Source organism: Rathayibacter sp. AY1H3 (genome assembly GCF_002932015.1).
In genome coordinates, this window is the sequence record NZ_PSUU01000028.1 from 1 (window position 1) to 51,575 (window position 51,575).

The window sequence follows — 51,575 nt, forward strand, 5'->3', positions numbered from 1 at the left end:
CGAGCGCGGCCACTTCGTGCAGTCCTACGGCTCGCCCGAGGTCGACGCGTCGCTCCTCGTGCTGCCGATGGTCGGCTTCGTCCCCGCCGACGACCCGCGGATGCTGGGCACCGTCGCCGAGCTGGAGCGCGTGCTCCTGCAGGACGGCCTGCTGCACCGCTACCGGACCGAGTCCTCGGTCGACGGCCTCGCCGGCGGCGAGCACCCGTTCCTCGCCTGCTCCTTCTGGCTCGTCCGGCAGTACGCCGACTCCGGCCGGATCGACGACGCGCGGACCCTGATGGACCGGCTCGTCGGGCTCTGCAACGACGTGGGCCTCCTCTCGGAGGAGTACGACGTCGAGGGCCGCCGGCACGCGGGGAACACTCCCCAGGCCCTCTCCCACCTCGCCCTGGTGCAGGCGGCCGACGCGATCGCGGCAGCCCGATGAGGCGCCGCCGCGTCGTTCTCGCGAGCATCGGCGGAGTCCTCGGAGTCGCGGTCCTCGGCTTCCTCACCTGGAGCTCGATCGTCAGCGGCCCCGACGAGGACGCCCTCGCCCGCGTGCGCGCCGATCCGGCGATCGCGGTCGAGCGCACGGACGACGCGCTCGTGATGACGCCGACCTCGACCGGTGAGCTGGCCGGCACGGGCCTGGTCTTCATCCCCGGAGCGAAGGTCGACGCCTCCTCCTACGAGGCGACCCTGGCTCCGCTGGTCGAGGCCGGGGCGACCGTCGTGATCACGCGGCCGATCCTGCACCTGGCCTTCTTCGATCTCCGCTCGCTCGAGACCTTCACCAGCCAGGCCGAGGGCGTCGACCGCTGGCTCGTCGGCGGCCACTCCCTCGGCGGCGTGAAGGCCTGCCAGTGGGCCGAGGACCCGGCGGTGGCGGGCCTGGTGCTGCTCGGCAGCTACTGCGCGAACGACCTCTCGGGCTCCGGGCTCCCCGTCCTCAGTGTCAGCGGATCGGAGGACGGGCTCAGCACGCCGGAGAAGGTCGCCGACGCGAGCGTCCGGCTGCCCTCCTCCGCCGACCTCGTCGAGATCGACGGCGCCAACCACGCCGACTTCGGCTGGTACGGGCCGCAGGCGGGCGACGGCGAGGCGACCATCAGCCACGAGGAAGCGGACGCCCGCATCGCCGAGGCCCTCCTGGGCTTCAGCCGCGAGGTCGGCTGAGTCGCCCGCTCCCGCTTGACCTCGAGCGCACTCGAAGTCGTAGGTTGACGCCATGTCCACCGCCACCGCCGCCCCGGCCGAGCCGGAGGTGCTGTCGATCTCGCAGGTCGCCGCCGTCACCGGTCTCACCGTGCACACCCTGCGCTACTACGAGCGCGCCGGGCTCATGCTCGACCCGGTCGAGCGCGCCTCGTCGCAGCACCGCCGCTACCGGCCGGCCGACGTCGGCTGGGTCGACTTCCTCACCAAGCTCCGCGCGACCGGGATGCCGATCGCGAGGATCCGCGAGTACGCCCGGCTCCTCCGGATCGGGCCCGCCACGGAGCCGGAGCGCCTCGCGCTGCTCCGGACGCACCGCGAGGAGGTCGAGGCGCAGCTCGCCCGGACACACGCCAGCCTCGCTGCGATCGACATCAAGATCGCGGCGTACCAGGAGAGGACCACCCACTGATGAAGACGATCACCCTCGGATCCGACGTCGCCGCTCTCGAGGTCTCGCGCCTCGGTCTCGGCGCGATGGGCATGTCGGCGTTCTACACCGGCGCCGGCACCGACGACGCGGAGTCGATCCGCACCGTGCACCGCGCCCTCGAGCTCGGCGTCACGTTCCTCGACACCGCCGAGATCTACGGCCCGTACACCAACGAGGAGCTGCTCGGCCGCGCGCTGGCAGGCCGCCGCGACGAGGTGGTGCTGGCGAGCAAGTTCGGCATGATCCGCCACCGCGGCGACGGGGGCCGCGGACTCGACGGCTCCCCGGAGAACCTGCGGCTCGCCGTCGAGGGCTCGCTCGCGCGCCTCGGCACCGACCGCATCGACCTCTACTACCAGCACCGCATGGACCCGGGCGTCCCGGTCGAGGAGACCGCCGGGGCCTTCGCGGAGCTGATCCAGGAGGGCAAGCTCCGCGGCTACGGCCTCTCGGAGGCGGCGCCAGCGACGATCCGGCGCGCTCACGCCGTGCACCCGGTCACCGCTGTGCAGTCCGAGTACTCGCTCTGGACCCGCGACCCCGAGGCGGAGGTGCTGCCGGTCCTCCGCGAGCTCGGCATCGGCTTCGTCCCGTACTCGCCGCTGGGCCGCGGCTTCCTCACGGGCAGCATCCGCTCGGTCGCCGAGCTGGGCAGCGACGACTTCCGCCGCGACAACCCCCGCTTCGCCGACGGAGCGCTGGAGGCGAACCTCCGCATCGTGGAGGCCGTCGACCGTGTGGCGGCAGAGGCGGACGCGACCGCCGCGCAGGTGGCGCTCGCCTGGCTGCTCGCCCAGGGCGAGGACATCGCTCCGATCCCGGGCACCAAGCGCGTCTCGCGCATCGAGGAGAACGCGGCCGCGGACGCCCTCGTGCTGACCGCGGAGCAGCTCGACGTCCTCGGCGCGCTCGAGGCCCCCGTCGGCGACCGCTACGCCGACATGAGCTCCGTGAACCGCTGACCGCTCTGCGGGACGCCGCTCGCCGCGCGCACCCCGGGCGCGGCCGTGCGAGCGGCGTCCTCGCAGGAGTCAGTCCCGCGGCGGCAGCTCCCGCTTCGGGGTGTCCCGCTTCGGGGTGTCCCGCAGGTCGATGAGACCTGTGAACATCGCCCCCCGCTCGTTCGAGCGCTCGTCGCCCGAGAACAGGTTGTCCGGGGCGGAGGACCCGTGCCGGCGCGGGGTCGCGGCGCGAGCGGGCTCCCGCTCCATCTCGACGCGCTGACGCGGCAGGGCGACGGGGTCGTTCTCGTGCAGCCACGAGACGAGCCGCTCGCGCACGTAGCAGCGCAGGTCGAAGAGCGTCGGCGCGTCCTTCGCGGTGACGAGCACCCGGATCCGGACGAAGCCACCCGTCGCGTCGGTCACCTGCAGCACGCTGGTGCGCCGGTCCCAGAGGTCCGTCTCCTCGAGCATGCGGTGCAGCTCGTCGCGCATCTGCTCGGGGCTCACCCGCCAGTCCAGGTCGAGCTCGACGGCGCCGAGCAGCTCGGACCCGGTGCGGGTCCAGTTCTGGAACGGCTGGGTCGTGAAGTAGTTCGTGGGCAGCACCAGGCGGCGGTCGTCCCAGAGGTGGACGACGACATAGGTCAGCGTGATCTCCTCGATCCGCCCCCACTCGGTCTCGACGATCACCACGTCGTCCAGGCGGATGGCGTCACTGAAGGCGAGCTGCATCCCGGCGAAGATGTTCGTGAGGCTCGACTGCGCGGCCAGGCCCGCCACGATCGAGAGCACGCCGGCCGAGGCCAGGAGGCTCGCACCGGCCGTACGGGCCTCGGGGAAGGTCAGCAGCGAGGCGCCGATCGCGATGACCACGACGGCCGCCACGGCGACCCTCCGGATGATCGTCATCTGCGTGCGGAGGCGGCGTGCCCGGCGGTTGTCGGCCGTGTCGGTCCGGTAGCGCTCGGCGCCCAGGTCCTCGAGGAACACGAACAGGGATCCGATCACCCACGCCGCCGCGCCGATCGTGGCGATCTGGAACACCCGCTGCACGAGACCCGGCCAGGGGTCGCCCGACACGGTGGCGGCGAGCGCGGCCCAGACCGCGATGGTCATCAGCAGCACGCGGAACGGGATGCGCAGACGCCGGATCAGCAGGCGCGCCCAGGTCTTGCGCTTGCCGACCGAGCGCAGCACGAGGGCGACGACGGCGGTCGCGACCACGGCGATCACGACCGCGATCACCACGGCGAGCGCGATCGAGCCGATCACGGGGAGGACGTCTTCGGGCACATCGGTCCTTTCTGGAGGGGAAACGGAAGCGAACGGAGATCCTGCCACGCGAACGGGGGTCGGTCCGCATTCTGCGCCGGACACCGTGCGGATGCTCAGGCGCCTGTTGGCGTCGGCGGACGGAGACGTCGACCTCGCCTGGAGCACCGTCGCCCGGACCTTCACGCGGACGGGCATCACCCTGAGCCTGACCGCCGCCGCAGACGACCAGGCCCGGGCCTTAGACGCGCTCGACGTCGGGATCGGCTCCACGAGCGCCGGCTTCCGCGGAGTCCTGCCGCCTTTCGACCCGTCGACCGCCGCACCCTCCAGCGAGTGAGCACGGGCCGGCGCTCCCCCCGCGGGCGCTCCGAGGAGGTCGGGAACGGACTCGGACCGGGAACGACGAAGCCCCGCACCTCACGAGGAGGTGCGGGGCTGGTGGTGCACCCCCTCGGACTTGAACCGAGAACCCACTGATTAAGAGTCAGTTGCTCTGCCGATTGAGCTAGAGGTGCGTTCCGGCCGGCTGATCGTGCGTGCCGAACCGAGGGATCACATTACCAGCGTCTCCCCCCGTCTCGTCAAATCGAGCGCGACGGAACGCCCGCGGCAGCGATCGGAGGCTCCGCGGGACCCACCGGTATCGTGGTCGCGTGACCCCGCAGAGCAGTGACCAGAGCTTCGACGACGACCTCCGACTCGCCCTCCGCCTGGCGGACGCGGCCGATGCGATCTCGCGGGAGCGGTTCGGCGCGCTCGACCTCGTCGTGGACACGAAGCTCGACCGCACCCCGGTCACCGACGCCGACCGCGCCGTCGAGGAGGCGATCCGCGCGCTGCTCGCCGCCGAGCGTCCGGACGACGCGATCCTCGGCGAGGAGTTCGGCACCTCGGGCGAGGCCTCGCGGCAGTGGATCCTCGACCCGATCGACGGCACCGCCCACTTCCTCCGCGGCGTCCCGATCTGGGCGACCCTGATCGCGCTCGCGGTCGACGGCGTCCCCGTCGTCGGAGTCGTCTCCGCTCCCGCTCTCGGCACGCGCTGGTGGGCGGCCGAGGGCTCCGGCGCCTGGGCCGTCGAGCTGGAGGCCGGGGCCGAGCCGCGACCGCTGCGCGTCTCGGGGATCGACACGCTCGCCTCGGCGACCTTCAGCTACAACAGCATCCAGCAGTGGGAGGGCGCGGGCCGTCTCCCGCAGCTGCTCGAGCTCGCCGGCGCCGTCTGGCGCGACCGGGCGTACGGGGACGCGTGGCCCTACATGCTCGTCGCCGAGGGTCTCCTCGACGGTGCGGGCGAGTTCGACGTGAAGCCCTACGACCTGGCGGCCCTGGTGCCGATCGTGCAGGAGGCGGGCGGCCGCTTCACCTCCGCCGACGGGGAGGACGGGCCGTGGCACGGCAGCGCCGTCGCCACCAACGGCCTGCTGCACGACGAGGTGCTCGCGATCGTGGCGCCGCGATGAGGAGCCGGACGGCCGCGCTCGCCTCGGCGGCGCTCCTCCTGCTCCTCTCGGGCTGCTCCTCCGTCGTCGGGCCGGACGGCCCGGAGGCCGTGCGTGACGAGGGCGGCACGGTGGCGACCGCCGGCGTCACCGACGTGTTCTCGCTGCGGCGCGGCGACTGCCTGGCCGACCCGGGCGACGACCGCATCGCCGACGTGGACGTCGTCCCGTGCGCCGAGGAGCACGAACTGGAGGTCTTCCACACGTTCGCGCAGCCCGGAGACCGCTACACCAGCCGCAACACGCTGCTCGCCCAGGCCGAGGCGGGCTGCGAGCCGGAGTTCGGCGCCGTGATGGGGATCGCCTACGGCGACTCCGCCCTCGAGTACCGCTCGCTCGTCCCCTCCGAGGTCGGCTGGCGCCATGGAGACCGCACGATCGTCTGCGCGGTCCTCGATCCGGCCGACGACTCCACCACCGGCAGCCTCTTCGGCTCCGCTCGCTGACCACGGCTCCGATCGACCCCCGTTCGGCTCATTGACACGCGCTCCGTCGGAGCGCAGGGTGAAGGGACGAACGGCAGGCGCGAGGGGGCGCGGAGACCGGCGGCTCAGGAGTCGACATGCAGGACCGGCACGACCAGGAACCCCCCGAGCGCTCGCGCACGGCCGAGCAGCACTGGGGACCGGCGGACAGCCTGTTCCCGAGGCTCCACCGGCAGAGCTCCCTGCTCGCCGCGGCGGAGGCGGTCGCGCAGGTCGACGGGCCCGGCCCGGGCGACGTCTGGTCGCGGCTCCTGCACGACTACGCCCACGCCTCCGACCGCGTCGTCTCGGTGGACGGCGACGACGAGGCCGCCACGCTCGGCTGGCTGAAGCCGCGCGGTGTGGTCTCGCTGCTGGTCACCGAGCGGTGCGACGACGACGACGCCGCCGAGCACCTGGTGGCCGCGCTCGCCGCGATGAACGCCGTGACCCTCTCCGTGCACGAGGCGCGAGCAGCACGGCTCCGTCCTCTGCTGGACGTGCTGCACCGGCTCCTGCCCGACGCGTTCGCCGAGCTGCCGGTGGACCGCAGCGCCCACTACCCGGCCGGCACCGCCGTCGCCGTGCTGGCGCCGGGCGTGCTCTACCGGGACTGGGCCCCGCCTCAGGCTCTCGCCGGCCCGGCGCACGACGACGACGACCGGCTGGCGATGCTCACCCTCTACGGGCGGATCAGACAGCTCGACGTGCGACCGTCGTGAGGGCGGCGGAGCGGAGCTCCCAGTGTGCGACGACGACCGGTGGTGGAGATGGGGGGAATCGAACCCCCGTCCATCGCTGTGATTCTGCGCCTTCTACGGGTGTAGCCGATGAGAGCGTTCTGCTCGGCCCCGACCGTTACCATCGGCGCATCGGTCGACGGGCCCAGCCAGAGTGCAAGTCCCGCGTCGCCCTCAGGCGTAACGACGCAGCAAGTCCTCTAGATGACGCCAGGATCCGGGGCGAGGACGCACCCACGGGCTGACGGACTATCTACTCTGGCTTAGGCAGCGAGAGCGAAGTCGGTGCGCTTCTGTTCGGCACCTGTGTTTTCCAGGGATCGTTGACGAGATGACCCTGGATCCTCGACCCGCTTCTCGCAGTTTCGCAGGCAATGTCGAAACCGATCATCCCCGCGAGCACTCGACGGCCCGGAGGCCGCTGGAGTGGGTCGTTCGTCGCACACTGTGGAGTTACGGGTCCTAGTCTACCTCAGCTCCGCGGGCGGTCACCCGGCGGCGGCGCAGATCGAGCAGACCCAGCACGAGCGCGAGCGCGATCAGCCCGAGGGTGACGAAGTAGCCGTTGCGGAAGGCGTCGTGGTACCGGTCCAGCCCCTCCGCCATCCCCTGCTCGCTCGCCAGGGTCGCGAAGAAGACGGCGGAGGCGCAGGCGGTGCCGACCGCGGTGCCCACGCGCTGGCCGAGCTGGCCCACGGAGCCCGCCACGCCGCCCTGCGCCGGCGGGATCTCGGCGAGGGTGAGCGTCTGGTTCGGCGACACGACGAAGCCGCCTCCGGCCCCGGCGACGAGCATCGCGGCACCCATGCCGTAGGCGGCGGTCTCGGCCGGGAGGAGCTCGGCGGCGAGCAGCACGAGCGTGAAGCCGATGACCACGAGCACGATGCCGAGCACCACCAGTGCGCGGCCGTAGCGCTGCACGAGCTTGCCGCCGTACCAGGCGGTCACCGCCGAGGTCAGCGCGAACGGGATGCTCACCATGCCGGCGAACACCGGCTCGAGGCCGAGCCCCTGCTGGAGGAAGAGCGTGGTGAGGAGGAAGGTCGCCGGGATCGCGGCGAAGTAGGAGGTCGCGACCAGGATGCCGTTGCGATAGGAGCTGGTCCGGAAGATGCGGAAGTCGATGACGGGCGTCCGCCCCGACGCGGCGTAGTGCGCCTCCCAGCGCACGAAGACGGCGGCGGCGGCCGCGGCGAGCACCAGCCAGAACCAGCGGTAGGGCGAGTCCGAGGAGGAGCCCGTGGTCAGCAGGAACGGCAGCATGAACGCGAAGATCGCGACCGCCAGCAGGAGCAGGCCGACCGGGTCGAGGGACCGGTCTCCCTCGGGCCGCGAGCGCTTCTTCGGGATGAGCTTCCAGGCGAAGACCAGCGCGGCGACGCCCAGCGGGATGTTCATCCAGAACAGCAGGCGCCAGCCGTCCTGCTCGCCGCCGATCGCGATCAGGAGGCCGCCGAGGGTCGGGCCGAAGGCGGTCGACAGGCCGATGGTCGCGCCGAAGACCCCGAAGGCCCGGGCCCGCTCGGCGCCGGTGAACATCTGCTGCACCAGCCCGAGGACCTGGGGCATCTGGATGCCCGCGGCGACGCCCTGCAGGAAGCGCGCGACGACGAGCAGCTCGATCGACGGCGCGAGCGCGCAGAGCAGGCTCGTCACCGTGAACGCGGTCAGCCCGATGAGGAACAGCAGGCGGCGCGAGCGGATGTCGCCCAGCCGACCGGCCGGCACGAGCGCCAGTCCGAAGGCGAGCGCGTAGCCCGCGACGATCAGCTGCAGCTGGCTCGCGTCCGCTCCGAGCGAGCGCTCGATCGACGGCAGGCCGACGTTGACCTTCGAGAGGTCGAGGATCGTGATGGCCGCGACTCCGACGCTCACCGCGAAGGCGCGCCACCGCGTCTTCTCGTCGGCGGCGCTCAGGGCGGCGGGGGCGCTGTTCTCGGGGGAGGTCACGCGCCCCAGTCTCCCAAAGCACGGGGCGCGAAGAAGAGGCTTGCGCGGCACCCGTCGGACATTGCCCGCCGGGGCCTACTCGCCGAGGCGGCGGCGGGTCGACATCGCACGGTCCGCCTCGCGGCGGTCCTGGCGCTCTCGGAGGACCTGGCGCTTGTCGTAGTCCTTCTTGCCCTTGGCCACGGCAAGCTCGACCTTGGCCTTGCCGTCGCTGAAGTACAGCGAGAGCGGGATCAGCGTGTACCCGCCCTCCTTCACCTTGTTGTGGATCTTGAGGATCTGCGCCTTGTGCAGCAGCAGCTTGCGCTTGCGGCGCGGCGGGTGGTTCGTCCAGGTGCCCTGGGCCCACTCGTTGATGTGGACGGCGTCGAGCCACGCCTCTCCCCCGTCGACGAACGCGTAGCCGTCGACCAGCGAGGCTCGGCCGGCCCGGAGGGACTTCACCTCGGTGCCGGTGAGCACGAGGCCCGCCTCGTAGGTGTCCTCGATGAGGTAGTCGTGGCGCGCCTTACGGTTGGTCGCGACGACCTTCTGTCCCTGTTCTCTGGGCACGGCTGCTCCTCGGGTCGCGAGCGGATGAAGGGGGCGGGCATCGTCGGGGCGATGCACCGGTGGGCCGCCCCGAACGGGACAGCCCACCAGTATACGTCCGGTCCGGGATCAGACCCGCAGGTACCGCGCGATCGCGACGTTCGCCGAGACGGCGGCCAGGACGATGCCGACCACGATCAGGATCGGCACGACGATCAGAGCGTCGTCGAGTCCCACGAAGGAGGTCAGCGGGATCCGGTAGGCCAGGAACCCCTGCACGAAGACCTGCACGATGGCGACCACCGCGACTCCCGCGAGGATCGAGCCGACCAGCGCGGCGAAGACCCCCTCGAGGATGAACGGGGTCTGGATGAACCTGTTCGAGGCCCCCACGAGCCGCATGATGCCCAGCTCCCGTCTCCGCGAGAACGCCGAGAGGCGGATCGTGGTGGCGATGAGCAGCACGGCCGCGACGAGCATCAGGACGGCGATGCCGATGGCCGTGTAGCTCGCCGCGTTGAGGATCGAGAAGATCTGGTCGAGGTACTGCCGCTGGTCGGTGACGCTCTCGACTCCCGAGACGCTCGACAGGCTCTCCACGATGACGTCCGACTGGGTCGGGTCCTTCAGGTTGATCCAGAAGGTCTGGTTGAGCAGGTCGGGAGTGACGTACTCGGCGACCGGGTTGCCCGCGAACTGCTCCTGGAAGTTCGCGTAGGCCTGGTCGTGGTCCTCGAAGTAGGAGCGGTCGATGTACGGCGCGAGCGTGGCGCCCTCGAGCTGGCCCTGCACCGCGTCGATCTGCTCGGCGGTGGCGTCGGAGCCGCTGCAGTTCGAGCCGCCGGAGGTGGCGGTGCACATGTACACCGCGACCTGCGCCTTGTCGTACCAGAAGTTCTTCATCTGGCCGATCTGCATCTGGAGCAGGATCGCCGTGCCGACGAAGGTGAGGGAGATGAAGGTCACCAGGATCACCGAGACGACCATGGAGACGTTGCGCCGGAGGCCGCTGGCGACCTCCGACCAGATCAGTGCGAATCTCACTTGACGGGTCCTACGTTCTGCTGGTCGTCGCCGGTCTCGTCGCCCTCGCCCGCGTGGGCGCGGAGGCCGAGGCGCGCGGCGAGCGACTCCTCGGGCAGGGCGCCGGTGTCGGCGGGGAGGAAGATCGGACCGGTCTGGCTCTGCAGCTCGACGACGCGCGGGGCGGCGGCGGGCTCGGCGGCCGGCTCCGGCTCGCGCTCCGGCTCGACGGCGGCGGAGCGGCGGCCCTCGGGGACGCGGGGCTGGGCGGCGGTCTGCGAGAGGCGGGCCGGCTCGGGCGGCGGGGCCGGGGCCTCCTGGCGCAGGTCGATCTCGGGGACCTCGGCGGGCGCGAGCTCGCTGTCGATGATCGCCGGGGGCGCGGGCTGCTCGGCGACCGCGTGGTCGTCGGCCGCCACGACCACGACGCCGTCGTGGACGACGGTGATGCTCTCGGTCTGGCCGTAGCCGCCCTGGCTCTCGTCGCGGACGATGCTGCCTGCCGAGAGCTCGATGACGCGGCGCTTCATCTGGTCGACGATGCCGGCCTCGTGGGTCGCCATGATCACGGTCGTGCCGCCCGCGTTGATCCGCTCGAGCAGCGCCATGATGCCGGCGCTCGTGGTCGGGTCGAGGTTGCCCGTGGGCTCGTCGGCCAGCAGGACGGCCGGCTTGTTGACGACGGCGCGGGCGATCGCCACGCGCTGCTGCTCGCCGCCGGAGAGCTCGTGGGGCAGGCGCGACGCCTTGCCCGCGAGGCCCACCATCTTGAGCGTGTCCGGGACGGCCTCCTGGATGTAGCCCTTCGACTTGCCGATCACCTGGAGGCTGAACGCGACGTTGTCGAAGACCGACTTGTTCGGCAGCAGCCGGAAGTCCTGGAACACGACGCCCATGTTGCGGCGGAAGTACGGGACCTTGCGGCTCGAGATCTTGCCGAGGTTCTGCCCGAGCACGTGGATCGACCCGGAGGAGGGGCGCTCCTCCTTGAGGATCAGGCGGAGGCAGCTCGACTTGCCGGAGCCGGAGGCGCCGACGAGGAAGACGAACTCGCCCCGGAGGATCTCGAGATCGATGGCGTTGAGGGCGGGTCTCGTGCCGCCCCGATACTGCTTGGAGACGTTGTCGAAGCGAATCATGTCGGTACGAGGGTAAGCGACGATCCCGAAGAGTCCGCCGAGGGGGCGCGCGGCGCGTCGGTGGGGACGCGCCCGCGCCGCGCTAGGAGGACTTCCGCCAGCGGATCCCGGCGGCGATGAAGCCGTCCAGATCGCCGTCGAACACGTGCGAGGGGTTGCCGACCTCGTGGTCGGTGCGCAGGTCCTTCACCATCTGGTACGGAGCGAGGACGTAGCTGCGCATCTGGTCGCCCCAGCTCGCGGTGATGGTGCCGGCGAGCTCCTTCTTGGTGGCCGCCTCCTGCTCCTTCTGCAGCAGCAGGAGCCGCGACTGGAGCACGCGCATCGCCGCGGCGCGGTTCTGGATCTGGCTCTTCTCGTTCTGCATCGACACGACGGTGCCGGTGGGCAGGTGGGTGAGGCGCACCGCGGAGTCGGTGGTGTTCACCGACTGGCCGCCGGGGCCGGAGGAGCGGAAGACGTCCACGCGGATGTCGTTGTCCGGGATCTCGATCGCCCCGGCCTCCTCCATCAGCGGGATGACCTCGACCGCGGCGAAGGAGGTCTGGCGCTTGCCCGCGGCGCCGAAGGGGCTCATCCGCACGAGGCGGTGGGTGCCGGCTTCGACCGAGAGCGTGCCGAAGGCGTAGGGGGCGTCGATCTGGAAGGTGGCCGACTTGATGCCCGCCTCCTCCGCGTAGCTGGCGTCCATGACGGTCGCCGCGTACTTGTGCTTCTCGGCCCAGCGGAGGTACATGCGCATGAGCATCTCGGCGAAGTCGGAGGCGTCGACGCCGCCCGCTCCCGCGCGGATGGTGACCACGGCGGGGCGGTCGTCGTACTCGCCGTCGAGCAGGGTCTGCACCTCGAGCTCGCCCATGACCTTCTGGAGGGAGGAGAGCTCGGCGATCGCCTCCTGCTCGGACTCGGCGTCCTCGGCCTCGTTCGCCATCTCGACGAGCACCTCGAGGTCGTCCAGGCGCCGGTCGATCGCGGTGATCCGCGCGAGCTCGGACTGGCGGTGGCTGAGGGCGCTGGTCACCTTCTGCGCGTTGGCCGTGTCGTCCCACAGGTCGGGGGCGCCGGCCTGCTCGCTGAGCTCGGCGATCTTCGAGCGGAGGCCGTCCACGTCGATGACGGCGCGGATGTCGGCGAAGGTGGAGCGGAGAGCAGTGATCTGCTCGGTGAAGTCGTTGTCCAGCATGGTGCGTCCAGACTACCGGGGGCCGGGGGCCGCCCTCCGGCCCGGGCGTACCCTGGGGACGGTGACCAGCACCGCTCCGCGCCCCTTCCCCGTCGGGCCGCTGCTGCTGTCGACCTTCCTCCCCACCCTCCTCTTCTCCATCGGCGAGGGGGCGATCATCCCCCTCCTGCCGGCCGCGGCCGGCGACCTCGGTGCGACGCTGGCCCTGGCGGGCCTCGTGGCCGGGATGATCATGATCGGCGAGCTGGCGGGCGACATCCCCAGCGGCTGGATCGTCTCGCGGATCGGCGAGCGCGGCGCGATGCTCGGAGCCTCGGCCGCGTCGATCCTGGGGCTCGTGGTGTGCCTGCTCTCGACGTCGTGGGTCGGGCTGACGATCGGCGTCTTCGTGATCGGCCTCGCGACCGCGGTCTTCGCGCTGGCGCGCCATGCGTTCATGACGTCGTTCGTCCCGATCACGCACCGCGCCCGCGCGCTCAGCGCCCTCGCCGGGGCGTTCCGCGCGGGCTGGCTGATCGGCCCGTTCCTGGCGGCCGGGGTGGTGCACCTCACCGGCTCCGTCGAGTCCGTCTTCTGGGTGCACATCGTCTGCTGCGTGGCGGCGGTCGTGGTCCTGCTGCTCGTGCCCGACCCCGCGACGGTGCTGCGGCGGGCGCAGGCCGCGGCCGACCGCGCCGCTCCGGAGGACGTGGTCGCCGCGGAGGCATCGGCGACCGTCCCGGAGTCGCCGCAGTCGCTGCTCGGGACGCTGCGCGAGCACCGCGGGGTCCTCGCTCGGATGGGGACCGGCGCCGCCGTGATCGGGGCGCTGCGGGCGAGCCGGACGCTGATCCTCCCCCTCTGGGCGGTGAGCATCGGGCTCGCCGAGACCGACACCGCGATCATCATCGGCATCGCCGGCGCGCTCGACTTCGCCCTCTTCTACGCCGGCGGCCAGCTGATGGACCGCTTCGGCCGGGGCGCCACCGCGATCCCCTCGATGCTCGGCCTCGGGCTCGGCCACCTCGCCCTCGCCGCCTCGGTGCTCGCCCTCGATCCGGTGCCCTGGTTCGTCGCCGTGGCCTGCGTGCTCGCGGCCGCGAACGGCATCGGCTCCGGGATCCTGATGACCATCGGCGCCGATCTCGCGCCCCCGGCCGATCCGGCCCCGTTCCTCGGCGCGTTCCGCTTCACCGGTGACGCGGGCAACGCCGCCGCCCCGATCGTCGTGTCGGCACTCACCGCCCTGGTCTCCCTCCCCTTCGCCGCCGTCGTGATGGGGGTGCTCGGTCTGGGCGGAGCGGGGGCGCTCGCCCGCTGGATCCCGCGGTACCTCCCCCGGGCGGCCTCCCGCGGCTGAGGCGCGGGGCCCTCCTCCTACACTGGAGCCCGCACGCGGGAGTGGTGGAATGGCAGACACGCAGGATTTAGGTTCCTGTGCCGAGAGGCGTGAGGGTTCGAGTCCCTCCTTCCGCACGGGATCGGCCGGTACGCTGAGCGCGCTCGCGTGACCGCCGACCGGCCACCGGCCCCCGTCGACTGGAGATCCGTTGCATCACGCCGCCCTCGTCCCCTGGCTCGATCCGGAGACGATCCTGACCTCGTTCGGCCCCTGGGGCGTGCTCGTGGTCTGCCTCATCGTGTTCGCCGAGACCGGACTGCTGATCGGCTTCCTCTTCCCGGGCGACACGCTGCTGATCATCACGGGCCTGCTGGCGCACGAGAACGCGTCGAACGGCGGCCTCGGCATCCCGATCTGGCTCATCTGCCTGGCTGTCGGGTTCTCGGCCTTCGTCGGCGGCGAGGTCGGCTACCTGATCGGGCACAAGGCCGGCCCGCGCATCTTCGAGCGCAAGGAGTCCGGCTTCTTCAGCATCGAGAACGTGAAGCGGACCAACGCGTTCTTCGAGCGCTTCGGCGGCCTCGCCGTGATCCTCGCGCGCTTCGTGCCGATCGTCCGCACCTTCGCGCCGATCGCGGCCGGCGTGGCCCACATGAACTACCGCAAGTACAGCCTCTACAACCTCATCGGCGCCCTGATCTGGGGCAGCGGGGTCACCCTGATCGGGTGGCTGCTCGCCTTCATCCCGCCGGTCGCCGACTTCGTCTCGCACTACATCGACGTGATCCTGATCGGCGCGGTCGTGCTCGCGCTGGTGCCGACGCTGTTCCACTTCTTCCAGCAGCAGCGCAAGGCGAAGCTCGCCGCCGACCCCGAGACCGACGCGACCGAGTCGGCCGCCTACGTGCTCGACGCCGACACCCTGGACGACAAGCACCCGAAGTCCTGACCTCCGCCTCCGCGAGACGCCACTCCGGCTCGCCGCACGCCGACAGGCGTGCACCGGAGTGGCATCCCGCGGTGGGAACCCGCCGGCTCAGAGCCGGGCGGACAGGGCGGCGAGCTCGGCGCGCAGCGCGGTGAAGGCGCGGGCGCGGTGGCTCCGGGCGTTCTTCTGCTCAGGAGCGAGCTCGGCCGCCGTGAGCGCCCCGGCCTCGGGGACGAACACCGGGTCGTAGCCGTGGCCGTTCGCACCGCGCGGCGCCGTCGCGATCGCGCCGTCCCAGCGGCCCTCGACCAAAGTCTCCTGCCCGCCGGGGAGCACGGAGTCCGGCACCACGAGGGCGATGGTGCAGCTGAAGTGCGCACCGCGGTGCTCCGCCTTCACGTCGTGCAGCTGCGCCAGGAGGAGCTCGAGGTTGGCCGTCGCGTCGTGCGCGCGTCCCGACCAGCGGGCCGAGAAGATGCCCGGCGCGCCGCCGAGGACGTCGACGCAGATCCCGGAGTCGTCCGCGAGCGCCACGAGGCCGGTGTGCGCCGCCGCCGCGCGCGCTTTGGTCAGCGCGTTCTCGGCGAAGCTCACGCCGTCCTCGACGGGCTCGGGTCCGTCGTAGGCGCGGACGCCGACTCCGGGGAGCGCGCCGGCCAGCATGGCGCGGAACTCCTCCACCTTGCCCGCGTTGTGCGTGGCGAGGACGAGGTCCAGGCTCACGCTCCGGGCTCCGCGGCGAGCGCTTCGGCCTGGATGCGGGCGAGGTCGGAGGCACCGGCGACCGCGAGGTCGAGCAGGGCATCGAGCTCGCGGCGGTCGAACGGGGCCCCCTCGGCGGTGCCCTGCACCTCGACGAACAGGCCGCGTCCGGTGACGACGACGTTCATGTCGGTCTCGGCGCGCACGTCCTCGACGTAGGCCAGGTCGAGCATCGGCACGCCGTCGATGATGCCGACGGACACCGCCGAGAGGCTGTCGATCAGCGGCTGCGCCTTCTGCCCCACGTACTTCTTGCCGCGCGCCCATTCGATCGCGTCGGCCATCGCCACGTAGGCGCCGGTGATCGCCGCGGTGCGGGTGCCGCCGTCGGCCTGGAGGACGTCGCAGTCGATCACGAGGGTGTTCTCGCCGAGCGCCTTCGTGTCGACCACCGCGCGCAGGCTCCGGCCGATCAGCCGCGAGATCTCGTGCGTGCGCCCGCCGACCTTCCCCTTGACCGACTCGCGGTCCATGCGGGAGTTGGTGGATCGGGGCAGCATCGCGTACTCGGCGGTGACCCAGCCCTTGCCCTTGCCCTGCAGCCAGCGCGGCACGCCGTTCGTGAAGGAGGCGGTGCAGAGCACCCTGGTGTTCCCGAACGAGACGAGCGCGGAGCCCTCGGCCTGGGTGCTCCAGCCGCGCTCGATCGTCACGGTGCGCAGCTCGTCGGGCGCCCGCCCGTCCTTGCGCGCGGCCTTCGATGCGGTGCTGTCGGTCACTCGGGTCTCCCTCGATCGTGCGGGAGCGCGGCCCGGTCGAGCTCGCGCAGGTTGATGGTGCCGGTCTCGACGAGGTCGACGCTCGAGACCTCCGGACCGAGGAAGCGGCGGGCGAGGCGGACGAAGTCGCTCGAGCCCGTCTCCTCCCACCGGTAGGTCGGAGGAGCGGCGGAGGTGCGCTGCAGGCCGTGCGCCACGAGGGTCCGGTAGACGTCGAGCGCGGTCTCCTCGGCGCTCGAGACGAGGCGGACGTCCGGCCCCATCACGTACGCGATGGCACCGCGCAGCAGCGGGTAGTGCGTGCAGCCGAGGACGAGCGTGTCGACCCCCGCGGCCTTGAGCGGCGCGAGGTACTCCTCCGCCACCGCGAGCAGCTCGTCGCTCCAGGTGACGCCCGCCTCGACGAACTCGACGAAGCGCGGGCAGGCGGCGGTGAACAGCTGCAGGTCGGGCGCGGCGACGAAGGCGTCGTCGTAGGCGCGGGAGCGGATCGTCCCGACCGTGCCGATCACGCCGACGCGGCGGTTGCGCGTGTCGCGGACAGCGCTGCGGACGGCGGGCTGGATGACCTCGATCACCGGGATGCCGCGGCCGAGCGTGTAGCGCTCGCGGGCGTCGCGCATCATCGCGGCCGAGGCGGTGTTGCAGGCGATGACGAGCAGCTTGGCGCCCTGGTCGACCAGCGTGTCGAGGGTGTCGAGGGCGTAGGCGCGGACGTCGGCGAGCGGCTTGGGACCGTAGGGCGAGTGCGCGGTGTCGCCGAGGTAGACGATCGACTCGTTCTGCAGCTGGTCGATCACGGAGCGGGCGACGGTGAGCCCGCCGACTCCGGAGTCGAAGATGCCCAGCGGTGCGTCCGTCACGGAGGAACAGCCTACCCGCGCCCTGCGGCCCGGTCCCGGCCGCACGCCGTTCCCGGGCCCGGCGGCGTGCGCAAGCCCCGGCACCCGCGCCTGGGCGCGCGGAGGCGGCCGTGGAACACTGAGCGGATGGACTCCACGGCCTTCCTCACCGACCGGTACGAGCTCACGATGGTCGAGGGCGCCCTCGGCAGCGGCACCGCCGACCGCCGCTGCATGTTCGAGGTGTTCGCCCGGAGCCTCCCGCCGGGACGCCGCTACGGCGTGCTCGCGGGCACCGGCCGGCTCCTCGAGCTGATCTCGCGGTTCCGCTTCGGCGACGACGAGCTGTCCTGGCTCCGCGGGAACCGCGTCGTCGACTCCCGCACGCTGGACTGGCTCGCCGACTACCGCTTCCGGGGCGACGTCTGGGGCTACCGCGAGGGCGAGGTCTACCTCCCGGGCTCCCCCGTGCTCATCGTCGAGGCGCCCTTCGCCGACGGCGTGCTGCTGGAGACCCTGGTGCTCAGCGTCCTCAACCACGACAGCGCCGTGGCGAGCGCCGCCGCGCGGATGGTCTCGGCCGCCGACGGGCGACCGCTCGCCGAGATGGGCTCGCGCCGCGCCGGTGAGCGGTCCGCCGTCGCCGCGGCTCGCGCCGCCTACATCGCCGGATTCGGCGCCTCCTCGAACCTGGAGGCGGGCCGCAGCTTCGGCGTGCCCACGATGGGCACCTCCGCGCACTCCTTCACGCTCCTCCACGACTCGGAGGAGGAGGCCTTCCGCGCGCAGGTCGCCGCGCTCGGCCCCGGCACGACCCTCCTGGTGGACACCTACGACGTGACGGCCGCCGTCGACCTGGCGGTCCGCGTCGCCGGCACCGGCCTCGGCGCCGTGCGCATCGACTCCGGCGACCTCCCCCAGCAGGTGGCCGCCGTCCGGCAGCAGCTGGACGCGCTCGGCGCGACCGGCACGCGCATCACCGTCACCAACGACCTCGACGAGTACGGGATCGCCGCGCTCGCGGCCTCACCGGTCGACTCCTACGGCGTCGGCACCTCGGTGGCGACGGGCTCGGGCCACCCGACCGCGGGCATGGTCTACAAGCTGGTCGCGCACGAGGACGACGCGGGCGAATGGGTCGCGGTGGCGAAGAAGTCGGTCTCGAAGGCGTCGATCGGCGGGCGGAAGGCCGCCGGCCGTCTGCTCTCCGACGACGGGGTCGCCGAGGCCGAGGTCGTGCACGTGGGCGCCGGCCCCGAGGGCGCCGTCGGCGAGGACGAGCGGGCGCTGCTCGTCCCCCTGATCGAGGACGGGACGATCCGTCCCGAGCACCTCGGCATCGAGGGAGTGGCGGCAGCCCGCGCGCACCACGCGAACGCGGTCCTCGAGCTGCCGATCGACGCGCTCCGGCTCGGCCGCGGCGAGCCCGTCATCCCGACCCGCTACGAGTGAGCGGGGCGGGAGCTCACTTCATCTTCGCGTAGATCTCCTTGCAGGCCGGGCACACCGGGAACTTCTCCGGGTCGCGGCCCGGGAGCCACTTCTTGCCGCAGAGCGCGCGGACCGGCTTGCCGGTGATGGCGCTCTCGAGGATCTTGTCCTTCGGCACGTAGTGGGAGAAGCGCTCGTGGTCGCCCGGCTCGATGGACTCCTGGTTGAGGAGCTCCTCGAGCTCGCGGTCGAGCGTGGCGGTTCCTCCGCCTCCCTCGAGGGGGTCGGTGCTGCTGTTCTGGACGCGCGGAATCATGCCGACGATCCTACGCGCGGAGCCCGGGCCCGCGGCCGTGCGCTCCGGATCGGGCGGCGCTAGTAGCGGCTGGTGAACGCGACCAGCTCGGTCGCGCGGCGCTCGAACAGCCGGCCGCCGAGGAGCACGCCGAGGGCGAAGACGACCACGGCGCTGCCGAAGCCGACGAGCACGGCGTCACCCGCCGCCTCCGGGTCGACGAACAGGGCCCGGACGCCGAGCACCACGGCCGGAGCCGAGAGGAGCAGCCCCAGGCCGAACGCGAGGGACTGCGGACCGGCGCCACTGGCTCCGGGGGCCTGGGGCTGCGTGAACGCGCTGTCGCCCGGGCGCGGAGCCGGATAGGCGAGCCGTGCCGAGACGGCGCTGGCGACGCCGGCGGGGACGAGCAGGAGGCAGGTGTTCACCGCGAGCACGACGGGCAGCGCATCGGGGAGCCCCGAGGTCGCGCTGCTGATCAGCGAGCCGAGCACGACGACCGGCACGCCGAGCAGGAGGGTCGGGAAGGCGCGGCCGAGCCGGTCCGACCAGCCGCGGACGCCCGCGGCCACGTGGAGCCAGAACGCCGATCCGTCGTAGGCGACGTCGTTGTGCAGGAACCAGCCGAGGAACAGCGCGATCAGCGGGACCGGGAGCAGCGAGAGCAGCGGGAAGGGGACGCCGACGACCGCGAGCAGCAGCAGGGCTGCGACCGGCAGCACCGGCACGGCGACGAGCGACGCCTGGTAGCGCGGATCCCGGAGCCAGTAGGTGATGCTGCGCGCCGCGATCGCGCCGGTCCGGGTCGAGCCGAGGACGTCGAACCAGCCCAGCCGGAGGCCGCGCGGCGGCCGGTGCGTGCGCTCGGGGCGCTCCGTCAGCAGGCGGACGACGAGCCACCAGAGCGCGCCCGCCGCGACGAGCGTCGCCAGGGCCAGCAGGAGCGGGCCGAGCGCGTCGCCGGTCCGGGCGGCCGGGGCGATCATCCACGCCGCGCCGAACGGAGTGGCCCCCATCGCCGCGCCCCAGCGCTCGAGCACCGGGGTGTCCCCCGTGTCGACCAGCGCGGCGGCGCCGAGGGCTGCGGGACCGCCCAGCATCAGCACCAGGCCGAGGACGGCCAGCAGCTCGCGGGCGGTCCGGGAGGGGACGAGGGCGGCGGAGGCGGCGAGGCCGATCCGCGCGAACAGCGAGGCCGTCGCCACCGCGAGGAGCGGGCCGACCACGGCGAAGGCGCCTGCGCCCGGGACGAGCGGCGCGCACGCGAGCCCGACCACCAGCAGGGCGAGCGTGGGGACCGAGACGAGGCCGGCCAGGGCGAGCGCCCCGGCGAGGCGGAGCGGCGGAAGGCCGAAGAGGCGGAACGCGCGCGGATCCATCGGGTCGAGCGGGCCGAGCAGGAAGGGCAGCACCAGGAAGCCGACGGAGACGAGTCCGCCGGCGGTCACGAGAGCGCCCGCCGCCGCGTCCGAGGAGCGCAGAGCGCCGATCGCCCCGATCAGCAGGGCCGTCACCGCGACGACCACGAGCACGCCCAGGACGGCGCCGGCCGAGCGCGCGGGCCCGGAGCGGAACGCGCCCAGGAGGACGTCGATCCTCAGCCGGAGAAGTCGTGCAGCCACTGCAGCCCCTCGGCGATCTGCTTGCCGCCCGCGAGCTCGAGGAAGCGCTCCTCCAGCGTCGCGGTGCCGGCGACCTCCGCGACCGTCCCGGAGGCGAGCACGCGCCCGCCGACGATCACGGCCACGTCGTCGCAGACGCGCTCGATGAAGTCGAGCCCGTGGCTGGAGAGGACGACGGTGCCGCCGCCCTCGACGAAGCGGCGCAGCACGGTGATCACGGCGGCCGAGGAGACCGGGTCCACCGACTCGAACGGCTCGTCGAGGACCAGCACGCGCGGGGCGTGGATCATCGCCGCCGCGAGGGCGACCTTCTTCGCCATCCCCGCGGAGTAGTCTGAGATCAGGCGCTCCAGCGCGTCGGAGAGGCCGAGCGCCTCGGCCAGCTCGACCGTGCGCTGCTTCGCCGTGGCGAGGTCGATGCCGCGCAGCGCGGCGGAGTAGGCGAGGAACTGGGCGCCGGTGAGCCGGTCGAACAGCCGGAGGCGGTCGGGCAGGACCCCGATCAGCGGCTTCGCGGCCGACGGGTCCTTCCAGACGTCGACGCCGTGCACGAGGACGCGGCCGGTGTCGGGTCGAAGAAGGCCCGTCATCATCGAGAGCGTGGTGGTCTTGCCCGCGCCGTTCGGGCCGATGATCCCGTAGAAGGTCCCCGCGCGGACGGCCAGGTCGATGCGGTCGACCGCCACCGTCCTCCCGAAGGTCCGGGTCAGCTGGTGCAGCTCGAAGACGACGGGCGAGGCGCCGTCCGGATCCGCGGCACCCTCAGCGGGCTCGGCGTTCGTCACGGACGTCATCCGGCTACGGTACCAACTCGCCCGCGGGCCCCCGGCGCCCGCGCCGACACCCGGCGACACGGCGAGAGGTCAACCACCCTGGCCCCGGGGGGCGTGAACTGTACACTAGGTCTCTACCCGAGGAGTCGACCAGATCGAGACGCAGCGGTTAATTCGAGGAGAACACACGATGATGCACACAGGTTCGACGAGCAGCAGCCCTGCCACCGTCGTCATCCTCGCCGCAGGGATGGGCAGCCGGCTCGGCCGCTCCCTCCCCAAGCCGCTCACGCCGCTCAGCGACGGGCGCACGATCATGCAGCAGCAGTTCGACAACATCCACCACGCCTTCGGCACGAAGGTCCCGGTGAGCATCGTCGTCGGCTACAAGCTCGAGCACATCATCGAGGCCTTCCCCTCGGCGACGTTCGTCTACAACGAGCAGTACGACCAGACCAACACCTCCAAGAGCCTCCTCCGCGCGCTGCAGGCGAGCGGGCAGGGCGGCGTGCTGTGGATGAACGGCGACGTCGTCTTCGACCCGCGCATCCTCGACCGGGCGGCCGCGCTGATCGCGAAGGACGTCTCCTTCGTCACCGTCAACACCTCGAAGGTGTCGGACGAGGAGGTCAAGTACACGACGAGCGCCGAGGGCTTCATCCAGGAGCTCTCCAAGACGGTGCGCGGCGGCCTCGGCGAGGCGGTCGGGATCAACTACGTGTCCGCCTCCGACAAGGCCGCGCTGGTGCGCCAGCTCGCCCGGGTCGACGCCCAGGACTACTTCGAGCGTGGCATAGAGTTGGCGATCGAGCAGGACCGCCTGCTCGTCGAGCCGATGGACATCTCCGACCTCTACGCCGTCGAGGTGGACTTCGCCGAGGACCTCGAGCGCGCGAACCTCTTCGTCTGACGCTCCCGGCTCCTCCCCCGGCTCGAGCGGAGCCGACGGGAGGAGTCGCGCAGTGAGCACGGCCGACACCCTCGCGACCGAGACGGCGCTGCGCCACCGGCGCTCCCGGGCCTGGCGCTACCGCCACTCCCTCTGGCTGCTCACCAGGCGCGACCTCACCGTCCGGTACGCCACGAGCGCGCTCGGCTACGTCTGGTCGGTGCTGGACCCGCTCGTCATGTCGGGCATCTACTTCTTCGTCTTCACCGTCGTCTTCCAGCGGACCGTCGGCGAGGACCCGTACATCGTCTTCCTGCTCGCGGGCCTGCTGCCGTGGATGTGGTTCAACCAGGCGACGTCCGACGCGACCCGCGCGTTCCTCCGCGAGGCGAAGCTGGTGCGGTCGACGTCGATCCCGCGGACCATCTGGGTCGGGCGGATCGTGCTCTCGAAGGGCATCGAGTTCGTGGCGAGCCTGCCGGTGCTGGTGCTCTTCGCCGTGATCGCCGGCGCGCACCTGACCTGGGCGGCGCTGCTGTTCCCCGTGGCGATCCTGCTGCAGGCGGTGCTCACGCTCGGCGTGGGTCTGCTGGTGGCCCCCCTCGTGGTGTTCTTCCGCGATCTGGAGCGGGCCGTGAAGCTCGTCCTCCGGTTCCTCTTCTACGCGTCGCCGATCATCTACTCCACGGCCAACCTGCCGGAGCAGATCCGGCCGCTCGCGGCGCTCAACCCGCTCAGCGGGATCTTCGCCCTCTACCGCTCCGCGTTCTTCGAGAGCGAGCTCGACGTCCCGCTCATCCTCGCCTCCGCGGGCATCTCGGTGCTCGTGCTGGCGCTGGGCCTCGTCGTCTTCCGCCGCTCCGAGCGCGCGGTGCTGAAGGAGCTGTGATGGCCGACGCCCCGGTGGTCATCGAGTGCCGCGGCCTCGGGATCCGCTTCCGCCGCAACCGGCGGGGCCGCCGCTCCTTCAAGGACCTCTTCGCCGGCCGCTCCCGCCGCTCGCGGCCCGGCGAGTTCTGGGCGCTGCGCGGGCTCGACGTGCAGGTGCGGGCGGGCGAGGCGATCGGTGTCGTCGGCCGGAACGGTCAGGGCAAGTCGACGCTGCTCAAGCTCGTCGCCGGCGTGGTGCTGCCGGACGAGGGCGCGGTGGAGGTGCGCGGGGGCGTCGCTCCGCTCATCGAGATCACCGGCGGCTTCGTGGCCGACCTGAGCGTCCGCGAGAACGTCTACCTGACCGCGGGTCTCCACGGGATGTCCAAGCGCGAGGTCGACGCGCGCTTCGACTCGATCATCGAGTTCGCCGAGATCGGCGACTTCCTCGACACCCCCTACAAGCACCTCTCGAGCGGGATGAAGGTGCGCATCGCCTTCTCCGTCGTGTCGCGGCTCGAGGAGCCGATCATCCTGGTGGACGAGGTGCTCGCGGTCGGCGACAGGGCGTTCCGCGAGAAGTGCTACGCGCGGATCGAGGAGCTGCTCGCCTCCGGCCGCACCCTCTTCTTCGTCTCGCACAATGAGCGCGACCTCCGCCGCTTCTGCACGCGCGGCCTCTACCTGGACAAGGGCCGCCTGGTGCTGGACGCGCCGATCGAGGAGGTGCTCGCGCGTTACGCTGAGGACTACGCGCCGACACCGCGGAGCAGCACGGCGCCGGCCGAGGGCCCGCCCGTCCAGGGCACCGTCTCCGACGACTGACCCCTCCCGCACGCGGCGCCCGAGGACGCAGGAGTGCACGACATGGCCCAGAAGGACCGCAAGCGCGAGCGCGCCGTGGAGAGGGCCGGCGAGGTGGAGCAGGCCGACGGCTCCGAGAACGCTCAGCTGGCGAAGCTGCTCGACCGGCTCCTCGCGGTGCAGCGCCCGGCCGTGCTGGCGAACATCCGCCTGCTACGGCGCCGGCGTCCCGGGGCGACTCCGGAGCAGATCATCACGTCGCTCGAGCGGCAGTACCTCTCGAGCGTGGCCGCGGGAGGCGCGGCGATCGGGGCGACCGCCGTCGTCCCCGGCATCGGCACGGCCGCCTCGGTGGCTCTCTCCGGCGCGGGAGCCGCAGGGTTCCTGGAGGCGAGCGCGCTCTTCGCGCAGTCGGTGACGGAGGTGCACGGGATCCCGCTCGAGGACCCGGACCGCGCGCGGGCCCTCGTGCTCACGCTGATGATGGGCTCCTCCGGCAGCGAGATGGTGCGCCAGGTGGCCGGGCAGGCCGTCGGCGGGGGCAGCGGCCTCAACCAGTACTGGGGCTCCGTGGTCACGAAGGGCCTGCCGTCCTTCCTCGTGGGCGAGCTGGCGGACCGCGCGAAGAAGTCCTTCGCCAAGCACTTCCTCGCCCAGCAGGGCGCGGGCCTGGTCGGCCGGGCGATGCCGTTCGGGATCGGAGCGGCACTGGGCGGCGTCGGCAACGCGATGCTCGGCCGCAAGGTGATCCACAGCGCGCGCGATGCGTTCGGGCCGGCACCGCAGGCGTTCGGCAACACCCTCGTGCTCGAGCCGACCCGCGCCGAGCGGAAGGCGCTGGCCGCCGCGCCGGCCGAGCCGCTGGCGCTGTTCGTCCGCGACTACGGCGGAACGGGCGAGCGGACGGCGCTCCTCCTCCACGGCCTCGGCTCCGACTCCCGGATCTGGTACGCCCTGGTCCCGACGCTGCACGAGCACGGCTACCGCGTGGTGGCCCCCGATCTCGCCGGTCACGGCGGCTCGCCGGCATCGCCCGTGTACTCGCCGGAGCGCTGGGCGTCGGACGTCCGCGCCTCGGTGCTGCAGACCCCCGACCTCGTCATCGGCCACGGCCTCGGCGCCGTCGTCGCCGCCCGGCTCGCCCCCGAGTACGGCGCCGACCGGCTCGTCCTGCTCGACCCCGCGTTCTCGGACGCCCGGGGACTGGCGGGCGCGCTCCACCGCGGCGGCTCGGTCGCGCACGTCGAGAAGGGCGACGCCGACTCCCTCCGCCACCGCCACCCGATCTGGACGGACGAGCAGATCGAGCTCGACGTGTCGGCCCACGCGCTCTGGGAGCAGGACTCCGCCGTCGGGCTGACGGCACGGGGTGCGGCCGAGGCCCCCGAGACGTTCCCCGTGGCGACGCTCGCCGTGATGCCGGAGGACCCGCTGGGCCACGGCTCGCTGGGCGGCGTCCTCGCCGGCCGCGGCGTCGAGGTGCGGACCGTGCCGGGGGGCGGGGCCTCGATCCTCCGCGAGGACCGCGCGGCGCTGATCGCGGCGCTGGAGGACCGGATCTAGCTCAGGATCTGCTCCAGCTCAGGGCCTGCTCCGCGCGCGATGGTCCGGAGCCGTCGGAGGCGTTCGGTCAGCGTTCCCGAGGCCGGCGCCCGGGCGCGACGAGCGGCATCCCGAGCACGGTGCGGACGAGTCCGCCGCCGTCGCGGTCCTCGGCGATCACGCGGAGGCCGGTCTTCTCGGCGACGCGCCTCGAGGCGGCGTTGTCCGGGTGCACGAGCGCCACGAGTCGTCCCGCGAGGCGGTGGGCGAGCGCGAGGTCGCGGCAGGCCGCAGCCGCCTCGGTGGCGTAGCCGCGGCCGTGCAGACCGGCCCGCACGTGGTAGCCGACCTCGAGCTCGATCCCGCCGTCGACGCGCTGCCAGGTCAACCCGCAGTCGCCGACGAACTCGCCGTCGAGGGTCTCGACGATCCACAGCCCGAAGCCGTGCTCGCGGTAGTTGCGCCGGTTCCACTCGATCCAGGCGGCTGCCTGCTCGCGGTCCTTCGGCGCGGGGTAGTACCGCATCACGACCGGGTCGCCGAGCAGGTCCGCCATGTCGGGGAGGTCCTCGGCGGTCATCTCACGGAAGCGCAGCCGGGCGGTGGCGGCGGGGATCATCGGGTCGGGCTGCTCGGCCTGCGACTGCGGAGACGGCGACCGGGACCGTCGTCGAGCGCTCGATCCATCCGGCCGCCGCCCCCGGCCCTACTTCTCCGCCTTGGCGGCGGCCTTCGCGGCCTGCTTGGTGGCGCGGACCTTCGTCAGCGACTCCGGAGAGACGATGTCGGCGACCGAGCGGAAGGCGCCCTCCTCTCCGTAGGCGCCCGCGGCCGAGCGCCAGCCCTCCCCCGAGAATCCGCGCTGCTTGCCGAGCAGGGCGAGGAAGATCCGCGCCTTCTGCTCGCCGAAGCCGGGCAGCGCCTTCAGACGCGCGAGGACCGTGCGGCCGTCGGGCTCGTCGCGCGTCCAGACCGCCGCGGCGTCGCCGTCCCAGTCGTCGACCAGAGCGCGGCAGAGGACCTGCACGCGCCCCGCCATGCTCGCCGGGTAGCGGTGGATCGCGGGCGGAGTCCGGCAGAGCTCCGAGAACGCGTCCTCGTCGAAGCCCGCGATCGACGCGGCGTCGAAGGAGGCGCCCTCCGCCTCGAGGCGCTCCTCGATCTTGCGGGGCCCGGAGAAGGCCGTCTCCATCGCGACCTGCTGGTCGAGGAGCATCCCGATCAGCAGCGCCAGCGGGTCGCGGCTGAGCAGCGCGTCGGCGTCGGGATCGTCGGTGATGTGCAGGGCGGAGTCGCGGGTCATCCTCCAGGGATACCACGGACGGCCCCGGCGGCGAGCGCGCGGACGGTCCGGTCGACGAGGTCCAGGGCCGCAGCGAGCTCGAGGTCGCCGACATGGCCGTAGCCGAGGACCAGCGCCTCGGTCGCAGCCCGTCCCGACAGGGCGTACTCGTGCAGAGTGGCGACGAGCAGTCCCTCCCGGAGCAGCGCGGCCGCGACGGCGTGCGCGTCCAGAGGCGCGGGCAGGGAGAGGACGACGTGCAGACCCCCGTCGAGTCCGCTTGCGCGCCCCCACGGCACCGACTCCCCGAATGCGTGGACCAGCTCACGGCGGTGGGCGTAGCGCCGTCTCGAGCGCGTGAGATGCCTCCGGAACGCCCCGCTCGCCATGAACTGCGCGAGCGCCGCCTGCGTCGGACCCGAGGCGGAGGCGTCCTTCTCGTCGTCGAGGCCGGCCAGCGCCGCGCGGAGCCAGGACGCCGGCGGAACGGCCAGGTAGGCGATGCGGAGCCACGGCGAGACGGTCTTCGAGAACGACCCGACATGGGCGACTCCGCCGCCGGAGTCGAGCGAGGCGAGCGCGGGCAGCGGGGCGCCGACGTAGCGGAACTCGCTGTCGTAGTCGTCCTCCACCACGAGCAGGGGGCCGGCCGACGCGCGGCGCACCAGCTCCAGGCGCTCGGCGAGGGCGAGCCTGCCTCCGGTCGGGTACTGGTGCGACGGAGTCACGACGACCACGTCCGCGCCGGAGCTCGCGAGAGCGTCGAGGTCGATGCCGTCGCCGCGCACCGGGACGCCGACGACCTCGTGCCCGTCGGCGCGCAGGCGGCGCCGGACGGCCGGGTAGCCGGGGTCCTCGACGGCGACGCGCACCTCGCGTCCGAGCGAGGCCGAGGCGGCGCGGGCCAGGAGCGCGACGGCGCCCGCGGTGCCGCTGGTCACCACCACGTCCGACGCCTGCACGTCGACGCCGCGGGACCGGCGCAGCTGCTCGGCGATCTGCTCCCGCAGGGCCGGGTCCCCGGAACCCCGAGGAGGCGCCGAGGGCGGCGAGGCGAGCGCCAGGCGCCAGGCGGCCCGCCACTCCGGGGTGTCGAGGGCGCGGGTGTCCGGCCGGCCCGGCCTCAGGTCCGCCGCGGCGGGCGGGACGACGGTCTCCCGGGACTCCGGCCGCGGCTCCTGCGGCGCCGTCGCCAGCAGTCCGTCGGAGGCGACCGTCACCGCTGCGCGCGGGTGGGCGACGAGGTAGCCCTCCCCCACCAGCTGATCCACCGCGGCGACGACGGAGCCCCGCGAGACGCCGAGCCGCTCGGCGAGCACGCGGCTCGACGGGATCGGATCGCCCGCCCGGTAGCGCCCGTCCAGCACCGCCTGGCGCAGCGCCTCGGCGAGCCCGGCGCGGACCGAGCCGCGCGGCGACGGCCCGAGGAGGAGCGGGATCTCCAGATCGCCCGACGCCATCGACCGCTCCGCTCTGGACCACTCCGATCGCGGCCCAGTGGCATCCTGGCAGATCCAGTCGGCGCGGGACGATTCCGACATGGACAGCCTCCCCGTCACCGACCGCACCCGCGTCTCCCGTCTCCGCGACCGCCAGCGCACCGATCCCGCCGAGCTGCACGCCCTGCTCGACGAGGCGCTCGTCGCCCACGTCGCCGTCGTGCGGGACGGCGCCGCGATCGTGCTGCCGATCCTCTTCGCCCGCGACGGCGACTCCCTCCTGCTGCACGGGTCGAGCGGCGGAGGACTGCTGCGGGAGGCGGCTCGGCACTCGCTCCTCACCGCCTCGGTCACGCTGGTCGACGGACTGGTCGTCGCCCGCTCCACCTTCGACAGCTCGATGAACTACCGCTCGGCGATGGTGATCGGCCGGGCCGAGGCGCTGGAGGGCGAGGAGAAGGCGCGGGCCCTCGATCTGCTGGTGGCACGCCTCCTCCCGGGGCGCGACGAGGAGGTGCGAGCGAGCACCGCCCGCGAGATCGCGGCCACGCTGGTGCTGCGCCTCCCCCTGGCCGAGGCGAGCCTGAAGGTGCGCGCGCACGGAGCCGGCGACGAGCCGGAGGCCGGGGTCTGGGCGGGCGTCGTGCCGCTGGTCACCCGCACGCTCGCGCCGGTGCCGGCGGAGGAGGGCGTCGCGGTCCCGGAGTCGGTCCGCCGCTTCAGCGCTGCGGTCGACGGCGCGGTGCCGCCCTGGCGCTGAGCGGACCGGCTGTCGCGGTGCGGTCCGCTACTTGGCGTCCTGACGGGGGAAGACGACCTTCTGCACGACGATGATCACCGAGGCCGCGACCGGGATCGCGACCAGGGCGCCGAGCACGCCCGCGATGGTGCCGCCCGCCACCGCCGCGATCACGACGACCGCACCGGGGACCGAGACGGCCTTGTTCATGATGCGGGGGCTGAGGAGGTACGCCTCGACCTGCATGTAGACGAGGTAGTAGATCGCGGCGACCAGCGCGGTCAGCGGCGAGGCCAGGAGGCAGGCGAGCGAGATGATCACGGCGCCCGAGAGCGTGCCGACCAGCGGGATCAGGGAGCCGAGGAACGCGACGCAGGCCAGCAGCGCCGGCACCGGGGCGCCGATCGAGAGCAGCAGGATGAACGTGAGCACGCCGTTCACGCCGGCGAGTGAGACCTGGCCGACCACGTAGCGGCCCACGGCGCCGGTGATCTCGTCGCCGACCTCGTGCGCCTTCGCGCGGTGCGAGGCGGGGGCGAAGCGGTAGGCGACGGCCTTCATCGAGCGCAGCGACGCGAGGAAGTACAGCGTCAGGATCAGCACGATGACGGCGCCGGTCACGCCGCTGGCGATCCCGGTCCCGACCGCGATCAGTCCGCCGCCGAGCGAGAGCAGGTTGTTGGGGTTGCCGATGAAGCTCTGGACGCTCTCGATCAGCTCGTCGATGTCGATCACGCCGCGCAGCTGCTGCTCGAGGTCGAGCACCCACTGCTGCGAGGCGATGTCGGTGACGATCTGCGGGGCGCTCGTGACGAACATCGTCAGCTGCTCGACCAGGATCGGGATGATGTAGACCAGCAGGCCGGCGAAGATCAGCACCACCGCGGCGAAGACCGCTGTGATCGCGAGCGGCCTCGGCAGGCGCTTGCTCTCGAGCCAGGAGACCAGCGGATCGAGGCCGAGCGCGAAGAACAGCGCCACGAAGATGTAGGTCAGCACCGTGCCCAGCTGCACGACGAGGCCGCCCAGGACGAGCGCCACCAGCACGCCGAGCGCGCCGAACAGGCCGATGCGGAAGGAGCGGATCGTGAAGACCGGCTTCTCCGGGTCGGCGGAGACCACGATGTCCGGCTCGACCGCGGGCTGGGCGGATGCCGACCGGCGCCGGCGGGAGCGGGCGAAGGCGCGCGGGGTCATCATGGGACGAGCGTAGCGGGGCACCGGGAGGCCGCCCGGCGACCGGCCCACCCTTGACGCGGCCGTTCGAGCGGTGCTCCCGCCCGCTCAGCCCTCCGGATCGTGGTCGTCGACCGCGCCGTCGCCCCGGTGCAGAGCGGCGTGCCGCTCCCACTCGGTGAGCAGGTGCTCGATCGCCTCGTGGAAGCGCCGCGTGGCCGCTCCGGGCGACGTGTCGCCGAAGTAGCGGTGCACCCAGCGCTCCAGCCGCTCGACCGACTCCGGATCGTGCTCGGCGCTGTCGATCCGCGCGATGATCGCGGAGGCGTCCTCGGCGTGCAGCCACTCCGCGTCGCCGAGGTAGCCGCTCTCGTCGACCTCGGCCTCGGCGCTGACAGGCCGGGTGACCAGCAGCGGGCGCCCCGTGGCCAGCCGGTCGTAGACCATCGCCGACACGTCGAGGATCGCGAGGTCGGCGGCGGCGAGCTGCCAGCCGAGCTCGGCACCGGTGTCGTGCACGTGACCGGCGCGCGGATCGGCGGCGTTGGCGGCGGCGATCATCGCGACGATCGCCCGGTCGGCCGCGGCGTAGTCGGAGTCGACCGCGCCGCTGCGGGGATGCGGGCGGTAGACGAGACGGAACCGCGGGTCGGCCAGGAGCCCGCGCACGAGGGCCGTGCCGTGGCTCCGGATCGAGCCGTAGCCCGCGGCGGGGCGGTCGCCCTCCCAGGTCGGCGCATAGAGCACCACGCGGCGCTCGTCGGGCGTGAACGGCACGGCGCCGGCGAAGTGGTCCGCCTGAGGACGGCCGATGGCGAGGGTGCGCCTGTCGAAGTCGTAGTCCCAGAGCACGCGGCGCAGCCGGGCCAGGGCGGCGTCCCCGGCGATCATGCTGTAGTCGTACGCCTTGAACTGGTTCGTCGTCATGTACATCTTGTCGCTCTCGCCGTGGTTGACGAAGACGTGCCAGCGGCGCCCGTAGCGCATCATCTGGAAGTTGCGGGCGTTCTGGTTGACGTAGAGCACGATCCGCAGCGGCTGGCTCGCGATGGTGCCCTCGAGGTCGGAGACGGAGCGGACGTAGGCGACCGGGACCGGGCTCTCGCGCAGCAGCACCTCCGCGGCGCCGGCGTTGCGGCTGAGCAGCACGACCGGGTGCGTCTCCGCCAGCTCGGCCAGCGGCCGGTACCACTGCCGCAGCTGGTACAGGTTGATGTCGCCGTCGGCGAAGTAGACGCCGATCTCGAACCGGCCCTCGGGCAGCGGCCCGCGCTCCGCGAGCAGCCGGGTCACCGCGTGGCGGGCCCGGCGAGCCGCGAGCAGCTCGCCGCCCACCTTGCGCGCGAGTCGCGCGTCGGTGCGGAGGCGGGCGATCAGGGCACGGGGAGCGGGAGTCATCCGCCCCAGGGTACCGGCGACGGCCCCCGCGCCGGGGGCGTCGCGCGGGCCGATCAGGCCGGGGTCACCCTCAGCCAGACGAACTGCAGCGGAGCGAGACGGAAGCCCTCGCGCAGGTCGACCGCGATCTCGGTGACCAGGTCGACCGCCTCCGCGGCGAACCCGCCGAACCGCTCGGCCGCGACCTCCTGGACCTCGTCCGACACGTTCGCGAGCACGAGCACCGACTCCCCGTCGCCGGGGCGCTGGTAGCCGAGCACGTGGTCGTTGACCGGGTCGAAGACGCTCAGCTCGGTGCCCGCGAACATCGGCACGGCCTTGCGCACGGCGATGAGGTGCAGCAGCCCGCCGAAGACCTCGCTCGCGGCCGTCCCCGGGACCTCGCGCTCGTCGTAGCGCTCCGCGGGGCGGCGCGGCCGGTTCACCCAGCGCGAGTCGCCGGCCGTCGTCGGGTCGTCGAGGTAGCCGTGGTCGTTGAGCTGGCCGACCTCGTCGCCGAGGTAGAGCAGCGGCAGCCCGCCGGTGCTCAGGGCGATCGAGTGCGCGAGCAGCACGCGGTCGATCCCGTAGGCGTCGCCCGCCTCCACTCCGGCGAGGGACGCGGTGGTGCCCGAGACGCGGCGGTCGCCGGTGCGCGGATTCTCCTGGAACGGCACTCCGCGGGCGAACGTGCCGTCGAACCGGTCCGTGTAGAAGTCGTTGAGGAACCGGCGGTGGCCGGCCGCGTCGATCCCGAGCTCGGCGGCGTCCTCGTCGGCGAAGGTCCAGCCGATGTCGTCGTGCCCGCGCACGTAGTTGACCCAGGCCGTGCCCTCGGGGAGGGCGTGCCGGCGCTCGAGGGCCTGCGAGAGGAGACGGACGTCGCGGGTGGCGAGCGCCTCCCAGGTGAGCGCCATCTGCAGCGGGTTGTACGAGAGCTGGCACTCCTCGACGTCGATGTACTCGATCACCTCGTCGGGGTGCACGATCGCCTCGGACTTGAACAGCAGCGCCGGAGCGGCCAGGCGGCAGACCTCGTTGAACGCGCGCAGCAGCAGGTGCGCCTGCGGCTGCGACTCGCAGGTGGTGCCGAGCTCCTTCCAGATGAACGCGACCGCGTCCATCCTCAGGGCGTCGACGCCCTGATTGGCGAGGAAGAGCATCTCTCCCGCCATCGCCCGGAACACCTCGGGGTTGGAGTAGTTGAGGTCCCACTGGTAGCGGTGGAACGTGGCCCAGACCCAGCGCCCGTCCTCCAGCTGAACGAAGGAGCCGGGATGGTCGTCCGGGAAGATCTCGCGCGTCGTGCGCTCGAAGGCGTCGGGCTGCTCCCGGTCCGGGTAGATCCAGTAGTAGTCCTCGAAGCGCTGCTCGCCGGCGAGCGCGCGCTGCGCCCACTCGTGCTCGTTCGAGGTGTGGTTGAAGACGAAGTCGACCACGAGTGCGATGCCCTGCTCACGCAGCTCGGAGGCCAGCCCGCGGAGCTGCTCCATGTCGCCGAGGTCCGGCCGCACGCGCAGGTAGCTCGAGACCGCGTAGCCCCCGTCCGACTCGCCCTCGGGCGCATCGAAGAGCGGCATCAGGTGCAGGTAGTTCAGGCCGATCTCGCGGAGGTACGGGATCTCGGCGCGCAGCCCCTCGAGGTCGCCCGCGTAGCGGTCGACGTAGCAGACCCCGCCCAGAGCCTTGTTCGAGAGGAACCAGGTCGGGTGCTGCTCGCGGGCGCGGTCGAGCGCGCGGAGCTCCTCGGGCCGCTCCTCCCAGGAGGCGGCGGCGAGCTCGACGATCGCGACGAGCTGGTCCTCGAGGTCGTCGCGGCCGGCGTACACCGTGGCGAGCAGATCGACCAGGCGCGCGAGGTGCTCGTCGAGGCGGCCGGAGAACTCGTCGTCGACGGCGCCGAGGCGCTCGCGGACCGCCGTCAGGAGGTCCGGTCCGGCAGGGGTCGCCTCCGCCTCGGCGCGCTCGGGCGGGGAGAGCTGGGTCGAATCGAACACCGTCGTCCTTTCGGGGGCCCCGGCGGGGGCGGATTCCCCGATGCTAGACGATCGGCGGACGCCCGGCGAACGCCATCCGGAGCACCGTGCGGGCCGAGAGGACGCGCTGGCCGCCCGGATCCGAGCGCCATCCCTCCCGCCAGCCGGCGAACCAGGCGCGCAGGGCGGCCGGGTCGCGACGCCAGCGGAGGCACTGGATCGCGGTCCAGGACCCCACGTAGACGAGCGCCAGAGGTGCGGCGAGGTTGCGGCGGGCGAGCCAGACGCGGTTGCGCGCGTTCAGCCGGTAGTAGTCGGCGTGACGGGTCGGCTGGATGACCGGGTGCTGGGCGACGAGCTCTCCCGCGTACCAGGCGGTGCGACCCGTGTCCCAGACCCGCCAGGCCAGCTCGATGCCCTCATGGGCGTAGAAGAACGGAGCCGCCCAGCCGCCCGTCCGGGCGAACACGTCGCGCCGCAGCACGACCGCTCCCTCCCAGACCGAGAAGACGGGGCCGGAGCGGCGGGGGTCGCCCTTGAGGATCCGCGGGATCCAGCGCCGCGGGCTCGGCGTGCCGTCCGTGCTGTCGACGCGGGGCTGCACCAGGCCGATGCGGCGGTTCGAGGCGAGCAGCGCGACCGCGTCGACGAGGAAGCGGGGGGACGGGATCCGGGCGTCGTCGTCGAGGAAGAAGAGGTACTCCCCCGCGACGGCGTCGACTCCGGCGTTCCGGCCCGCCGGGATGCCGAGGTTCTCGGGGAGCGCCAGGGCGCGCACTCCCTCGGGCAGGCCGTCCGGCTCCCAGCCGTTGCCGACGCAGACGACGTCCAGCTCGACGCCCTCCTGCGCGAGGACGCCGGCCAGCCCCGCGGCGAGGTCGTCGGGCCGAGTCCCCTGCGTCAGGACGACGACGCCGACCCGCGGCTCAGGAGCGGACACGCTTGGACGCCATGATCGCGACGAAGTGGCCGACCAGGGCGAGGAGGGCGAGCGGCAGCAGCGCCCCGACGAGGACCCGGTCGGCCGTGCCCGCTCCGACGACGAGGCCCACGAGGGCGGTCGCGAAGGCCAGCATCGTCAGCTCGACGGAGTGGTAGAGGCGGTGGAAGGGCAGGAAGCGGGCGGCGCGGCGAAGCCCCGCCAGCCCGGACGAGGACGGCACCGCCTCGCCCTTCGTGTCGGCCAGCTTCGTGAGACCGGCGTTCGCGCGCGCCACGTGCACCATGTCGTTGAGCGCCTTGTTGAGGACGATCACCAGGGCCAGGGCGAAGCCGATCGTGGTCCAGAGGAAGTCCGCCGGTGCCTCGAACGGGACGCCCGCCGCTCGCAGCCCGAGCGCGATCGGGATCAGCGCCTCGGTCGTGTAGTGCCCGACCTTGTCGAGGAACACGCCCGCCGGCGAGGACGTGCGGCGCCAGCGCGCGACCTCGCCGTCGCAGCAGTCCACCAGCATCTGCAGCTGGCCGAGGAGCAGCGCCAGCGCCGCTCCGGCGATCCCCGGGATCAGGAGGGCTGCCGCCGCGCTCCAGCCGACCAGGATCATCAGCCCGGTGACGCCGTTCGCCGAGATCGAGGTCTTCAGCAGCAGCCAGGTCAGGTAGGGCGAGAAGCGGCGCAGGTAGAGCGACGCCGTCCAGTGCTCGGCGTTGCGGCGGCCGCGCACCTCCGGGGGCTGCGCGACGGCGCGCAGCTCGGCGATGGAGCGGGGTCTCGTCGTCGTGGTCATGCGCCCCTCGGCGAGTCGGACCGCGGCTGGTGGCGGTGGGCGGAGATGTTGCTGGTCAGCCCGGCGAAGCCGAGCACGAAGCCGGTCCCCCAGGCCACGTGGACCGCCGGGATGACCACGGCGAACCACAGCATCGCACGCGCGCCGTCCGGCCGCGCGACCACGAGAGTGGCCGCCGCCACCAGGAGGAGGTAGGCGGCGGGCACCGCGAACCCGAGCAGGAGCCAGGGCGCAGCTCCGGCGAGCACCTGGACGACTCCCGCCAGCCCGACGAGCAGCCCGATCGCGAGCATCGCGACGAGCACGGGCGGAGCGAAGTAGCGCAGCGACCGCGAGGCCGGGAACATCCGGGTGAGCTCGCCCCGCCACATCCCGGTCGAGAGGAACTGCCGGAGCAGCGCGCGCATCGAGGGCCGCGGCCGGTAGGTGACGGTGAGGCGCGGAGTGAACCAGACGACCTCGCCGCGCTCGCGCAGCCGCCGGTTCAGCTCCCAGTCCTGCCCGCGCTTGAAGCGCTCGTCGAACAGGCCGGCGCGCTCGAGGGCGGAGCGGCGGAAGACGCCGAGGTACACCGTGTCGGCCGGGCCCTCCTCGCCTCCCACGTGGTGGGGTGTGCCGCCCAGCCCGATGCGGGAGCCGTAGGCCCGGGCGACCGCGCGCTGGAACGGGGTGAGGCCCTCCGCCGCCATCACTCCGCCGACGTTCGCCGCTCCGGAGCGCTGCAGCGCCTCGACCGCCGTGCGCGCGTACTCGGGCGGCAGGACGGAGTGCGCGTCGACCCGGACGACGACCGGGTGGCGCGAGGCGCGGATCGCGGCGTTGAGGCCCGCAGGAGTGGAGCCGACCTCGTTCGGCACGACCCGGATCCGCGGATCGGCCGCGCTCAGCTCGGCGACGAGCTCCTCCGTGCCGTCGATGCTCGGGGCGACGGCGAGGACGACGTCGAAGGGGCCGGTGTAGTCCTGGTGCAGCAGCGAGTCGACCGCGGCGCGCACGTGGGCGACCTCGTTGAGGACGGGCATGACGTAGGAGACGCCGGGCAGGTCGGAGAGGTCGTCTTCCGGGATCTCGTGCTGCATGGGTCCAGTTCGTGCGGGAGGAGCGCGGGCGCAGGGATCCACCACCCTACCAGCGGGGAGCACCGCGCCCCGGGCCGGGCCCGGACGCGGAAAAGCCCCCCGTGGACGGATCCTCGAGGGGCTGTGCGCGGCGGCGGAGGGTCAGCCGGCGGCCATCTGGCCGAGCGTCGCCTTCGCCTGGTAGCTCTGGCCGTTGCGGACGTAGGTCAGCTCGACCGCGGCGTTCGCGGCCTGCGCGCGGACCTGCGCGGTGAGGTCGGACGCGCTCGTGATCGGAGTGCTGTCGATCGCGGTGATGATGTCGCCCTTGGCGAGACCGGCCGCCTGCGCGGCACCGCCTCCGGAGACCTCCTCGATGCGGGCGCCGAGGACGTCCGCGGTCGAGTCGGAGACGCTCGCTCCGAGCAGGCCGTGCGAGGCGGAGCCGTTCGCGATGATCTCCTTCGCGATGCGCTCGGCGATCGCGCTGGGGATCGCGAATCCGACTCCGATGTTGCCGGACTGGCCGCTCGAGGAGGACTGGCCGGCGCTCGCGATCGCGACGTTCACGCCGATCAGCTCGCCGTCGCTGTCGAGCAGCGCTCCGCCGGAGTTGCCCGGGTTGATCGCCGCGTCGGTCTGGATGACGGGCAGCGAGATGGTGCTCTTCGCCTGGGTCGGCGCCTGCTGGCCCGGGATGTCGAAGTTGAACGGGCTCTCGGTGCCGCCGCTCGAGCTGTCGCCCGAGTCGTCCGGAGCCGCCGAGGAGGCGACCTGGATGCTGCGGTTGAGCGCGCTGACGATGCCGTCGGTCACGGTGCCGGAGAGGCCGAGCGGGGCGCCGATGGCGACCGCCGTGTCGCCGACGTTGATCTTGGTGGAGTCCGCGAACGTCATCGGGCTGAGGTCGGTCGCGCCGGTCAGCTTGATGACGGCGAGGTCGAGGGTCGGGTCGGTGCCGACGACGGTCGCGTCGAAGATCCGGCCGTCGCTGGTCGTGACCGAGACGGTGCCGTTCGCGATCTCGCCGTCGAGGGTGACCACGTGGGTGTTGGTCAGGACGTAGCCGTCCTTCGAGAGCACGATGCCGGAGCCGGTGCCGGCGGACGAGCTGCCGCTCACCGCGATGGTGACGACGCTCGGAGTGGCCTTGGCGGCGACCGCGGTGGCGGTCGTCGCGTCCTCGGCGTTGTTGACCGTGATCGTCTGCGAGCCGCCGGCGGAGACCACGCGGGTCCCGCCGCCGTTGGAGGCGGACCAGAGGCCGAACACGCCGGCTCCCGCGACTCCGCCCACGACCGCGCCGATGGCGAGCGCCGCGACGACGCCCACTCCGGCTCGGCGCTTCGTGGCGGTGGGGGCGGGGGTGTACTCGGCGCCCGGGCCGAAGGGGCTCGAGGAGGGCGGCTCCTCGGAGCCGTGCAGGGTGTTCGCGGCGGGAGGTGCGTACTGCCCGTAGCGGGCGGGCTGGGAGACGGGCTGCGCCTCGTTGCCGGCCGTCGCGTTCGGCGTGTACGGCGGCTGGGGGGCCGAGGAGGTGGGGTAGGGGACGGTCGGGTTCTCGCTCTCGCGGTGCGCTCCGCCCCGGTGGATCGGCTCGGTGGGCCCGGTGGTCGAGGACGACGCTCCGGAGCTCTCGCCGGGGGTGCGCTCCGTCGCCTCTCGGGCGCCGGACTCCGTCGGCGTGGTGGGTTCCTCCGGCTGACGAGGACCCTCGTGACTCTCGGTCATGGGTGCTGCTCCTTCCAAGCGGGGATAGCTTGGCGATCGTACCTGGGGGTTTCTTATGACGGGCCTGCGAGCGGGAAATGAAACCGGCCGGACTGCTCGAGCGGGCACACTGGGCACGTGAGCATTCCCGGATCCTGGTCCCGCGCCGCGGCGGGCGCCGGCCTCCTCGGCCCCGGCGGCGAGGTCGCCGCCACCGTCTTCAGCGAGATGAGCGCGCTCGCCCTGCGCACCGGAGCGGTGAACCTCGGCCAGGGCTTCCCCGACGAGGACGGCCCGCGCGAGATCCTCGACGCCGCGCGCGACGCCATCGCGTCCGGGCTCAACCAGTACCCGCCGGGTCCCGGCTTCCCCGTCCTGCGCGAGGCGATCGCCGCGCACCGGCTGCGCTTCTCCGGGATCGCCCTCGATCCCGACGGCGAGGTCCTCGTCACCACGGGCGCCACCGAGGCCCTGGCCGCGGCTCTGCTGGGCCTGCTCGAGCCGGGCGACGAGGTCGTCACCTTCACGCCCCACTACGACGCCTACGGAGCCCTGATCGCCCTCGCCGGAGGGGTGCACCGCACCGTGCTCCTGCGCGGCCCCTCCTTCGCGGTCGACCACGACGAGCTGACCGCCGCGGTGAGCGACCGCACGCGCGTCATCCTGGTGAACGACCCGCACAACCCGACCGGTGCCGTCCTCCCGGCCGAGACCCACGAGCTGATCGTGCGGCTCGCCGAGCGGCACGACGCCGTGATCCTGACGGACGAGGTCTACGAGCACCTGCGCTTCGACACCCCGCACGTCCCGCTGGCCTCCCTTCCCGGAGCCTTCGAGCGGACGCTGTCCGTCTCCTCGGCGGGCAAGACCTTCAGCACCACGGGCTGGAAGATCGGCTGGGTGACGGGCCCGCGCGAGCTGATCACGGCCGTCCTCGCCGTGAAGCAGTTCCTCACCTACGTCAGCGGCTCGCCGTTCCAGGGGGCCGTCGCCCTCGGGCTCGGGCTCCCGGACGCCTTCTTCACCGGCGCGGCGCAGACTCTTGCGGCCAAGAAGGACCTGCTGTCGGCGGGCCTGGCTGCTGCGGGCTTCGGCGTCGCGCCCTCCTCGGGCGGCTACTTCGTCGTCGCGGACGCGGCACCGCTCGGCTACGACGACGGGGTCGCGCTCTGCCGGGCGCTCCCGGATCTCGCGGGAGTGGTGGCGGTGCCCGTGTCGGCGTTCTGCCGCCCCGAGGACGCCGCTCCCTACCGCTCGCTCGTCCGCTTCGCCTTCTGCAAGCGGTTCGGGGTGCTGGAGACCGCGGTCGCGGGCCTCGCCCGCATGGCGCGCTGAGGAGCCGGCCTCAGCGGATGCGGTCGGATGCCCGGCGCCGTCGGGCCGGGGGCGGCGGTCAGAGCGGCAGCACCCGGAAGCGCCGCAGCGCCAGAGCGGGGTTCTTCGCGCGCGCCGCGTCGATCCGCTCGCGCGAGACCCAGGCGACGGCGACATCCTCGACCTCGCCGAGGGTGACGGTCTCGACGCCCATCGGATCGACGATCATGCTCGTGCCGACCCCGATCGGCGGGGTCTGGTCGGCTGCGACGAGGTACACCGTGTTCTCGAGCGCGCGGGCGGTGACCAGCGTCCGCCAGTGCGCCTCCTTGAGCGGGCCGCGCACCCACTCGGCCGGTGCCGCGATGACGTCGACCCCGGCGTCGACCAGCCAGCGGCTGACCTCCGGGAAGCGCAGGTCGTAGCAGGTCTGCAGCCCGACGACGAGGCCGCCGACCTCGAACGTCTCGGGTGCGGCGATCTCCCCCGCGGCGACCCACTCCGACTCGGTCTGGCCGAAGGCGTCGTACAGGTGCAGCTTGCGGTAGCGGGCCACGAGCGCGCCCTCGGGGTCGAGCGCGACGAGCGTGTTCGCGATGCGGCGCCCGTCCACCGCCTCGACCATGCCCGCCACGAGGTGGATCCGGAGCTCGCGCGCGAGGGCCGCGAGAGCCGTGACGAACGGGCCGTCGAGCGCCTCGCCCGCCGCGACCAGCTCGGGCCCGAGCGGATCGGTGAAGGCGGAGCTGTACTCCGGCAGCACCACCAGGCTCGCGCCGCGCTCGGCGGCGATCCGGGCCAGGCGCCCGATCGTCGCGATGTTCGCCTCCCGGTCCGTCGAGGGGGCGAACTGCGCCACGGCCATGCCGACGGCGCCGGTCATCAGCTCGGCGGGTAGAGGAAGAGGGCGACCTGGGAGGCCGGGATGGTGCGCTTGTGGTACGCGTGGTCGTTGCCCCAGTTGTACTCCTCGAGCGAGACCGTGCCGTCGGAGTTGACGGCCTGCACGTAGGCGACGTGGTTGCCGGTGAACCAGGCGACCGCGCCGGGGACGGGCGTACTGCTGGTCACCCAGCCGTGGGAGGCCCACTGGCCGGCCCACGCGTAGGCGCTGCCTCCGCCCGGGGTCATGTTGCCCCAGGTCCACTTGAAGGGTGCGCTCGTCGAGCCCTGGTCGCGGTTGATCCGCCAGGCGACGAAGTCGACGCACTCGCGGTAGTAGTACCGCAGCGGCGATAGGCCGCCGCCCTGGTCGTCGGTGAGCTGGTCGCGCCAGGGGTAGTCGTCGCCCTCCTCGCGGGGCGTGACCGAGGTGCTGGTGCCGCCGCTGCCCGCGGCGGCGCCGTCCGCACCGGTCGTGCCTGCCGCGGCCTGCGCCTCCTGGGCGAGGCGGGCGGTCTCGGCGTCGCGGGCGGCCTGCTCGGCGGCGGCGAGCGCGCGCGCCTGGGCGGCCGCCTCGTCGAGCTGGGCCTGGGTCGGTGCGGTGAAGGAGTCGCGGATGACCTGCTCCTGGACCGCGGTCGGCGCGACGGTGAGCTTCTGGTTGCCGAGCGCCTGCACGCGGGCGGCGGCCTCGACGGCGGCCTGCGAATCGGGTGCCGGGTCGAAGGAGTAGGCGGGGAGCGCGGAGACCGCCACGAGGCCCGCGATGGCGGCGAGGGCGACCGTGCTGACGGTCGCGCGGAAGACACGGCCCCGGCGGCGCCGCACGGGGCGGACGGGCGTGAGGACCGGAGTGGCGACGCGTGCCGCGGGCAGCGCGTGCGGCGCCTGCCGCGGGCTCCGCCGGGTCGGGCGGTCGCCGAGCCCCTCGTTCGAGCCGTCGTCCCCGCGTTCGTCCCTCACAGCAGCACCCCTCGCATCGGGGTCGAGCCTAACGTGCGGGCCGGTCCGGCACACGCGTCGGCGCGGAGCGTCGGGAGGCCGGTCCGCGGATGCGGGTCGCGCGAGCCCGGCACGAAGTCGGCGGCGGCGCCGCGCGGATCCGACGGTGACGCGGACGGGCGACCGGAGTAGCGTCCGGAGCGGAGCGGGCGCGATGGTGCGGCCGCGGGACGGAGGACGGCGATGATCCGGAGCGAGAGGGCCTTCGGCGGCTTCAGCGTGGACGACGTGGAGGCGGCGCGGGCCTTCTACGGCGGAGTGCTCGGGCTCGAGGTCGAGCTGAACGCGATGGGGATCCTCGACATCCGGCTGCCGGGCGGAGGCCGCGCGATCGCGTACCCGAAGCCGGACCACGAGCCGGCGTCGTTCACGATCCTGAACTTCTCGGTGGAGGACGTCGACGTGGCGGTCGCCGAGCTGCACGCGGCAGGCGTCACCACGGCGATCTACGACGACCCGTCGCTGCCGACCGATGCGGACGGAGTGATGCGCGGCCACGGGCCGACGATCTGCTGGTTCCGCGATCCGGCGGGCAACGTGCTGAGCGTGATCGAGGGCGACTGAGGTCTCCGCCCGCGCACTGTCAGCCGCGGGCAGCACGTCCGCGACCCGTGTTAACGACGAAAGCCGGCCCTTCTCAGGACCGGCTTTCGCTTTCTTGTTGCGGGGGCAGGATTTGAACCTACGACCTCTGGGTTATGAGCCCAGCGAGCTACCGAACTGCTCCACCCCGCGGCACAAGAAGAGACATTACACGCGTTCCGGCGCCGGTGCAAATCGACGCGGCGGTGGGAGCGGGCTCCGGTCTCAGGCGGGCTTGGCGGCGCGCAGCACGGCGCTCCCGTCCACGCTCAGCCCGACCGCCGTCAGGGCGGCTGCGAGCTCGGACGAGGTGCGCGACCAGGTGCGGACGTCGGCGTCGACGAGAGCGGACGACGACGGGACGACGAGCACCGCGCCGCCGGGGGCGACGAACCACTCCACCAGCCGCGCCCACTCCTCCAGGTCGGGGAGCCACGAGACGACGCCGGCGCTGCAGAGCACGACGTCGAACGAGTCGGGCTCCGGCAGCATGTGCCGCAGCTCGTAGAGGTTCGCGCAGACGAAGCGGGCGGAGCCGGCGAGGTCCCTGTCCGCGGCGCCGGCGCGTGCTCGGCGCACGGCGGGCATCGAGAAGTCGACGCCCACCACGCGGGCGCCGCGCTCGGCGAGCTCGAGCGCGTCGAGCCCGTCGCCCGAGCCGAGCTGGAGGATCCTCGGCCCGGGGTCGAGGAGCGCCGCGGTGACGAGCTCCGGGTGGAGCGCACCCTCGCCGGTGCGCTCCTCCCAGTACGTGCGGTTCAGCTCGAGCCACTCCCCCGAGCGGAGGTGCTCGCCGCGGTCGACCTGCACCATGCGGGCTACTGGCCGCCCTCGGCCTGCAGCGCCCGCGAGAGCGCCTCGGTCAGCTGCTCGTCCGCCGCCGCGAAGGCGGGGAGGTCGCCCGCCTTGAGGGCGTTCTCGCGAGCCGTGAGTGCGTCCCGCGCGTCGTTCAGCGCCTGCTGCAGCGCCGTCTGGTCGCCCGTGGCCGGCGTGGAGCCGGTGCCGCCGGTCGTGCCGCCCGCGTCGCCTCCGGTGTCGCCGCCCGAGGTGCCGGTGCCGGCGTCCGGAGTCGTCGGTGTGCCGGTGTCGCCCGCGTCGGCTCCCGAGTCGCCGCCGAAGAGGCTGTCGAGGGCCGCGTCGAGGGTGTCCTCGAAGGCGATGTCGTCACCGAACGCGACCAGCACCTTCTGCAGGAGCGGGAAGCTCGTGTCTCCGTTGGAGCGCACGTAGATCGGCTGGACGTAGAGCAGGCCGCCGCCGACCGGCAGCGTGAGCAGGTTGCCCCTCGTGACGGTGGTGTCGCCGCGGGAGAGGATGTTCAGCTCGTTCGCGACCGTCGGGTCGGTGGTGAACGCGTTCTGCACCTGGCCGGGGCCGGGCACCGTGTCGTCCTTCGGCAGCTCGAGCAGGCGGAGCGTGCCGTAGCCGTCGGCCACGGAGCCCGCCGTCGAGCCGGCGTCGGAGTCGGCCACGAGGTAGCCGGTCAGCACGTTGCGGCTGGCCTGCGCGCCCTGGACGCTCGCCGGGATGTACGTCGAGTAGAGCGAGTACGACGGCACGTCCTGGTCCGGCGTCTGCAGCGTCAGGTAGTACGGCGGCTGCAGGCTGGTGCCGGTCGCGGCGGCCGTGGTCGCGGCTCCGCTGGTCGGGTCGTTCGGCGTCGCCCAGGCGTCCTCGCGGGAGTAGAAGGAGCCCGCGTCGGTCACGTGGTAGGTGCCGAGGACCGCGCGCTGGACCTTGAAGAGGTCCTCCGGGTACCGGACATGGCTGAGCAGCTCACCCGACATGTCGCTCACGGGCTTCACCGTGGTCGGGAAGATCTTCTGCCAGGTCTGCAGGATCGGGTCCTCGGTGTCCCACGCGTAGAGCGTGACGCTGCCGTCGTACGCGTCGACGGTCGCCTTGACCGAGTTGCGGATGTAGTTGACGTCGTCGGTCGGGAACTGCTGCTGCGTGTTCGTGTCGGCGATCGCCTGCGAGAGGCTCTGCACCTCCGAGTACGGGTAGTCGGCCGAGGTGGTGTACCCGTCGACGACCCACTTCACGCGGCCGTCGACGACGGTCGGGTAGGCATCGGAGTCGAGCTTGAGGTACGGCGCGACCTTCTGGACGCGCTGCACGGGATCGCGGTCGTAGAGGATCTGCGAGTCGTCGTTCACGCCGTCCGAGAGGAAGATCTGCTCGGACTGGAACTTGATCGCGTAGACGAGCTTCTTGAAGACGTTGTCGAGAGCGGGGCCGCCCTCGCCGTCGAAGGTCGTGTAGGTCTGCTGCGCGCCGTCGGTGCCCGAGGGGTAGTCGAGCTCGATGTCGCGCGAGTCGTTGCCGCCCACGATCGAGTACGGCGGGGAGTTCTCGCCGAAGTAGATCCGCGGCTCGTAGTCGCCGAGGTCGCCCGTCGTCGGGACGCCGGACTCGATGAACACCGGCTCGCCGTCGGCCGATCGCTGGTTGCCGTACGCGGCGACCAGGCCGTAGCCGTGGGTGTAGACCAGTGTCTGGTTGTACCAGGTCTGGTTGGTGCCGAGGCCGTTGAGGTTCAGCTCGCGGACGCCGACCACGGCGTCCTGCGTCGATCCGTCGATGGAGTAGCGGTCGACGTCGAGCGCGTTCTGCGTGTCGCCGAACTTGTAGTACTGGCGGAACTGCTGCAGCTGCGAGAACGCGTCGGTGACGACGGCGGGGTCGAGGATGCGGATGTTCGCGGTGGTCTCGGCGTCCGAGCGCAGGGCGCCCGGCTCCGCGTCGGTGGTCGCGTCGTAGGGGATGACGTCGACGTCGCTGACGCCGTAGGCCTGGCGCGTCATGTCGATGTTGTTCTGGATGAAGGGCTGCTCGAGCGTGCGCTCGTTGGGCTCGACCTGGAACTTCTGCACGATCCACGGGTAGAGGGAGCCGACGAGCAGGCTCGACACGATCAGCAGCGCGGTGCCGATGACCGGGAAGCGCCAGCGGCCGATGAAGGCGGTGACGACGAAGAGGATCGCGACCAGCGCCGCGATGCCGGCCAGGATCTGCAGGCCCGGGATCGTCGCGTTGACGGTGGAGTAGGTGGCGCCGGTGATGCGGGGCCCCTGCTGCGCGAGCGTCGCGTACTGGTCGAGCCAGAGGCTGACCGCCTGCACGGCGAGGTAGAGGGCGGCGATGACCGCCAGCTGGATGCGCGAGGCCTTCGAGATGCGGATCTCGCGGCCGTTCACCCGGATCGCTCCGTAGAGGTAGCCGGTGGCGAGGGTCGCGAACGCCGAGATCAGCAGGACCGCCGACGCGAAGCCGACGATGCTCTGGTAGAAGGGCAGCTCGAAGAGGTAGAACGACGTGTCGAGGCCGAACTGCGGATCCGTGGTGCCCGAGGGCGTGCGGTTCCAGAAGGTGAGGCTCGTCTGCCAGCGGGTGGCGGAGGAGACGCCGGCGAAGAGGCCGAGCACCGCGGGGATCCCGAAGGTGGCCAGGCGCCGCAGCGGCTCCACGACCTGCTGGTAGCGGTCGATCTGCGAGTTGAGCTTCGCGTAGACCGGCCGGAGGCGGTACGCCAGCATCAGGCTGATGAACACCGGCACCGCCATGGCGACGAAGCCGATGACGAAGAGACCGCCCGCCGCCGCCCACTGCGTCGTGAGCACGGAGAGGAAGCCGAGCTGGTCGTACCAGAGGATGTCGGTGTACAGACCGGCGAAGACGAAGAACGCCACCACCAGGACGGCCACCACCACGACAGTGACGGCGAGGACGCTCCGTCTCTTCCGCGGCGGGGTTTCGGTTGCTGTGGAACTCACGTGAGGGCCTCTTGCTGTCGAGATGTGAGGGGAGGCCACCCATGCTATGCGACGGCTGTCCGGCTCACCTGGGCGTCGACCCGGGGTCGGCGGGCGGGATCAGTCGAGGGGAGCGGCGGTGCTGCAGTCCGGCAGCCCGGAGGTGTCGCCCGCGGCGATGCCCTTCAGTGCGGCGAGGGCGTCGTCGAGGGTCGAGACCGCGAGCACGTCGAGCCCGTCGGGGACGTGGCCGACGACCTCGTTGCAGTTGGTCGCGGGGGCGAGGAAGTACTCGGCTCCGGCGCCCTCCGCCCCGTAGAGCTTCTGGCGGATCCCGCCGATGGCGCCGACCTCGCCGGCCGCGTCGATCGTGCCGGTCCCGGCGACGCTCCGCCCGCCGTTGAGCTCGCCCTCGGTGAGCTTGTCGATGATCCCGAGGGCGAACATCATGCCCGCGCTCGGCCCGCCCACGTCGTCCAGCTGAATGTCGACCTCGAACGGGAAGTCGAAGGCCGCTCCGGGGAGGACGCCGATGACGGCGGCGCCGTTCGAGTCGCGCGGCGTGACCTCCACCTCCTGCCGGACGCCCTCGCGCTCGATGCTGACCTGCACCGGGGAGCCGGTGCCGAGGGTCTGCAGGGTCGCGCGCAGGGCGGTCGCGTCGGCGACAGGGGTGCCCGCGACCGCGAGGATCTCGTCCCCCGCCTCCAGGACGCCCTCGGCCGGGGAGCCCTCGGGCACCTGCACGACCGAGACGCGCTGCTCGACGGGGTAGCCGAGCTCGGTGAGCGCGGCGGCGATCGCCTCCTGCTGGGAGTCGGTCATCTCGGCCTGGTTCGCCTCGTCGCGCTCCTCGACCGTGGAGGAGGGAGGGAAGATCGCGTCGACCGGGACGACCGCCTTGGTCCTGTCGAACCAGGCGCTCGCGACCTCGACCCAGGTGGGCAGGCTCTGCGGGTTGCCGACGACCGACACGGTGAGCATGTCGAGCGTGCCGGCCGTGGGATAGGTGGTGCGGTCCGGGATCGAGATGAGGGGCACGTCCTTGCTGCTGCCCAGGGTGTCGAACACGGGGCCGGGCTGCTCGATCACGTAGGGGGCGGGCGCGACGCCCAGACCGACCACGACGGCGACACCCGAGAGGAGGACGACCGGTCCGACCCACGGGCGGCGCGGGGAGGAGGAGGGGCGCGGGTCGTCGGAGAACAGCGACACGGGGGCCTTTCTGGCAACGGGTGGAGCGGCTCCGCCGGGATGTTCGCGGCGGGCGGAAGCGGGCTGGGCTCGAGCGGTGCTCTGCACGCCGACGCCCCGGGCGCTCGGGCTAACGTAGCTTGCACGACTGGGAGTCGCGCCGGAACCGGCGCCCTGTGCAGGGCCGCGGAGGCGGTGCGGCGACCGGATTCACGTGAGCGACGGAGGGCTGATCCCGATGGCCGATGGCGACAGTGCGGACCGAGCGGGCGGCGGCTCCGAGGACGAGTTCCGGGAGATGCTGCGGCAGTTCCTCTCGGGGAACGGCCCGGTCGACCCCTCGCAGCTCGCAGGAGCGGCAGGCCTGCCGAACGACCCGGTGGCCCTGCAGAACCTGCTCTCGCAGCTGCAGAGCGCGATGCAGCAGAACGGCGACGGCGGCGTCAACTGGACGCTCTCGCTCGAGCAGGCGAAGCAGCTCGCGCGCGCCGAGTCCGCGCCGGTGTCCGACTCCGTGCGGGCCCCGATCGACGCGGCCTTCGGCGTCGCCGCGCTCTGGCTCGACGAGGTCGCGTACGTCTCCGAGCTGAGCCGCACGCCGCGCTCGATCAGCCGCCTCGAGTGGATCTCCCTGACGATGCCGGTCTGGACCCAGCTCGCCGAGCCGGTGGCGCTGAGCATCTCGGACGCGCTGACCCGCGTGCTCCGCGAGCAGGCCCCGGAGGAGATGCAGGCGATGATCGCCGGTGCCGAGGGCATGATGCGCGGGATCGGCGGCACCCTGTTCGCCCTGCAGCTGGGCCAGGTCGTCGGGCAGCTCGCCGCCGAGGTCGTCTCGGGCGGCGACATCGGCATCCCGCTGCTGGAGGAGAACGACGCGGCGATCCTGCCGCAGAACGTCGCCGCGTTCGGCGAGGGTCTCGACATCCCGCTGGACCAGGTGCAGCTGTACCTGGCGGTCCGCGAGCTCGCGCACGCCCGCCTCTTCCGGCACGGCAAGTGGCTCCGTCTCGCCCTCATCTCGCAGATCACCGACTTCGCGCGCGGGATCAGCATCGACACCACCCGCCTCGAGGAGCTGGCCGAGGGCTTCGACCCGTCGAACCCCGAGGAGCTCCGCGACGCGATGACCTCCGGCGCGCTCATCCCGCCGAAGACGGAGGAGCAGCTCGCCGCGCACGGCCGCCTCGAGACCGTCCTCGCCCTCATCGAGGGGTGGGTCGACGTCGTCACCGCGGCGGCGACCACTCGCCTGCCCAGCGCCGGGGCGATCGCCGAGACGGTCCGCCGCCGCCGCGCCTCCGGCGGGCCGGCCGAATCCGCCTTCGCCACCCTCGTCGGCCTGGAGCTGCGCCCGCGCCGCCTCCGCGAGGCCGCCGCGATGTGGCAGGCCGTGACCGACGCCGTCGGGCCCGAGGCCCGCGACTCCCTCTGGTCGCACCCCGACCTGCTCCCCGGCTCGGAGGACCTGGACGACCCGAGCGCGCTCGTCGCCCGGCTCACGGCCGAGGCCCGCGGCGAGACCCCGGAGCCCGACGAGATGGACCGCGCGCTGGAGGACCTGCTGAACGGCACGATGCCGCGCGAGGGCGACGGCGCCTCCGGAGACGCCCCGGACACGACCGACGACGACGGCTCGCCGGACGACGACGACCGCGGCTCCTCCCCCACGGGCGACCGCCCCGTCTGACCCCCGTCCGGCGCCCGCCTGTGGACAACTCGCGCGGCGCCGGGCCGGTCTCGGCCATGATCGCCGGATGGTGCTCCGGCTCGATCCCCGACTCCCCCTGCTCTGGCGCTCAGCGACCGCGGTGCAGCTCGGCCTCGACCGGCCGCACGCGGTCCTGGACGGCGTCGGCTACCCGGAGGAGCTGCTGCTCGACGCCCTCCGCGTGGGCACCAGCGCCGGCACCGTCCGCCTGATCGCGGCGCGCGCCGGAGCGAGCGAGGCGCGTGTCGACGAGGTGCTCGAGGCGCTCCGGCCGGTCCTGCTGCGCAGCGTCGAGCCCGGCCCTCCCCCGGCACCGCGGGTCGTCGTCGAGGGGACGGGCGCGGCACCGGACGCACTGCGCACGCTGCTCCGGAGCGAGGGCTGCTCGTTGCTCACCGACGACGGGACGCCGGACCTCGCCGTGCTGATCGCCGACTTCGCGGTCGCCCCCGCCCGCGCCGCGCACTGGCTCGCGGCCGATGTGCCGCACCTAGCGGTGGTGTTCGGCGACGAATCGGTGCGCGTCGGACCCCTGGTGGAGCCGGGGTCCGGACCGTGCCTGCACTGCGCCGAGCGGGACCGGATGGACCTCGACCCGGATCGCGCGCGCCTCGTGATCCAGGTGCTCGGCCGCTCAGCCCCCACCCGCACGCCGCTCGCGAGCGCGGCGATCGCCGTGGCGGCCGCCGACGCCGTGCTGCGGCGGCTCCTCGCCGGCTGGCGAGGGCTCCGCGCGGCCGAGCGGGTCTACAGCGACGCCTCCGGAGCGTTCACCGTGCGGGAGCGGGAGCCGCACCCCGAGTGCGCGTGCCGAGCTCTTCGAGGAAGCGCGACGGCTCCCTCCGCGTGACGCGGCCGACCGTCGAGCGCGCCCACGAGAGGCGCAGGCGCCGGCGGGCCCGGGTGATGCCGACGTAGAGGAGGCGCCGCTCCTCGTCGATCGCCTCGAGGCCGGCGGCGTACGAGATCGGCAGCAGGCCCTCGGCGAGCCCCATCAGGTGCACCGACTCCCACTCGAGGCCCTTCGCCGAGTGCAGCGTGGCGAGGGTGACCGCGCCGCGGTCCGGCTCGTGGTGCACCTGCTGGCGTGCGATCAGGTCGTCGGTGAACTGGCGGAAGGTCCATCCGGCAGGGGCCTCGTCGACGAGGCGGGCCAGCGTGTCCAGCGACTCCCACCGGTCGCGCACCGCACCGGGCGCCGACGGGGGCTCGGCGCTCCAGCCGAGCGAGCGGAGGACGTCGCTCACCGACTTGAACAGCGGCTCGCCGCTGATCGACACGGACGCCGCGCGCAGCTGCATCACGGCCTGCTTCACCTCGGGCAGGTCGAAGAAGCGCTTGCCGCCGCGCATGTGCGCGCTCACTCCACGCTCGTGCAGGGCGTGCTCGATGACCGCCGACTGGCTGTTGGTGCGGAAGAGGACCGCGATGTCGGAGGGGCGCACCCCCGCCTCGATGTCGGCCGCGACCCGCGCCGCGATCCCGCGCGCCTCCGCGATGTCGTCCGGGTAGGCGTCGATCGCGGGCTCCGGCGCCTCGGCGGCGGCGACGGCGTGGAGCGAGAGGGCGCCGGGCCTGCCCCGCATGAGGCGGTTCGCGGTCTGCACGATCGGCACGGCCGAGCGGTAGTTCTCCTCCAGGCGCACCACGGTGGCGGCCGGCCAGCGGGACGGGAAGTCGAGGAGATAGTCGGCCCGCGCACCCGCGAAGGAGTAGATGGTCTGGCTGGCGTCGCCGACGACGCAGAGGTCGCTCCGGTCGCCGAGCCAGAGCTCCAGGAGCCGCTGCTGCAGCGGCGAGACGTCCTGGTACTCGTCGACGACGAAGAAGCGGTACTGCTCGCGCACCTGCATCGCCATCGCGGGCTCGGACTCGAGCATCCCGGCGGTCACGAGCAGGACGTCCTCGAAGTCGATCTGGCGGCGCTGGTCCTTCAGCCCCTCGTACTCGTCCACGAGCGCGACCGTCTGCTCCAGGGTGAGCCGTCCGGGCAGGGGGCGCGTGCGGGCGGCGACGGCGTACTGCTCGAGCGAGAGGGCGGACACCTTCCGCCACTCGATCTCGGCCGAGAGGTCGCGAAGCGTCGCCGTGTCGAGCTTCAGGCGGAGCCGCTCGGCCGCGTGCCCGAGCAGGCGGGCCTTGCCGTCGAGCAGCTGGGGCATCGTGCCCCCCACCAGCTGCGGCCAGAAGTAGCCGAGCTGCGAGAGAGCCGCTGCGTGGAACGTGCGGGCCTGGACGCCCCCGGCGCCGAGCACCCGCAGGCGCGAGCGCAGCTCGGCCGCGGCGCGGCTGGTGAAGGTCAGTGCCATGACGCGACCGGGCGTGTAGACGCCGGTCGCCACTCCGTGCGCGATGCGGTGCGTGATCGTCCGGGTCTTGCCGGTGCCCGCTCCCGCGAGGACGCAGACCGGCCCCAGCAGCGCCTCCGCCGCCTCGCGCTGCCCCTCGTCGAGACCGTCGAGCAGGGTCACGCGATCGGGCCGTTCTCCAGCTCGCCTCCGTACCAGTCCTCGATCATCGCGCGGGCGATGGACGAGCGGCCGGGCAGCAGCACGGACTCGAGCGAGTCGTGCAGCTGCTGCCGGGTGAACCAGCGCAGCTCGACGATCTCCTCGCCGTCCGGGAGCAGATCCTCCGGGGACTGGTCCTCGGCGAGGCGGGCGGTGAAGCCGACCATGAGGGAGGCGGGGAAGGGCCAGGGCTGCGAGCCGAGGTACTGCGGGTCGACGACGCGCATGCCCGACTCCTCGCCGATCTCGCGGATCACGGCGGCCTCGAGCGACTCGCCCGGCTCGACGAAGCCGGCGAGCAGGGAGAAGCGGCCGGTGCCCCACATCGCGTTCGAGCCGAGGAGGAGGCGGTCGTCCGCGTCGAGGACGCAGACGATGATCGCCGGATCCGTGCGCGGGAAGACCTGGCTGCCGTCGGTGGGCGAGCGGCGGACCCAGCCGCCCTGCTCGACGACGGTCGGGTCGCCGTTGCGGGGCGAGTAGCCGTGCGAGGCGTGCCAGTTCGCGATGGCGAGAGCCTCGGTGAACAGGCCCGCGTCGCGGTCGCTCAGGCGCTCGGCGATCGGGCGCAGGCCGCTCCACCGCTCCTCGTCGGGCTCGAGCTCGGCGGCGGCCGCGTCGGTGAGGACGGTCGCGATGACGGGGGTTCCGACCGGCTCGCCGGGGGCCTCGGCGAGCGTGCGGCCGAGGTAGATCCGGAGGGTTCCGGCGGTCACGTCCTCGGGGCGGCGCAGGACGAGGCGGTCGGCCTCGACCAGGGTCCGGTCGTGGTGCAGGACGAGCACGCGGGTGGCGGGATCGGCGAGCAGCTCGTCGAAGAGCGCGGGCCGTGAGCGTCCGACGCCGTCGCGGTCGGCCGCCTGTCGCGAGAGCGGGAGGCGATCGGCGAAGGGCAGTGACATCCGGGGCTCATTTCGTGACGGGGGCCGCGAGGACCGCTGTCGCGGGCCTTCGACGGC

49 protein-coding genes, 3 tRNA genes and 1 other RNA gene are annotated in these 51,575 nt (G+C 72.8%); 21 read left to right on the top strand and 32 right to left on the bottom strand.

Going from position 1 to position 51,575, the window contains the following annotated elements:
* The 4 genes from C5C33_RS11660 to C5C33_RS11675 all read left to right on the top strand — a co-directional run.
* On the top strand, positions 1–430 hold a 430-nt coding region (locus C5C33_RS11660; protein WP_258064980.1), incomplete at its 5' end, for a glycoside hydrolase family 15 protein.
* On the top strand, positions 427–1,161 hold the full coding sequence (locus tag C5C33_RS11665) for an alpha/beta hydrolase (protein ID WP_104223550.1): 735 nt from the start codon (positions 427–429) through the stop codon (positions 1,159–1,161). The genes C5C33_RS11660 and C5C33_RS11665, both read left to right, overlap by 4 nt.
* Before the next feature lie 52 nt (positions 1,162–1,213).
* The gene (locus C5C33_RS11670) at positions 1,214–1,612 is read left to right on the top strand and encodes a MerR family transcriptional regulator (protein WP_104223551.1); all 399 of its coding nucleotides are present in this window, start codon (positions 1,214–1,216) and stop codon (positions 1,610–1,612) included.
* Positions 1,612–2,595 (top strand): aldo/keto reductase, encoded by a 984-nt coding sequence (locus tag C5C33_RS11675; protein ID WP_104226238.1) that lies wholly within the window; start codon positions 1,612–1,614, stop codon positions 2,593–2,595. Before C5C33_RS11670 ends, C5C33_RS11675 begins: the two co-directional genes overlap by 1 nt.
* Positions 2,596–2,664: 69 nt before the next feature.
* Here the strand turns inward: C5C33_RS11675 and C5C33_RS11680 are convergent, their stop codons facing one another.
* On the bottom strand, positions 2,665–3,870 hold the full coding sequence (locus C5C33_RS11680) for a mechanosensitive ion channel family protein (protein ID WP_258063236.1): 1,206 nt from the start codon (positions 3,868–3,870) through the stop codon (positions 2,665–2,667).
* A 91-nt stretch (positions 3,871–3,961) separates the two neighbouring features.
* Between C5C33_RS11680 and C5C33_RS18555 the strand changes: the two genes are divergently transcribed.
* On the top strand, positions 3,962–4,189 hold the full coding sequence (locus C5C33_RS18555) for a hypothetical protein (RefSeq protein WP_181127348.1): 228 nt from the start codon (positions 3,962–3,964) through the stop codon (positions 4,187–4,189).
* A 102-nt stretch (positions 4,190–4,291) separates the two neighbouring features.
* Here the strand turns inward: C5C33_RS18555 and C5C33_RS11685 are convergent.
* A tRNA-Lys gene (locus C5C33_RS11685) sits at positions 4,292–4,367 on the bottom strand.
* Between the two features lie 138 nt (positions 4,368–4,505).
* On the opposite strand from C5C33_RS11685, the gene C5C33_RS11690 reads away from it, so the two are divergent.
* The 3 genes from C5C33_RS11690 (at position 4,506) to C5C33_RS11700 (ending at position 6,540) form a co-directional block, all read left to right on the top strand.
* A complete protein-coding gene (locus C5C33_RS11690; RefSeq protein ID WP_104223554.1) occupies positions 4,506–5,315 on the top strand; it encodes an inositol monophosphatase family protein in 810 nt (269 codons plus the stop codon).
* Positions 5,312–5,800: a septum formation family protein gene (locus C5C33_RS11695; RefSeq protein ID WP_104233204.1), complete on the top strand. Its 489-nt coding sequence runs from the start codon at positions 5,312–5,314 to the stop codon at positions 5,798–5,800. Before C5C33_RS11690 ends, C5C33_RS11695 begins: the two co-directional genes overlap by 4 nt.
* Positions 5,801–5,916: 116 nt before the next feature.
* A complete protein-coding gene (locus tag C5C33_RS11700; RefSeq protein ID WP_104226969.1) occupies positions 5,917–6,540 on the top strand; it encodes a hypothetical protein in 624 nt (207 codons plus the stop codon).
* 40 nt (positions 6,541–6,580) lie between these two features.
* Here C5C33_RS11700 and ssrA read toward each other — a convergent pair.
* The 6 genes from ssrA to prfB all read right to left on the bottom strand — a co-directional run bounded on the left by ssrA (position 6,581) and on the right by prfB (position 12,384).
* Positions 6,581–6,953, bottom strand: a transfer-messenger RNA (tmRNA) gene (gene ssrA / locus C5C33_RS11705).
* 67 nt (positions 6,954–7,020) lie between these two features.
* A complete protein-coding gene (locus C5C33_RS11710) occupies positions 7,021–8,508 on the bottom strand; it encodes an MFS transporter (RefSeq protein WP_104223557.1) in 1,488 nt (495 codons plus the stop codon).
* Positions 8,509–8,583: 75 nt separating this feature from the next.
* Positions 8,584–9,060, bottom strand: coding sequence for an SsrA-binding protein SmpB (gene smpB / locus C5C33_RS11715; protein WP_104223558.1), 477 nt, complete (start codon positions 9,058–9,060; stop codon positions 8,584–8,586).
* 108 nt (positions 9,061–9,168) lie between these two features.
* Complete coding sequence (gene ftsX / locus C5C33_RS11720; protein ID WP_104223559.1) at positions 9,169–10,083, bottom strand: permease-like cell division protein FtsX; 915 nt, start codon at positions 10,081–10,083, stop codon at positions 9,169–9,171.
* Positions 10,080–11,201, bottom strand: a complete 1,122-nt coding sequence (ftsE, locus tag C5C33_RS11725; protein WP_104233202.1) for a cell division ATP-binding protein FtsE — start codon at positions 11,199–11,201, stop codon at positions 10,080–10,082. The genes ftsX and ftsE overlap by 4 nt, the downstream gene beginning before the upstream one ends.
* 82 nt (positions 11,202–11,283) lie before the next feature.
* Positions 11,284–12,384: a peptide chain release factor 2 gene (prfB, locus tag C5C33_RS11730; protein WP_104226967.1), complete on the bottom strand. Its 1,101-nt coding sequence runs from the start codon at positions 12,382–12,384 to the stop codon at positions 11,284–11,286.
* Positions 12,385–12,445: 61 nt separating this feature from the next.
* Between prfB and C5C33_RS11735 the strand changes: the two genes are divergently transcribed.
* The 3 genes from C5C33_RS11735 (at position 12,446) to C5C33_RS11745 (ending at position 14,654) form a co-directional block, all read left to right on the top strand.
* Entirely contained in the window at positions 12,446–13,723 is a 1,278-nt protein-coding gene (locus C5C33_RS11735; protein WP_258066916.1) for an MFS transporter, read from the top strand.
* A gap of 35 nt (positions 13,724–13,758) precedes the next feature.
* A tRNA-Leu gene (locus C5C33_RS11740) sits at positions 13,759–13,839 on the top strand.
* A gap of 74 nt (positions 13,840–13,913) precedes the next feature.
* Positions 13,914–14,654: a DedA family protein gene (locus tag C5C33_RS11745; protein ID WP_104261187.1), complete on the top strand. Its 741-nt coding sequence runs from the start codon at positions 13,914–13,916 to the stop codon at positions 14,652–14,654.
* Between the two features lie 87 nt (positions 14,655–14,741).
* Here the strand turns inward: C5C33_RS11745 and rdgB are convergent, their stop codons facing one another.
* The 3 genes from rdgB to murI are packed head-to-tail and all read right to left on the bottom strand — an operon-like array spanning position 14,742 to position 16,977.
* Positions 14,742–15,356, bottom strand: a complete 615-nt coding sequence (rdgB, locus tag C5C33_RS11750; RefSeq protein ID WP_104261188.1) for an RdgB/HAM1 family non-canonical purine NTP pyrophosphatase — start codon at positions 15,354–15,356, stop codon at positions 14,742–14,744.
* Positions 15,353–16,114 (bottom strand): ribonuclease PH, encoded by a 762-nt coding sequence (rph, locus tag C5C33_RS11755; RefSeq protein ID WP_104233199.1) that lies wholly within the window; start codon positions 16,112–16,114, stop codon positions 15,353–15,355. The genes rdgB and rph overlap by 4 nt, the downstream gene beginning before the upstream one ends.
* Positions 16,111–16,977 (bottom strand): glutamate racemase, encoded by an 867-nt coding sequence (gene murI, locus C5C33_RS11760; RefSeq protein WP_104223566.1) that lies wholly within the window; start codon positions 16,975–16,977, stop codon positions 16,111–16,113. Before murI ends, rph begins: the two co-directional genes overlap by 4 nt.
* Positions 16,978–17,103: 126 nt before the next feature.
* Between murI and C5C33_RS11765 the strand changes: the two genes are divergently transcribed.
* On the top strand, positions 17,104–18,408 hold the full coding sequence (locus C5C33_RS11765) for a nicotinate phosphoribosyltransferase (RefSeq protein WP_104261189.1): 1,305 nt from the start codon (positions 17,104–17,106) through the stop codon (positions 18,406–18,408).
* Positions 18,409–18,421: 13 nt separating this feature from the next.
* Here C5C33_RS11765 and C5C33_RS11770 read toward each other — a convergent pair whose 3' ends face one another.
* The 3 genes from C5C33_RS11770 to C5C33_RS11780 are packed head-to-tail and all read right to left on the bottom strand — an operon-like array spanning position 18,422 to position 21,098.
* On the bottom strand, positions 18,422–18,703 hold the full coding sequence (locus C5C33_RS11770) for a DUF3039 domain-containing protein (protein WP_104223568.1): 282 nt from the start codon (positions 18,701–18,703) through the stop codon (positions 18,422–18,424).
* Positions 18,704–18,762: 59 nt separating this feature from the next.
* Entirely contained in the window at positions 18,763–20,304 is a 1,542-nt protein-coding gene (locus tag C5C33_RS11775) for an ABC transporter permease (RefSeq protein WP_104247836.1), read from the bottom strand.
* Complete coding sequence (locus tag C5C33_RS11780) at positions 20,280–21,098, bottom strand: ABC transporter ATP-binding protein (RefSeq protein WP_104223570.1); 819 nt, start codon at positions 21,096–21,098, stop codon at positions 20,280–20,282. Before C5C33_RS11780 ends, C5C33_RS11775 begins: the two co-directional genes overlap by 25 nt.
* A gap of 172 nt (positions 21,099–21,270) precedes the next feature.
* On the opposite strand from C5C33_RS11780, the gene C5C33_RS11785 reads away from it, so the two are divergent.
* The 4 genes from C5C33_RS11785 to C5C33_RS11800 are packed head-to-tail and all read left to right on the top strand — an operon-like array spanning position 21,271 to position 25,203.
* Positions 21,271–21,987, top strand: coding sequence for an NTP transferase domain-containing protein (locus C5C33_RS11785; RefSeq protein WP_104226983.1), 717 nt, complete (start codon positions 21,271–21,273; stop codon positions 21,985–21,987).
* Between the two features lie 52 nt (positions 21,988–22,039).
* Complete coding sequence (locus C5C33_RS11790) at positions 22,040–22,855, top strand: ABC transporter permease (protein ID WP_374953048.1); 816 nt, start codon at positions 22,040–22,042, stop codon at positions 22,853–22,855.
* Complete coding sequence (locus tag C5C33_RS11795) at positions 22,855–23,661, top strand: ABC transporter ATP-binding protein (RefSeq protein ID WP_104223571.1); 807 nt, start codon at positions 22,855–22,857, stop codon at positions 23,659–23,661. The genes C5C33_RS11790 and C5C33_RS11795 overlap by 1 nt, the downstream gene beginning before the upstream one ends.
* 42 nt (positions 23,662–23,703) lie before the next feature.
* Complete coding sequence (locus C5C33_RS11800; protein ID WP_104261190.1) at positions 23,704–25,203, top strand: alpha/beta fold hydrolase; 1,500 nt, start codon at positions 23,704–23,706, stop codon at positions 25,201–25,203.
* A 67-nt stretch (positions 25,204–25,270) separates the two neighbouring features.
* On the opposite strand, the gene C5C33_RS11805 is transcribed toward C5C33_RS11800, so the two are convergent.
* The 3 genes from C5C33_RS11805 to C5C33_RS11815 all read right to left on the bottom strand — a co-directional run bounded on the left by C5C33_RS11805 (position 25,271) and on the right by C5C33_RS11815 (position 27,924).
* Positions 25,271–25,801 (bottom strand): GNAT family N-acetyltransferase, encoded by a 531-nt coding sequence (locus C5C33_RS11805; protein WP_104247834.1) that lies wholly within the window; start codon positions 25,799–25,801, stop codon positions 25,271–25,273.
* 87 nt (positions 25,802–25,888) lie between these two features.
* Entirely contained in the window at positions 25,889–26,485 is a 597-nt protein-coding gene (locus tag C5C33_RS11810) for an HhH-GPD-type base excision DNA repair protein (protein ID WP_104223574.1), read from the bottom strand.
* On the bottom strand, positions 26,482–27,924 hold the full coding sequence (locus C5C33_RS11815; RefSeq protein ID WP_181074935.1) for a PLP-dependent aminotransferase family protein: 1,443 nt from the start codon (positions 27,922–27,924) through the stop codon (positions 26,482–26,484). The genes C5C33_RS11810 and C5C33_RS11815 overlap by 4 nt, the downstream gene beginning before the upstream one ends.
* A 79-nt stretch (positions 27,925–28,003) precedes the next feature.
* Here C5C33_RS11815 and C5C33_RS11820 point away from each other — a divergent pair, with 79 nt between their 5' ends.
* Positions 28,004–28,663 carry a pyridoxamine 5'-phosphate oxidase family protein gene (locus tag C5C33_RS11820; protein WP_104226958.1) on the top strand — a complete coding sequence of 220 codons (660 nt, stop codon included), beginning with the start codon at positions 28,004–28,006 and terminating at the stop codon, positions 28,661–28,663.
* Positions 28,664–28,690: 27 nt separating this feature from the next.
* On the opposite strand, the gene C5C33_RS11825 is transcribed toward C5C33_RS11820, so the two are convergent.
* The 7 genes from C5C33_RS11825 to C5C33_RS11855 form a co-directional block, all read right to left on the bottom strand.
* Positions 28,691–29,842, bottom strand: a complete 1,152-nt coding sequence (locus C5C33_RS11825) for an AI-2E family transporter (RefSeq protein WP_258063238.1) — start codon at positions 29,840–29,842, stop codon at positions 28,691–28,693.
* Positions 29,843–29,926: 84 nt separating this feature from the next.
* Positions 29,927–31,216 carry a hypothetical protein gene (locus C5C33_RS11830; protein WP_258069229.1) on the bottom strand — a complete coding sequence of 430 codons (1,290 nt, stop codon included), beginning with the start codon at positions 31,214–31,216 and terminating at the stop codon, positions 29,927–29,929.
* A 53-nt stretch (positions 31,217–31,269) separates the two neighbouring features.
* On the bottom strand, positions 31,270–33,120 hold the full coding sequence (locus tag C5C33_RS11835; RefSeq protein WP_104261199.1) for an amylosucrase: 1,851 nt from the start codon (positions 33,118–33,120) through the stop codon (positions 31,270–31,272).
* Between the two features lie 115 nt (positions 33,121–33,235).
* The gene (locus tag C5C33_RS11840; RefSeq protein ID WP_104261191.1) at positions 33,236–34,111 is read right to left on the bottom strand and encodes a glycosyltransferase family 2 protein; all 876 of its coding nucleotides are present in this window, start codon (positions 34,109–34,111) and stop codon (positions 33,236–33,238) included.
* Positions 34,098–34,898: a CDP-alcohol phosphatidyltransferase family protein gene (locus C5C33_RS11845; RefSeq protein WP_104223579.1), complete on the bottom strand. Its 801-nt coding sequence runs from the start codon at positions 34,896–34,898 to the stop codon at positions 34,098–34,100. The genes C5C33_RS11840 and C5C33_RS11845 overlap by 14 nt, the downstream gene beginning before the upstream one ends.
* Positions 34,895–35,977, bottom strand: coding sequence for a glycosyltransferase family 2 protein (locus tag C5C33_RS11850; RefSeq protein WP_181074536.1), 1,083 nt, complete (start codon positions 35,975–35,977; stop codon positions 34,895–34,897). The genes C5C33_RS11845 and C5C33_RS11850 overlap by 4 nt, the downstream gene beginning before the upstream one ends.
* A 141-nt stretch (positions 35,978–36,118) precedes the next feature.
* A complete protein-coding gene (locus C5C33_RS11855; protein WP_104261192.1) occupies positions 36,119–37,687 on the bottom strand; it encodes a S1C family serine protease in 1,569 nt (522 codons plus the stop codon).
* A 117-nt stretch (positions 37,688–37,804) separates the two neighbouring features.
* Here C5C33_RS11855 and C5C33_RS11860 point away from each other — a divergent pair, with 117 nt between their 5' ends.
* Positions 37,805–39,001 carry an aminotransferase class I/II-fold pyridoxal phosphate-dependent enzyme gene (locus tag C5C33_RS11860; protein ID WP_104261193.1) on the top strand — a complete coding sequence of 399 codons (1,197 nt, stop codon included), beginning with the start codon at positions 37,805–37,807 and terminating at the stop codon, positions 38,999–39,001.
* Positions 39,002–39,059: 58 nt separating this feature from the next.
* Here the strand turns inward: C5C33_RS11860 and C5C33_RS11865 are convergent, their stop codons facing one another.
* Entirely contained in the window at positions 39,060–39,863 is an 804-nt protein-coding gene (locus tag C5C33_RS11865) for a carbon-nitrogen hydrolase family protein (protein WP_104247828.1), read from the bottom strand.
* Positions 39,863–40,825, bottom strand: a complete 963-nt coding sequence (locus C5C33_RS11870) for a CHAP domain-containing protein (RefSeq protein ID WP_104262670.1) — start codon at positions 40,823–40,825, stop codon at positions 39,863–39,865. Before C5C33_RS11870 ends, C5C33_RS11865 begins: the two co-directional genes overlap by 1 nt.
* 222 nt (positions 40,826–41,047) lie before the next feature.
* Between C5C33_RS11870 and C5C33_RS11875 the strand changes: the two genes are divergently transcribed.
* On the top strand, positions 41,048–41,428 hold the full coding sequence (locus tag C5C33_RS11875) for a VOC family protein (protein ID WP_104224832.1): 381 nt from the start codon (positions 41,048–41,050) through the stop codon (positions 41,426–41,428).
* Between the two features lie 97 nt (positions 41,429–41,525).
* On the opposite strand, the gene C5C33_RS11880 is transcribed toward C5C33_RS11875, so the two are convergent.
* From C5C33_RS11880 to C5C33_RS11895, 4 genes are all read right to left on the bottom strand, one after another.
* Positions 41,526–41,599 (bottom strand) — tRNA-Met (locus C5C33_RS11880).
* A 72-nt stretch (positions 41,600–41,671) separates the two neighbouring features.
* Entirely contained in the window at positions 41,672–42,259 is a 588-nt protein-coding gene (locus C5C33_RS11885) for a class I SAM-dependent methyltransferase (RefSeq protein ID WP_104261194.1), read from the bottom strand.
* 5 nt (positions 42,260–42,264) lie between these two features.
* Complete coding sequence (locus tag C5C33_RS11890; protein ID WP_181136239.1) at positions 42,265–45,222, bottom strand: UPF0182 family protein; 2,958 nt, start codon at positions 45,220–45,222, stop codon at positions 42,265–42,267.
* Between the two features lie 99 nt (positions 45,223–45,321).
* Positions 45,322–46,416: a PDZ domain-containing protein gene (locus C5C33_RS11895; RefSeq protein ID WP_104233183.1), complete on the bottom strand. Its 1,095-nt coding sequence runs from the start codon at positions 46,414–46,416 to the stop codon at positions 45,322–45,324.
* A gap of 217 nt (positions 46,417–46,633) precedes the next feature.
* On the opposite strand from C5C33_RS11895, the gene C5C33_RS11900 reads away from it, so the two are divergent.
* Positions 46,634–48,085, top strand: a complete 1,452-nt coding sequence (locus C5C33_RS11900) for a zinc-dependent metalloprotease (protein ID WP_104247839.1) — start codon at positions 46,634–46,636, stop codon at positions 48,083–48,085.
* 67 nt (positions 48,086–48,152) lie between these two features.
* Positions 48,153–48,956, top strand: a complete 804-nt coding sequence (locus tag C5C33_RS11905) for a hypothetical protein (protein WP_104261195.1) — start codon at positions 48,153–48,155, stop codon at positions 48,954–48,956.
* On the opposite strand, the gene C5C33_RS11910 is transcribed toward C5C33_RS11905, so the two are convergent.
* On the bottom strand, positions 48,877–50,577 hold the full coding sequence (locus C5C33_RS11910) for an ATP-dependent helicase (protein WP_104224836.1): 1,701 nt from the start codon (positions 50,575–50,577) through the stop codon (positions 48,877–48,879). The two genes, C5C33_RS11905 and C5C33_RS11910, sit on opposite strands and share 80 nt — an antisense overlap.
* Positions 50,574–51,518: an NAD(+) diphosphatase gene (nudC, locus tag C5C33_RS11915; protein WP_104261196.1), complete on the bottom strand. Its 945-nt coding sequence runs from the start codon at positions 51,516–51,518 to the stop codon at positions 50,574–50,576. Before nudC ends, C5C33_RS11910 begins: the two co-directional genes overlap by 4 nt.
* Positions 51,519–51,575: the final 57 nt, after the last annotated feature.

Coding starts and splice junctions, on each gene's coding strand:
- C5C33_RS11785 (WP_104226983.1), top strand. CDS start 21,271: ATGCACACAGGTTCGACGAGCAGCAGCCCTGCCACCGTCGTCATCCTC.
- C5C33_RS11795 (WP_104223571.1), top strand. CDS start 22,855: ATGGCCGACGCCCCGGTGGTCATCGAGTGCCGCGGCCTCGGGATCCGC.
- C5C33_RS11805 (WP_104247834.1), bottom strand. CDS start 25,801: ATGATCCCCGCCGCCACCGCCCGGCTGCGCTTCCGTGAGATGACCGCC.
- C5C33_RS11825 (WP_258063238.1), bottom strand. CDS start 29,842: ATGATGACCCCGCGCGCCTTCGCCCGCTCCCGCCGGCGCCGGTCGGCA.
- nudC (WP_104261196.1), bottom strand. CDS start 51,518: ATGTCACTGCCCTTCGCCGATCGCCTCCCGCTCTCGCGACAGGCGGCC.
- C5C33_RS11845 (WP_104223579.1), bottom strand. CDS start 34,898: ATGACCACGACGACGAGACCCCGCTCCATCGCCGAGCTGCGCGCCGTC.
- ftsE (WP_104233202.1), bottom strand. CDS start 11,201: ATGATTCGCTTCGACAACGTCTCCAAGCAGTATCGGGGCGGCACGAGA.
- C5C33_RS11695 (WP_104233204.1), top strand. CDS start 5,312: ATGAGGAGCCGGACGGCCGCGCTCGCCTCGGCGGCGCTCCTCCTGCTC.
- C5C33_RS11810 (WP_104223574.1), bottom strand. CDS start 26,485: ATGACCCGCGACTCCGCCCTGCACATCACCGACGATCCCGACGCCGAC.
- C5C33_RS11800 (WP_104261190.1), top strand. CDS start 23,704: ATGGCCCAGAAGGACCGCAAGCGCGAGCGCGCCGTGGAGAGGGCCGGC.
- prfB (WP_104226967.1), bottom strand. CDS start 12,384: ATGCTGGACAACGACTTCACCGAGCAGATCACTGCTCTCCGCTCCACC.
- C5C33_RS11675 (WP_104226238.1), top strand. CDS start 1,612: ATGAAGACGATCACCCTCGGATCCGACGTCGCCGCTCTCGAGGTCTCG.
- C5C33_RS11905 (WP_104261195.1), top strand. CDS start 48,153: ATGGTGCTCCGGCTCGATCCCCGACTCCCCCTGCTCTGGCGCTCAGCG.
- C5C33_RS11670 (WP_104223551.1), top strand. CDS start 1,214: ATGTCCACCGCCACCGCCGCCCCGGCCGAGCCGGAGGTGCTGTCGATC.
- C5C33_RS11875 (WP_104224832.1), top strand. CDS start 41,048: ATGATCCGGAGCGAGAGGGCCTTCGGCGGCTTCAGCGTGGACGACGTG.
- C5C33_RS18555 (WP_181127348.1), top strand. CDS start 3,962: ATGCTCAGGCGCCTGTTGGCGTCGGCGGACGGAGACGTCGACCTCGCC.
- C5C33_RS11820 (WP_104226958.1), top strand. CDS start 28,004: ATGGACAGCCTCCCCGTCACCGACCGCACCCGCGTCTCCCGTCTCCGC.
- C5C33_RS11885 (WP_104261194.1), bottom strand. CDS start 42,259: ATGGTGCAGGTCGACCGCGGCGAGCACCTCCGCTCGGGGGAGTGGCTC.
- C5C33_RS11815 (WP_181074935.1), bottom strand. CDS start 27,924: ATGGCGTCGGGCGATCTGGAGATCCCGCTCCTCCTCGGGCCGTCGCCG.
- C5C33_RS11780 (WP_104223570.1), bottom strand. CDS start 21,098: ATGACGTCCGTGACGAACGCCGAGCCCGCTGAGGGTGCCGCGGATCCG.
- C5C33_RS11850 (WP_181074536.1), bottom strand. CDS start 35,977: ATGCAGCACGAGATCCCGGAAGACGACCTCTCCGACCTGCCCGGCGTC.
- C5C33_RS11765 (WP_104261189.1), top strand. CDS start 17,104: ATGGACTCCACGGCCTTCCTCACCGACCGGTACGAGCTCACGATGGTC.
- C5C33_RS11770 (WP_104223568.1), bottom strand. CDS start 18,703: ATGATTCCGCGCGTCCAGAACAGCAGCACCGACCCCCTCGAGGGAGGC.
- C5C33_RS11665 (WP_104223550.1), top strand. CDS start 427: ATGAGGCGCCGCCGCGTCGTTCTCGCGAGCATCGGCGGAGTCCTCGGA.
- C5C33_RS11865 (WP_104247828.1), bottom strand. CDS start 39,863: ATGACCGGCGCCGTCGGCATGGCCGTGGCGCAGTTCGCCCCCTCGACG.
- C5C33_RS11855 (WP_104261192.1), bottom strand. CDS start 37,687: ATGACCGAGAGTCACGAGGGTCCTCGTCAGCCGGAGGAACCCACCACG.
- C5C33_RS11900 (WP_104247839.1), top strand. CDS start 46,634: ATGGCCGATGGCGACAGTGCGGACCGAGCGGGCGGCGGCTCCGAGGAC.
- C5C33_RS11830 (WP_258069229.1), bottom strand. CDS start 31,216: ATGACTCCCGCTCCCCGTGCCCTGATCGCCCGCCTCCGCACCGACGCG.
- C5C33_RS11700 (WP_104226969.1), top strand. CDS start 5,917: ATGCAGGACCGGCACGACCAGGAACCCCCCGAGCGCTCGCGCACGGCC.